Genomic DNA, 57671 nt, shown 5'->3' on the forward strand with positions numbered 1-57671 from the left:
TCTGGGGCGGCAAGCTGGCTGATCGCCTCGGGCCGACCTCGGCGTTGTACATCATTTTCGCTGGCCTGGCCGCCATCCTCTTTGTACTCACCTTCACAGCCTACAATCCCATTGCAGCAGTCATCACCTTGCTTGTTTGGGGCGCCTTTGCCTTCGGAAACGTGCCTGGCCTGCAGGTCTACGTGGTTCAACTCGCCGAGCGGTATACGCCACATTCTGTTGACGTTGCATCCGGATTAAACATCGCTGCATTCAACATCGGTATTGCCGGTGGCGCCTGGCTCGGTGGGCACGTGGTCGAGGATATGGGGCTGATGAACACGCCCTGGATTGGTGGAGTAATTGTACTGAGCGCCCTACTCCTGACCCGGATTTCTTCAACACTGGATAACCGCGAACCGGCTACGGCCTGATCCATCAGAGGCCTCCCGAATGGGAGGCCCATTGAGATTCGTGATGTTCCTCTATATGACCCGTCGTTCGGCGACGCCGCCCAGGTGTTCGATCCACTGGTGTATCTGGGTTTCCTATCCGGAGTAACTCCGTTCGGCTTGCAGCCCTTTTACCTCAGAAACTATCGGTCAGGCAACCGCTCAGAAACCCCTATCGCCGCGCTCTAACGAGTGAAAGACATAACTAACCTGTAATGGAAAACAGTCCCGTAACGCGTATTGTTTGTGTTTCAGGTGATTGAACCGCTAGTCGCGCGCGCCGCCCCCTACAAGGAGCTTAACGGCCATGCTAGAAGAAGCGCCTCTTGATAATAGTTTCAGATTTCGTCAGGTTAGAAACCAATCCGAGTTGTTGTGCGAGTCCCTCAGCCCGGAGGATTGCAATCTTCAAGCAATCCCTGATACCAGCCCATTGAAATGGCATGTGGCCCATACCACGTGGTTTTTCGAAACGTTTATTCTGGTTCCCTTTCTAAGTCATTACCGTCTTTTTGATGAGCAATTCCAGGTTCTCTTCAATTCGTATTACAACGGTATTGGCAAGCAGCATTCCCGACCGAAGCGTCACTTATTATCTCGCCCCAGCCTTGATGAAGTTATGTCTTATCGGCGTCATGTTGATCACGCCATGGTTAATCTGCTTGACCGCCCACCTGAAGCCGATCAAAAAGAGATCAACGCGCGTCTGGTACTGGGGCTGAACCACGAGCAGCAGCATCAGGAACTCATGCTCACCGATCTCAAATATAATTTCGCTTGCAACCCTCTCCTACCAGCTTATGTCGACGGTGGCGTAGCTGTGAATCAGAACTCATTCAGGCGCGATAGCGGCTTTGAATTCTATAAAGGTGGGCTGATTGAAGTCGGACAAGAGGATGACCACCCATTTGGTTTTGATAACGAGCAGCCGCGCCACAAGGTTTGGCTTGAACCCTTTGCCATAGGCCGGAACTTGGTGACCAATGGCGAATTTCGCCAGTTCATGGAAGATGGCGGCTACGAGCGCCCTGAACTCTGGCTATCCGACGGTTGGAGCACTGTCCAGCAGGAAGGGTGGAGACACCCGTTGTATTGGGATCTCTCATCCGAGGAAGGGCGCATATTTACGTTGCACGGTGCAAAGCCGATAGAAGACGATGTTCCTGTATGTCATCTGAGCTACTTTGAAGCTGATGCCTTCGCGCGTTGGACAGGAGCCCGTTTACCTACTGAGGAGGAGTGGGAGCATGCCTGCATGCAGGCGAATACCCAAATGGCGGATGGTAGGGGCAGATTACACGGCCAGATCGACCGAACGCGTCTTCATCCAGATAATCTCCCCCCACGTCAAAAAGGACTGAGCGATATGTTTGGTCAGGTATGGCAATGGACGTCCTCGCCGTATCGCGCTTACCCAGGTTACCGCACTGCGCCGGGGGCGCTCGGTGAGTACAACGGCAAGTTCATGTGCAGCCAATTTGTCCTTCGGGGCAGCTCCTGCGCCACACCCAAGGGTCACAGCCGTTCTAGTTATCGTAATTTTTTCTATCCGCCGGATCGTTGGCAGTTCACTGGATTGCGCCTCGCCAGAGATGCTATGCCAGGGACAGAGTAACCGTTGTTCGTATACCCATTGGCAGTAACACCAGTGAACATCATTGCATTGCCCTACGCAGGAGCAAACCATGGATTCTCTAGTCAAGCCTGTCTCGAATAGCGACCTTCAACCTCAACTTGCGAACCTCCGGGTCCATCATTTGGACGATGCTCTGGATGATGACCTCGCATTGATTCGAAAAGGCTTGTCTGATGCAAAGCCTTGGCTGCACCCCAAGTTTTTTTATGATTCTCGGGGCTCCAGGCTCTTCGATGCGATAACCGAAACGCCCGAGTATTATCCTACTCGTACCGAAGCATCGATATTTTCACGCTATACCCGTGAAATGATGGATCAGATGAGTGACAGAGCGGTGCTGGTAGAGCCGGGTAGTGGTAATTGCGTTAAAGCCTTAAAGCTCCTCAGTGATGAGCGACTCAATCATTACGCACCTATCGAGATTTCGAGGTCGTTTCTGGTGGATTGTTGTACACGCCTGGCGGCTAACAATCCGGCGTTGCTAGTGGATGCTGTGTGTGGCGATTTTACCCGTTGTCAGTCGTTACCAGGATCAGTGCCGGCTGATGGCCGTGTGGTCTTTTTCCCAGGTTCCACCATCGGTAACTTTGATCCCGATCATGCGCAAACCTTGCTTGAAAACTTCCACGAGCTGGCCGACGGTGGCTATCTGCTGATCGGGGCCGATCTCCCGAAAGATCGCGCCACCTTGGAGCGTGCCTATAACGATAGTCAGGGCATTACGGCTCAGTTCAATCTCAATATGCTGTCGCACCTCAGTAGCTGTCATGAATGTAAGTTCACGCCGGAACATTTCGAGCATCTTGCGTTTTATAACGCCGAACTCAAGCGTATTGAAATGCATCTCGTCTGCAAAACAGGCACCGCCATTCAGGTTCAAAATGACATTTTTACGTTAACGCCCGGCCAGAGCATCCATACTGAAAGCTCTTATAAGTACGACTCGGCTGATTTACTTAGAATGGCTCGCTCTGCGGGATTTGAGCCGGTTGGACAGTGGACCGATTCACGCGACTGGTTTGCAGTTTATCTGTTGCGTGCTGTCTGAGAATTCAGCTTGTCGGCGTCCGGATTTCTATTGCTAATTTTCCCGGAAAGCGTTTGGCCATGAAGTCCTCTTGGGCTTGAACGACATACCGCAAAGCATAGGTTTTTGCCACCACCGGCCGGATTTCGTTTCGCTCTATGTAGCCGATCAGGTTCTCGAACACCTGCTTGGGCTGCCAGGTGGACCCGAAAAAGCTCAGGTCCTTGAGGTACAGGGTGCGCACATCCAGTTCCACGATGGGGCCGGCGATGGCACCGGACACTACGTAACGACCGCCTCGGCTGAGCACTTCCAGTAACTCCGGCCATTGAGGGCCCGCCACCAGATCCGCCACTACCTGAACGCTGTCCTTATCCAGCACTTCAAGCAGCGACTGCCCCCTGGGGATCAGCTGATCAGCGCCCAACTGACGTACCTCGTCAAACTTGGATTCACCACACACTGCGATCACCGTGGCGCCCCGGCGCTTGGCCAACTGAACCGCCGCTGATCCGACGCCGCCCGAGGCGCCGGTGATCAGAATCCGTTCGCCGGCTTTCAGACCTGCCCTGTCCAGCATGCCTTCGGCGGTTGAGTAGGCGCAGGGAAACGAGGCAAGTTCAACGTCGCTCAGTGTGCTGTTCACCGCAAATACTTCGCTGGATCGCGCCACAGCGTACTCGGCGTAGCCGCCATTGCACTCGGAACCGAAGGTGATGAGGTTATAGGAAGACGGGTTATCCGGTGCCTGTTGTATGGGGCGAACCAGCACCCGTTCGCCGATCCGTCCCGGGTTCACACCCTCGCCTACCGCAACGATGATTCCGCACACATCAGCGCCCTGAATGCGCGGAAAGCTCAGGGGCTTGCCCGACCAAGTAGCGTCTTGCTCGTTGGCCGTCGCAAAACCGCCCGCCGCGCCTTGATCCGTTCCCGTCGTCACTCCCTTGGAATACCAGCCTGTGCGGGTATTGATGTCGGTGTTGTTGATCGCACTCGCGCCTACCTGGATCAGCACCTCGCCCGCACCGGGCTTTGGCACTTCAAGGTTGTCCCGAAATTCGAGTTTATTCAGACCGCCATGCCCGGTCAGAATAACCCCGGCCATAATGTCAGGGATGTCGATGTGATTCATGGTGTCACCTCCTCGTTAGTGCCGGACCTATTGATCTGATCAATTTATCGTCAATTGCAACGGCTATGGTGGCATCATAGAGCCCGACAGTTATTCACTCAAACGAATATTATTGATACGCTGATTCAGTTTTTATAATACACGGTCGGAAACAAAGCCTATGAAACCCCTGCTTGATCTTGATCTGTTAAACACCTTTGCCGTGGTGGTGGAGGTTGGCGGGTTTAAAGAGGCATCCAGCCGCCTTTTCCGTTCGCAGGCAGCCGTCAGCATGCAGATCAAACGATTGGAGGAGCAGCTTGGACATCGCCTGCTGGAGCGCAGCAACCAGGGCATCAAGCTCACCGAGCCGGGAAAAACCTTGCTGGGCTATATTGACCGAATACTGCGTCTGAATAACGAGACCCTCAGTGCACTTAGCCTGGAGCCACTGCGAGGACCGGTGCATTTCGGGATACCCACCGATTACGCCCAGACGTTTTTGCAGCAATTCATACCGCGCATCCGAGACGCCTTCCCGGAGTTGGTGCCCCGGATTACCTGCGGCCGTAGCCGCAAGCTCCGGGAGTTGGTAACCACCGGTGATCTGGATGTAGCCATTGTCACCGGCGAGCCTCAGTTTGCATCGGAAAAAAGCCTGTGGTCGGAAGCCCTGTGCTGGTATGCCCCGGTCGGGCTGCCTATCGATACGGAGGAAGCATTACCGGTTGCGTTACTGGAGAGCGATTGTGCGTTGAGGGATATTGCCGCTTCGGATCTGAAGCAGTCTGGTCTGGACTACCATCCAGTGCTGAACAGCACCGACATGGCCAATCTGTATTCGGCAGTGGAATCGGGGCTGGCAGTGGCACTGTTACCTGAGTCTTCGGTGATCTCCGCCAGAGTTCGCCCCATCCAAATGGATCAGCTACCCGGGCAGCGACTCCTGACCATGAACGTCATCAATGCCGGAACCCTGAGCCCCAATTTTCTCGAGCCCCTACAAGCTTGCATACTCGCTGCGGCCCGAGCGATTCATGATCGGTCAGCTGCCAAGTAATTGATTCATGGTTTGTTCTGAATGAAAGCCTTAACTTCTGGAGCACCGTAGTTCATCGACACTAAAACCTCAAAATTATGACAATAGTTGTCCGTCCGACGGATGAGCATTGGACAACTACAAAACGCAGTTAAATCTTCAGTTGACCCGGAATGGACAAATCACTGACTGGGAGCGCGAATTGGAAAAACCGGGCTCTTGCGTTGGACGACGAATTGGCCGTTTATTTGGTAATGGTTACAGTGTTGTGGTTCTGTGATGTGCCGTGACCCATGCAAAAAGGTAGCCCTTCAGCATTCAGTGATACGACCCCTCTAACTCTGAAAACCCGAGCGATTAGAGTCTCTGTAATCACCTGCCCCGGTGTGCCTGCGGCTTCTAGTCGCCCATTCTCCAGTACCATTACATGATCGGCAAATTGAGCGGCCTGATTCAGATCGTGCAAAGACATAATCACGGTCAGGCCGCGACTTTTATTGAGTTCGACCAGAAGTTCCAGTACTTCTAGTTGATATCCCCAGTCCAGATAGGTCGTAGGCTCATCCAGCAACAGAATATCGGTCTGCTGTGCCAGCGCCATGGCGATCCACGCGCGCTGTTGCTGCCCTCCGGATAACGACGCCACCGGACGTTCCGCAAGCGCCTCCACACCGGTCATATACATGGCTTGCTGGCATGCCTCGCGGTCTTCTCGCCCGTCACGTTGCCACCATTTTCGGTGGGGAAAACGGCCCAGCGTGACCAGGTCCCTCACAAGAATGCCTTCGGGCACGATGGGTTTCTGCGGCAACATAGCCAGTCGAAGCGCCAGTTCGTTGCGGCTCCACAAAGACAGGGGCTGTTCCTCAAGCAATACCTGACCGTGTCGTGGGGCTATTAATCCTGCAAGCCCTTTCAGCAACGTACTTTTGCCTGATCCGTTAGGGCCAACCAGGCAGCTGATCTCGCCTGCTGGAATTGCCAATGATAACTCGTGCACTACGTCGCTACTGCCGTATGCAAGAGTGAGTCGATCAGTACGTAACATAGCTTGTTTCCTGGGACTTTTCCGAATGACGCATTACGGCTGACGTGACAGCAGATAAAGAAAAAATGGCACGCCCAGTGCAGCCGACACCACACCAACGGGTAACTCATAAGGCGCGAAAATAGTCCGCCCTAACGTATCGGCGACAACAGCCAGCGTGGCGCCCAGTGCCGTACACATCAGGCACTGAACCAACAGACCTGAGCCGGCCAGACGTCGGCTGATATGAGGCACCAATAAGCCGATAAACCCTACTGGGCCAACAATGCCCACAGCGCTTGCCGCCATCAGCGCTGCCACCACCAGGGCAATGGCGCGCCAACGATTCAGATGAAGCCCGAGGCTGCGTGCCTGCTCGTCTTCCAGTTGCATAGCGCTAAGTGGCCGCAACAAAATCAACACGCCGATCATTCCTAGTGCTGTCCAGGGTAGCAAAGCCTCCAGATGGGCCCAGGTAGCGCCGTACAGGGAGCCGGCCAGCCATTGCGCCACCAGTTCGGTGTGTGCGTGCCCCCAAAATGCCAGGCCGCCGGTGGTCAACGCGTGAAGCATGCCGGCCAATACCGCACCCGTCAGGGTCAGTTTCAGGGGTGACAGCCCCCCATTACGCAGGCTCAAGCCATAGACGGCCAGTGCGGCCAGCAAACCACCGAGCATCGCCAGCAGCGGTAAATACTGAAGTGCAAAGGGAGTCCCCCCGTAAGGATTGTCGCCCGGCTGAATCCAGTCGCCCACCACAAAAGCGGCTACCGCCACCAGACTGGCACCGCCGGATATGCCGAGTATGCCCGCTTCTGCCAGCGGGTTTCGGGTAAGCAATTGCAATAGCCAGCCGGACAAAGCGAAGTGAATGCCGATCACCAGGCCAATCAGAGTCCGGGGCAGGCGTAAATCCATCACTACACGCTCAACGTGACTTGAACCCTCCCCCAACAACCCCGCCAGAACCTGCTGCCAACTCAAATCCGTGGCGCCAAACTGCAGGCCCAGCCAGGGCGTCAGAAAAATAAGCCCGCACCCAAGCCAAAGCAAAACCGTTGTTCGCTGCAGCAACGGTTTTTTGTCGGGCTCTCTGGTGTTAGCCAACATGGGCAGACTCACGGGAGTTCAATAAATACAGCAACCAGGGCGCACCAATCAATGCCGTTAACATCCCCACAGGCAACTCCTGCGGAAATGCGAGTTGCCGTGCCAGGGTGTCGGCCGCCAATAACAGTAACCCTCCCAGCAGCGCGCTCAATGGCAGCCAATGTTGAAACTGGTCGCGAATCAGGCGCCGTGCGATATGGGGCGCAACCAGGCCAATAAAGATGACCGGACCCGTTACGGAAACCAGAGCGGCCGCCATGATCAGCGCCAACACCAGGAATAGCAGCCGCCAGCGCCCGACAGCCAACCCCATGGACAGCGCTAATTCGTCATCAAGCTGCAGCACTCGAAAAGGTCGACGTAAGAGAAGTACCACCACTAAAGGCAAAATAAGCCACACAGCGACCAGCTTGAGCTGCAACCACCCCCGCCCCATCAGACTACCGGCGAGCCAGTAGTAAAGTTCAGCCGCTTCGGAGCCGGATACCAATAAAGTGCCCGTTGTCAGGGCCGTGCATAATGCAGTGACAGCAATACCGGCAAGCACGACCCGCTCGGGCTGGAGCCTGCCGCGACCCGCAATAACAAACGTCAGCATGCCACCCAGAAGTCCACCGCAAAGCGAAATGACAGGCAGCCACAAGGCATCGGGAGTAAAGAACGTCTGTGTACCCACCACTCCAAACGCTGCAGCAGCAATCACTCCCGTCAGCCCTGGCGAAGCCAGTGAATTTCGGGTGACCCCTTGCATGATGGCCCCGGCCGCCCCGAGAGTAGCGCCGCCCAGCATCGCGAGCAGATTGCGGGGTAAGCGAAGCTCCAGCACACTGACTCGCTCAATGATGCTGCCCTGCCCTTGCAAAACACTCCAGAGCGTTTCCGGGGTGGTCCACTGTCGACCGGCCAACAAACCCATCAAAAATAGTGCAGCGATCACCAACAATGTTGCACCATAGACAGTAGTCATGTTGGTACTGGTGGATGCTCGCCTCATTGCGACGAGGTCTTGACGGGCGTGAGATCCGGGAACAGCAGGCGCGCTATATCGTCAAGCACCAGAGATCGTGCGATGGGCCCGGCACTCTCTTTCCAGTGCTGGCCGACCTCAAACACCTCATCGTTCTTTACGGCCTGCAGATAAGGCCAAACCGGGTTGAGGGTAAAACCCCGCTGGCGGTTACTCGGCAGCAAAAAAATGACATCCGGATTCAGGGTCAAAAGTCCTTCCAGGCTGATGCGATAGCCCAGCGGGATACCTGAATCAGGATTGGGGGGCGGCCCACCCACATTGTCAAGATGCAGACGTTCCAACAGCTCCGCCGTCAGAAAGTGATTGTAATAGACAAAAGGCGTTTCACCACCGCTGGTGAGAATAGCAACAGTACGATTGCTGGGATTTCGGGCCGCAAGACTGTTTAGCCGGGTCAAAAACTGTTCATTGATCTGCCGCGCCTGTTGTGGCCGGCCGAAAGCATCACCAGCCAGTGCCACAGCATGCAGGCTGTCTTGCAGAGTAATGAGGTCCAGCGCCACCATGGGTGCGATGGCTTCAATTTGGGGGCCATCCTTTTCGGTATAACGTCTGATAGCAAACACCAGATCCGGTGCAATGCGGGACAAGCGTTCCAGGTTAGGCTGATGACGCGGTCCGAGACTGGGTACCTTATTCATATCAGGCCCTAAGTAGGCAGGCGTCCCTTCCAGGCCAAACGTCGTGATGGCTACGGGACGAATGCCCAGGGCTTTTGCCACGTCTGCACCAAACGTCGATATGGCCGCCGGTCTGGTGGCGGGCTGCGTCAACTCAATGGTTTTACCCCGATCATCAGTGAGTGTGACGGAGTTGGTTCCAGCCTGAGTCAGTACAGGAACTGCAATAACGACCCAGGTTATCGATAGGGCCAATCGGCGCCATAAGCCTGGGCCTGCCTTGATCCCGGGTCGCTCTTTGGTGGCAGTAGTAGCGTTCAACAGCATAATTAAATGAGAATCATTAGTGATGGGCGCGGTAGTGTAATCGGCAGCCAAGGGCGATTCAACCGTTTCGACTCGGGAAAGAATCACCCTTCTTCGTGATAAAGCCGGAGCCTGCACAGCAGATCCCGGCGTCGGATATCAGGCGACTGAATCAAAAGTCCAGTTGCGCCTCCAGAATGAGACTGCGCCCGGGCTGCGGAACACGGCCAATCGGGCTCACGTCCACACCCCGGAAGTAGGCATCTTCATCCAGCAGATTGTTTACCGCCAGGGCCAGGTTCAAATTACGCCCACTTCCCATAACGATGTCACGACCCAGGCGGGCGTTCACAAAATGGTAGGCAGGCAGTTCGCCAGCACCGCCATCGGCAGTTTCTTTCTCGGTGTTGTCTGCATCACTATAACTGGTGCTGACATACAGCCAGTTCAGATTGGCGTTCCAGGCCTGGTAGGAATAGACCACATCCGCACTGATCTTGTGCTCGGGGGCGTTCGGCAACTCGTTGCCGGCGTTGGCGCCGCTTAGCTGCTCTGTCTCGAGGAAGGTATACCCCAGACCCAGCTCCAGGTTGGGGTTCACCTGCCAGCGGTTATCCAGTTCAATACCCTGATGCCGTGTTTCACCGAGATTTTCGAACCGACTTTCGGTGCGGTTAAATTGAATCTGGTCATCGTAGTCAATTCGGAACAGGGTCGCTGATGACAGCAGATCAGGCGTGAGCTGTACACGACCGCCCAGCTCATAGTTCCAGGCCGTTTCATTAGCAACATCGCCGTCACGCGTAGTCTGAGCAATCTGCACCGGTACCAGAGACCGCTGGCTGTTGGTGAATAAAAAAACGCGATCTGTCGCCTGGTAGCCAAGGGTCAATCCTGGCAGCCATTCGTCCGTGTCGTTCTCTTCCTTGTTTCCGTTCAGGTTGTCACGAAAATCCATGTTGACGTCTTCATAGCGCAAACCCGGAGTCACCGTCAGACGATCGTCCAGAAAGTGCATGGTATCGCTAACGTAAAAAGCCAGCGCCTGGGTGTCGAGATGCCAGTCCCGCGCAACTGAGCGGGTATCGCTGGCAAATTCAACGCGATTGACATCAAACTCGACATCTTCTGTCAGGTAACGGGCTCCAAGCGTGATGTCATGGCCTCCCTTGCTGATGGCGAGTCGTGGCTCGGTACTGTAAACCCGGAAAAGCCTGGGCGAGTCAGCCCGGTGAGTAGAGGCGACGCCCGGATCAAAGACACCGCCCGTACCACTCAGGTTTTGACCAAAAAAGAAAGTACGATCCGCATCATGAACGAAGTTGCGCCACTGGAATTCAACATCCGGCGTCGGGTTGTAGGTCCAGGTAAACGTCGCACGAGTCATGTCAGCTTCATAGGCATCGTAAGGCCGTTGGCTTTGGGTACGGTCTTGTTCGTAAGCCTCTGGCGTCAATGCGCCAGGCAGCTCGGCATCGACGTTGTAGTACTGAAGCTGGGTGGCGAGTTCGTTCTCATTGTTCAGGTAGTAGCGGGCATCAACGATGAAGTTGTCGACTTGGGTATCCGAATGATCCCGAAAGCCGTCACCACGCTGGATATTAGCCTGAAACTGCAAGTCGAGCTTGTCACTGGCCGGGCCGCCGACGCGGTAGTAGGTATCCGTAAAGACATTTCCGGTCTCTTCCGCGATGGTGACCCGCTCACGCAGGGTGTGGGAGGTTTCAGCCGGAATCGGGCGCGTTACAAAATTGACCACGCCACCGACATTGTTCGGGCCATAGTGAACGGCCGCCCCACCCCGCACGACATCCACAGCCTCCAGGCTGGGGAGAGTGACCGGAAACAGGGACACGCCCACGTTGCTGTAGGGGCCGATCGCGATAGGATAACCGTCGGTCAGGATTTGCAGGCGCTCACTGCGCAGAGGATTCAGGCCGCGGACCCCGATGTTAGGCAGAATACCGGTGCCGGTTTCATCCAAAACCTGAACCCCGGGGGTCGCTCGCAAGGCATCTTCAAGATTAAGAGCGCCGCGCTTGTGCAATTCCTCTTTGTCGACAACGGTGCGTGAACCTGTGTAGGTTTTTTCGGATTCTTCCGTGGGCGCTCCCAACCAGTCCCCAGATATGGTGAGAGGCGGTAGCGTAAACAAGTCATTTTCAGCATCAGGGGTCTGTTCCTGTGCCAGCGCAGGCGAACTTATAAGCGCGGCAAACGAGAACGGTAAAAAGGAACGGGACCCTGGTCGAAAATACTCCAGCCCGGGTGAGCGCTTTATTGTCAGAAAAAACATGAAAACTCCATGGTCAACACTAGTTGATTATTTGTTCGCTTAAGGTCTTTCGCAATTGTAATGATAATAGTTCGTATTTCAATTAATTAATTTATTTCCTTTCTGTGGACATGCCCTTTGTCAGCCTAAGGATTCTTTCAGGAAGTGCTCGACAGGAGACGGGTGCATCAGAAAATCTTTATGGGAAATATTCCAGGCATACGCGCCGGCATAGGTGAACAGCACCAGATCCCCTACCCTTAGAACTGGTACCTGGACCTGACGCGCCAATACATCTTTGGGAGTGCACAGCTGGCCGACCAATGTGATTGCCTGGTTGTGAAGACCGGAAGACGGATTCACCCCAGGAACGGACAAAGACAATACTTCACAAGGGTGGCTGTGGGATTGAGCGGCAGGGGTTCGGAAGTGATGGGTGCCGCCGCGGCAGATGGCAAATGCTTCGCCCTGGCTGTGTTTGATATCCAGCACTTCCGTTACATAATAGCCGCAGCCCGCCGTGAGAAAACGGCCACATTCAAACCGGATACGCCACTCAGGAGAGGCTTCGTGTGCCAGCAGCCCGGCCAGTTCCCGGCAAAAATAGGGCCAGTTGAACTGCTGCTCCGGTTCGATGTAATTGATACCAATGCCACCCCCGACGTTGATCTGCCCGATCCGCAGACCGTAGTCGCTCTCCCACTGGCTGACGCGCCGCATGTAGGTCCGCATTAAAGCCAGGTGACGGTCAGGATCCAATTGATGGGACATGAGGTGAAAATGGAAGCCCTCCAGTTCCAGATGTGATGCGCGGGTTAGCAGAGACAGAGCCTGCGGAATCGTATCCTCATCCATACCAAAGGGGGTTGGCACACCGCCCATGGTCAGGCTCGTGGTCGCCATTTCCGGTAGGCTCAGATTAATGCGCAGCAAAATTTTCTGGTTCTTTCGGGCCTTCTCCGTTACCTCTGCCAGGCGCTCCAGCTCCAGCAAGCTTTCCACGTGAATCAGCTCAACCTCTGATTGGACGGCGTACTTCAGTTCCGAAATCAGCTTGCCAGGACCGCCAAAGATGACGGGGAGCTCGGGAAAATGACGTCGCACCCATCGCAACTCGCCACCCGATGCCACTTCCAATCCATGAACCCAGGGCACCAGGGTTCGCAGCAGTGGCAGCGAGGGATTGGCCTTGGTAGCGTAAAACATTTCGCATTGCGGTGGCAGGCACTCGACCACAGCTTTTACGTGGTTGCGCAGGCTGTCTAAATCGTAAATATAGGCGCAGAGAGGGTCGCTGTGCCGGTGCTGTAAATCCATGGCTGCCAGATGGATTCTGGCCGGTACTTTGCTATGCGGTATTGCCTCCTCAGGTACGTTTATGTCAGACGCTGCGCTGTTCGCTGCTTTCGTTTGTGCTTCTGTAGTCATGTTGTGCTGTCCGTGCCGATGGCTGTGTCTTCTGTCTCGGTACTTGCGATGCGGAGGTTCTGCGCCGGTGTCTCTGAAGCCAGTGCAGCCAGTGGATTGCGCACCTGCACGTACTCCGAATCCCGGTCTGCCCGCTTGAACAACCGGGTGATCAGGTTACTCTTGTTGGGAATTGACTCGCCTCGGAGTAATCCGCCGAGTACCTGGTGTGCCCAGGCGCTGTCGGAACCGTCCAGAAACCGTTCCAGATGGGTTTGCCAGACTCGCCACAGCGTTGCTTCCAGGTCCGAATCCTCCAGAGCAAGATAATTGACAGCTTGAAACAGGTTGTTGATCAACAGGCAGTAGGCAATGCGCTGCCATCCCTTGTCGGCGCTGTAGTGAATCGACGCCCGCGCTCGGGCGTCTATTTCGGTGGGGAGCGGTGCGGTCCAGAGATCGACAATCAGCTTGGTGCCCTCCAAATCACGTACAAACACCTGGGCGGGATACCCGTCCTTCAATCCGATAACCACATTTTGCAGATGGGGCTCAAACACCACTCCCCGGGTGAACAGGGCGTCCAGCACAGGCGGCATCAGCAGTTCCAGATAGCGATCGAACCACTCGACTGCCGCCTGGCGCCGGCTGACATCTGCAAATCGCGCCCAGGTACCCACGGCTTCCGCAACCGGGCAGCGGTCGAAGCGATCCTCGCTGAACAGCGACGCCGCCAACACTGGTGTTACCCCTGGCGCCAGCAGAGGCTCCAGACTGTTACGCAAGATCAGGCCGAAACCTTCCATGAGCGACTGACGCCGGGCGTCCTCAGCCTCGGTGAAATCGAGCGTGACATAAGCCGGTTCATACATCAGCCTGAACCCGGGATAGTCGGCGAGCATCGGTTCAAGATGTTCTCGCAACACCTGGGACAGCACCACTGCACTCTCCAGTTCGTAATACGCGTTCTTGCGCACGCAATTGGTGAGCCGGACATGAGTAGAAAACTTGTAGAAAAACGGATTGCCCGGCTGGTAAAGCGTGCGCACGGACGCCGTCGGATAGAAAATGCTGCCGCCCTGCCCCAGCGGCTGAATGCGGCCACTGCGAATGGACTCCAGTACGAAAGCCTGACGCATCAGGTAGCGTGCCTGCCAGGGGTGCACCGGAAGCGCCATGAAGCCCGCCGGCACCTCAAGCCCAGGCGGAGCAGCGAGTGTCTCAAGGTCTTCCGCATCCAGTCCGCGGCAGCGCAGATCGCGTTGCTGTACCGCGAAATAGTAAAGTGCAAACCCAGCTCCCATTTCCGGTGAGTACTGCAGCGTGTCTTCCTCGCTGAAGCCTTCCCTGGCCTTCGGAGCAGGGTGATAACGATGCCCGAAACTCAACGCCTGTTCCGACCATCGGTAACCCGTCAACCCTTGCCCCCAAACCGCCGGCACCTGGCTGTAGCACAGTATGCGTCGCATGACCTCACCGCTGCCCAGAATCTGCTGATACAGTTCGGCATTGAACGGTTGCCCGGAACGCCGGGCGAGATTCTGAAGCAACACTCTCGCCAGCCGGGCCAGATCCAGCAATTGCCAACCTCGGGGCGAGGATTTGAAAAAAGGGGCGGACTGGAAGCGATAGTTCCCCGCCAGAGAATCCCCCGCCACGGCCAACAACAACTCCCCCGCCAACTCTGGCAATTGGATGAGCAAGGCGGAGGCGTTGCCGGTGGCCAGTTTCACCCGCAACGCTTGGGGCCAGCTTTGGCCTTTGCCTATTGGCGCCACCTGCAGTTCGCCGGCTGGGGTCGCGATATCACGGCAATAACAGTTCAGCAGTGCTTCAATACCACGCTGATCAGCGAGATCCTCCCATCGTTTGTCGCGGTAGTGATGATTAAGCGCTGTGCTGGGCATGGTGGGCGATCTCCTTCCTGAGAATATTCTGGGGTATCATGTGGTCACCTTTTCAGGGGCTTCAGTAGTCGACGGGATGGACTTATGGAGCATAAGAATGAGCGGTAGCGACACCACCATCACGGTAGCCCCCATCCACAGCGGCGCTGCCAGGCCAGCAGGCCCGCTTAATGCACCAGCAGCTAGGCCAGCTGCCACACCCGCCCATTTGCCTACGCTGTCCAGCGCACCAAAAGTACGGCCAGCGCGAGCCGTTTGGGTCAGTTGTGCAATCCATCCATGCAAAACAAAAAAACCGAGCGTCATGCCGACTCCCATGACAAAGCGCCATGCTGTCAGCTCAATCAGAGAGCTGGACCAAGCCTGGCCAGCATAGGAAATCGCCATCAGCAGGAAGCCAGCCGCCAACCCGGTTTTATGCCCTTGGCTGACTGTTTTCACAAAGGGCGTCCAGAGCGCGATCAGATAGATTAGGTGCGGCAAGCTGTAGAGCACTCCGGCGGTCAGAGTATCGATTCCGGTCGCGTGCTGTACCCAGGGAATGAAATAGGGAAAGGTGGCCACCATCGAAAAATTGAAGGCGAACTGCACCGCCCATAACCGTCGCCACTCTTTCGACGGTGTTTTTGTGGTCCTCGTTGAGGTTCCGGCCGCTGTTCCTTCGGACACCGCAGCCTCAGGCCGGGGCTTGTCTGCCGGCGTCGCAAAGCCGAGCAAAAGCGCTGCCAGGATGGGCAGCAAGGCCAAGTACAGGTAAATATCCTGCGCCGGGAAGACGCTTATCAGCGCACCGAACAGCACCGGCGCCAGCACCATGGCCGCCCGCGCCGAGCCCTGCATCCAGTTGAGGCCACGGCTAAGGTCGCCCCCTTTCATGCTGGTAGACAAGTAGGCACTGGAGGCTGCAAATGTGCCACCGAGTAACCCTTGCAACACTAAAGCCCCCAGGAACATCCAGGCTTCAGGCGATAACCCCGCCAGCGCGAAGCCGATTGCAAGCCCCAACTGCGCCCGCAACAGTGACCAGCGACGCCCCCAGCGATCTGCCGCCCTCCCCCAAAACGGCGCTGCCAGTGCGGCGCACACTGTAGGGACCACATAAAACCACCCGACCCACTGAGTGTCATTCACGGCAAAGGCATCCGACAGGATCAGGCCGAAGAAAGGCGGCATGCCCAGCGCCACCAGAGCCGCTGTAAAGTGGCACAGCAGCACAATTACCAACTGTTTGCGTTGTATGCCAGTCATGCAGGACGCCTGAGGAAGTTGGGGGCACTTTTGCCATAAAACTTATTAATATCGGTGGCGCCGGTGTCCGCTTTGCTCTCCAGGCTGCCGGCCCGCAACAGATATTTGACGTAGAGGTAGTCGTCTTCGAGCAAACACTGCCGAGCAACGTTGGTCGCCACACCCTCCTGCTCAAGTTCTTGTAGAGTGGTTTCGACTTGATCTCGCAACCGGGTATACCAGTCGCGCCGGCTGCCGAGCCTCCGTGCCACCAGTTCCTCTAGCAATACGGCGATGTTGAGCTGCAGGGTGATGGTGGTGAACATCTGCACGAGGGGTTCTTCGGCATCGACCAGTATGCGGCTATCACGCAGCCCATCGACCACTGGCCGAAGCTCTCCCAGACGGGCGCATAAACGGGCAGGCCAAAGACGAGGCGCATCGTTATCCTTCATCAGTAGCCGTAACGGGCCTGCGTCGTCCAGTACCAGCATGGAATTCTGCTGGTTGGACTCAAGCGCAATGCCATACTTCAGCCATAGGCGTAAATGCACCGTCAGAGTCAGCTTGAGGTAGTCCTGCAGGAAGGCCTTCAGGTCGCCGCCATAAAAATGCGAGGCCAGCGCTTCCATCACACAACGCCCATCGCAACCGGAGGCCGACAGAGCCGCCACGGGAACAACCGTTGTGCCATCGAGTTCACCGGGGTAGCGGCGCACGATCATTCCCAGCCAGTTCAGGTCGCCGACATGGCCGCCGGTCGACTCGTCGGTCAGGCTGTATCGGGCAGCCAGTGCCGGGTCATCGGCCGCCACCGCCGTCAGCAGACTCTGCACCGTGAAACCGTCGTAAATGGTGCTGGGTTTGACCGTACGAATGTTACGAGCGCCGAGAGTCCTGATCGTTAGCGGCACCTTCAAATGAATGGAAGGCTCGTCGACCACTTGCAGGGTGCGTACCGACAAGGTTGGCGTCACCCGGACAGCGGGCTTCGGGGCTAAACGAACCTGATTGGCCAGATCAGAATCGGACAGATACAGGGTAAGGGCGGTGTCCCACACGTGCGGATGCATCGGTATCAGGCAGTGACTGTCGCCAAGTGAGGCGTCAAGGCCGACCGCCGGAAAATCTGGCCAGCACTCAGGCAATACACCCTGAGCCTGCATGTGAGGTTTCGGAACAGCCAGCCAGCGTAATTGGAAGACCGGCGCGAATTCTGGTGCAAAGGCCCGCAACGCTGTGTTGTCAAAGCCGGTTTTGGCTCGCGCGCTGGGGTAAAAGGGATGATCCTGGAATGCCGCCAGACGGTCATAGAACAGCATCCCGGCAACGCCATCGCCAAATGCTGGCCAAGCCTCATCAGACTCGGACAGATCCAGGAACCATCGGGCCTGCTCGTGCCGACACAACTGATGATGCAAAATGGCCGTATCGCATTCCGCCTCGTAAGTTTGGTGCTGAGCGAACTGTTCGTCATCCGCCACCGGTCGCAGGCAGGACAATACCTGCTCATAGCGATCCACCCTCGTCCAGTCATCCCATGCGTTGCCGGCCTGCCACAGCAGCGGATCACCGCTCCAGCACCAGCTTTGCATAAAAGAGGCGGCCCGCACCGGTAACCATAGAACGCCTCGCTCGAACTCCCATTTCAGCCAGGTTTCGGGAACCACCGGGGTGTGCGGAACCTCGCGCGCGGCTGCAACCATGGCCTTGCTTTGACAGCCCGCCACATCTTCACGAATGAGCGTGTCGATCAGGCGTCTGGTCAAATGGCGATTGGCTTCTTCAACCGGAGGAATCACTGGCGCATTCATGGCCGCAACTCCCATTCTTCGATCAGCGCCCCGCTCCAATCGTCCAGTGCCTGGTCGACCGTTGCCTGGTCGCTTGCGAAGACGCGCAGGATACCGAGGTAATCCTTGTTGGAATTGGTGATCTGGACCTCGTCACCGATCTTTCGCAGGGGCTTGAACTCCAGCTCCCCGTCGCCACAACAGACTCGGCGAGCGGCGCCGGCCCGAACGATCTCGCCAGCACTGGGAGCCATCAGGTAGCGAACGTGAGCGGCATGACGTGGCGACTCCAGAAAGGGCAAGGGCTGCCCGAGATGCAGGCGGAGCACACTGTCGAACCAGTGGCCATCCAACATCCGATCCAACAGAAACTCGCGCCCGTCTCCGATACTTCGATAATTGATCTCAAGCAGTTGAGGCCCGCTTGCGGTCAGCACAAACTCGCTGTGACAGACGCCGAGTTGCACCCCAAACGCCCGCACCTGCTCCAGCATCTGCTGTAGCAACAGGTCGTCTGGCTGGAACGGGCGCCAGCGGGCCTCCAATTCCACAAAATGGGGTGGTGATGACAAGGTAACGTCAAACCCTCCCAGCGCTATCAGGTCATGCTGGTCTCCGAAGGTCTCCAGAGTATGTACAGGCCCCTCAAGAAAACCCTCCAGCAGGAGCGGCTGGCCAGCATTCTGACGCCAAAAACCATCACAATAATCGTTTAACTGTGTGAAATTTTCGATTTTCACCACATGCAGACTCGCCACTCCCTCCCTTGGCTTGACCACACAGGGGTAAGGTACATCCACAGGCAACGCGTCTAGGCTTTGCGGATTCTGAAGCTCGGCGAACCAACAACCGCCCTGCTCCCTGGTGGGCAATCGCGCACGCATAGCCGCTTTATTCTTGGCCTGATAACAAACTCGCCAGTCTTTACCCGGCAAACCGAAATAGGCTGCCGCCAGCGCCGTCACCGTTTGCAGATGGTCGCTGTTGGAAAACACCCCCGCCAACGGTGCAATTGGTGCCAACTCATCCAGAACGGCAATCGGGTTAAACACATCACACTCGACAATATCGTCCGGGTACGCAGGCAAGTCTGGCTGACTGAAATACTGGTGATGGGCGGCAGCCTGATCGGTAACAATAACCACCCGACGACCGAGCCGGTGAGATGCGGGCAGAAAGCCATTGTTGACAGCGTCTGTGGGCGCGTGGGCCAGCATAACCAGGGTGTCACTCATCCTGATATTTCCCCTGTTGGTGGAGTTGATATTTAGATTTTTACGTCACTTGCGTTTAATATTAATGGGACGCATTACCATCAATATTTTATAGATATCCGGTGGTTATTATATTTTCAGGTAACGCCAAAGGTTTTGGGAAAGGCCCGGATTCCAGTCAGGCTTTGCTGTTACTGAGGTAAGTCTTGAGTTGTTTGAATAAAAGGCTACGATCTTCGCCCAACAGAAAGACCTGTGCACCCCAGGCGCGCCAGTGGGCTAACTGCTCAGCATTGCGGGGCAAGGCACAGAAATGACGGTCGGCCTTTCGACAGGTTTCGGCCAGACCAGCGATCGCCTCCTGCACACTGGGATGAAAGGGATCACCGGGAACCCCCAGGGACTGGGAAAGGTCAACAGCGCCCTCCAGCAGCCAGTCGACACCCGGCACACTGGCAATCTCCTCACAATTCCTGATTCCTTCCGTGTCCTCAATCATCACAACCACCAGTATTTCGCGATTGGCTTTCTCCAGGTAGCGGCCAAGAGGGATGGTCCCGAACCCGGTCGTTCGACCACCCGTAATACCTCGCTCTCCCAATGGCGCGTAACGCGCCATACTGACCACCGCCCTGGCCTCTTCGACATTGCGCACCCGGGGTACAACAATACCTTGGGCACCGCTATCCAGAGCATGGGCAATAGCGCCAACATCCGGCCCTGGGACCCGAACCAGCGAGGTTATACCTGCACACTCTGTCGCCCGGATCATATGTTCTACCGACTCAGGATTGGTGGACAAGTGCTCCGTATCCAGAATGACGAAGTCATAACCGGCATAACCGATCATCTCTACCAACCAGGGAGAAGGAACAGCATTTAACAGCCCATAAACGGCTTTTCCTTCGGAGAGCTTGTACTTGGTGGTGTTAGTTGTAAGCATTATCAGGCACTCAATTTTTACACTGAGCGCGAACGATAATCATTACTATTAACGAAGTCAACCCTTCCATTTTTTGCCCACTAACACCCTTATCCAGCACAACACAAAAACATGCTGACATCTTTGGTCAGCCGGGTATCAAGTCGGCTCTCCAGCCCAGCAACTCGCCGGCTCAGCTTGGATTTGGGTACTCCCAGTGCCCTGCCCGCTGGTGCAAATCCACCGCGCTTTACCACTTTTACGAATTAAAAAAGATCGTTCAGATCCTGCATATTCGATCGTCTTATATGTAGAACCCAAAGTATAGATTCTCGTACCTACCCAGCTACTCGATTACGCCGGGCCCTCTGAATTTCCACCGGCTCAACGTCCCCGTGGTGTTGGTCAACACCCTCATCGAGGCTTCGAGACCGTTACAGTGGTTTACAGCGGTGAGCTGGAACACCGAGACACATCGGGTGCAGGCGGGCTCATTGGTGAGGGAGACGTCCAGTGGATGACAGCTGGCGCAGGTATTGTGCATGAGGAGTTCCATTCCCGACAACTCACCGAGCAAGGTGGTTTGCTGGAGATGGTGCAGTGTTGCGTGATGAATACACAGGAAGAAATTCAACAGGCCATGCTCGATTTTCAATCAGGAAAATTCGGCGCCCTCTAGCGGGGATTATAGCAGGCACTGGTTCTGGGGGCTGACATCGACTTGGCAGATTTCAAACTGCCAGTCGACAACGAACGGATTCCGGATCTTGAATCATAACTTCAGATCGATCAACCGGAGTTTTTCCGAATCACCTTCTGCAGTTCGCCGACCAGACCCTTTCGGAAAGCCAGCACGCAAATAACGAAGACTACGCCCAGCAAGGTCATAAGAACCACCTCGCCCGACATGAACCAGTGAACGTCGGTAAGAGAGGCCAACTGGGCCAACAGCTTCCTTTTCCTATCGTTAATCAGGGATACGGGGCAGGTAACCCTGCCCCGGAACGGTTACTCCTGGCTCAGTGCGAATGCGCAGCCGCCTTCTTCGAGTTTCAAGAAGGCGTCTTCACCCTTAATCACTCTTTCTATCGCGAATATGTCGTTCTCATTACTACGCTCATCTGCGTTCTTGATCCGAACCTGCAACATGTCGTGCACCATTCGACCGTCTTTACGCAGGTACCCGTTACGGGAAAAGAAGTCCTCGACCGGCGTCTCTTTCATCTTGGCCATTACGGCGTCCGACTCGTCAGTACCAACCGCTTCCACTGCTTTCAGATAATGCATGGTCGAGGAATAAGCTCCGGCCTGCGCCATGGAGGGGATTTTGCCGTCCATGCGGGCCATATAGCGCTTGGACCATTCGCGGGTTTGATCATCCATATCCCAATAGAAACCAGTCGTCAGCTTCATGCCGCCGGCGATTGCAGGATCCAGGGCTTGGGCATTCGGGGTAAAAACCAGCAAACCAGCAACTTCGGCAATCTCGGTGACACCGAATTCCGCAGCAGTCTTGAGGGCGTTAACCATGTCACTGCCAGTATTGGCCAGTGCGATTACATCTGCGCCAGAGGACTGGGCTTGCAGGATGTAGGAGGAGAAGTCGGAGGTTCCCAGAGGCGCGCGTACGCCGCCGACTACTTCACCTCCGTTGGCTTCGATCACACCGGTAGCGACTGACTCCAATGCATGACCAAAGCCATAGTCAGCGGTGATGAAAAACCACTTGTTTTTGCCCCCTGCCACCATCGGCTTTACAGTACCATTAGCCAGCGACACCACATCGTAGCTCCAGTGCGCATTGTAAGGAGAGCACGCCGAGGTGGTGAAAGCATGACTGGCAGGGGCGGCGATAAGAGTGATTTTTCCGGCATTGCTCATCACTTCGGTCACGGCCCCGGTTACCGAGCTGGCTACTGCGCCATTAATGACGTCTACCTGTTCGTTCTCAATCCATTGGCGCGCGATAGTGGACCCGATGTCCGGCTTGAGCTGCGTGTCGGCACTGATGACTTCGATAGGCTTACCGAGCACTTGCCCGCCAAAATCATCGACAGCCATTTGTACGGCTTCGATACTGCCCTGACCGGTAATATCCGAGTAGACACCACCCATGTCGGTCAGGACGCCAATCTTGACCTTGTCGTCGGAAAAGCTTCCGTGAGCCAGACCAGCAGCGGTGATCAAAGCGGTAGCGGCTGCAGTTTTAAACATCAGTTTCATGGTTTTCTCCACACTCGTTGTTTTTATTTCGGGTTTTACATAAGAGTTTTTTATGTATTCAACTCGCTACGAATCAGTTTTTTATTGATCTTTCCGACGCTGGTTTTGGGAATCTCATCGACAAACTCAATCCGTTCCGGAATCGCCCACTTCGCAATCTCACCGCTATCGACAAACTGTTTCAGATGGGTCTTGATAGCGTCGGAGGTCACTTCAACTCCCTCCCTGAGCACGATCGTAGCCACCGGCCGCTCATCCCAGCGTTCGTCAGGTACACCAACCACTGCAACTTCTGATACTCCAGGATGCTTGCTGATCAGGTTTTCAAGCTCGATGGTGGAGATCCATTCACCGCCTGTCTTGATCACGTCTTTGATTCGGTCCTTGATCTGCAGGGTGTTGCGGCTGTTTATCGATCCCACATCACCGGTATGCAGCCATCCTCCTTCCCACAATTCGGCGCTTTTCTCCGGTTCTTTCAGGTAACCCTCGGTCAGCCAGGGAGCACGCGCGACCACTTCACCGACAGCCTCGCCATCGTGAGGGACATCGTTGCCCTCAGCATCAACGATACGAATATCAACCAGGGGTGTTGCGACACCGGCAAGGATGCGGGCCGCGCTCTGCCCAGACATCGGCAGGGCTCGTTCTTCATCTGTCAGGTTGACCATTGTGATAACCGGGCAGGTCTCGGACATACCGTAAGCCGTCACGAAGTTGATGCCCCGGTCAGCCATCTGGGCGGATAACGCCTGAGTGGGTGCAGAGCCACCTGTGAGCATATTCCAGCCCGACAGGTCCGTGGTCTTGGCTTCTTCGCAGTTGAGCACCATCTGCAATACGGTCGGGACTCCGTGAGAGAAAGTAACGCCCTCTTCCCGGAACAACTGAACCAGGCGATTCGGTTCATAACGACCCGGATAGACCTGTTTGACCCCTAGCATGGTGGCGATATAGGGAACACCCCAGGCATGAACATGGAACATCGGGGTCATGGGCATATAGACATCGTCGCTACGCAACAACGCGTTTGCATCCGAGCTACCCAGCGTTATCGCTGTACTTAATGTGTGCAGCACCAACTGACGATGGCTGAAGTACACCCCTTTCGGGTTGCCGGTGGTCCCGGTGGTATAGAATGTTGTCGCGATCGAGTTTTCATCAAAATCCGGGAAGTCGCACTCGGCATCTGCTTCAGCCAACATCGACTCATATTCGCCGACCACCTTCAGGCTGGTGGAGCCAGCGTTCGGGGCGTCTGTCAACTGTACATAACCACGCACGGTCTTGAGCTCGGGAGCCACTTTCTCGATCAACGGTAGAAAATCATCGTGAACCAGTACAATGTCATCTTCGGCGTGATTCATGGTGTAGAGAATCTGGTCGGGGCTCAGGCGAATATTCACGTGATGCAACACGGCGCCGATCATGGGTATGGCGAAGTAGGCTTCCAGGTAGCGATGGCTGTCCCAATCCATTACCGCCACGGTATCACCGGCACCGATACCGGCTTTTTGCAATGCATTGGCCAGGCGTGCGATGCGCTCGTTCAGGGTCAGATAGTTATAACGAGAGATATCGCTGTAGACGATTTCACGGTCAGGGAAATAACGCACACCCGATAACAGCAGATTTTTGATCAACAGGGGGTATTGGTATGCGCTTTCGGTGGCTGGGAGCAGCTTGGTCTTCTTCATGGTTGGCTTTGCCTTTTTGTTGGAGCTATGTCGGAGAACGAGCAAGACCGGTGCCAATTACGACGAAAACAAAAGGGGCTGTTTCTATTGGATTAAATCGGGGTGAATTCTGAGGCAAGTACACCTATGAGCGGATATCGCTCATCTTCGGTGGGAACGATGAGCGGATAGCGCTCATAATGAGCCTGATCATGGGCCAACTTCTCCCCTGGTATCCGGGAGGTGGATTGCGCGGGAGGCGACCTGAAGATTCAGGGAGTCAGGGGGTGAATTTCAGGCATATAAATCTTCCAGTTACCCAACATGCGTTTTGCCGGTGGGTAGTCTTCATTGGGAAGCGATTCACCAATGGCGGTGACCTGCATTATCTGATGGCTGATGGGGTCGATCCATGATTGAAACCCGGGTGGGTCTTCGGGCAGTGGCAGCTTCAGCCCTTCCAGCGCCAGGCGCATGCCTTCAGCGTCGGTCTTCTCTGCTTGCCGCCAGGCCTCGGCAACCGCCAGAATGGCCGCATAAGCGCTCTCGGCCATGAAATTCGGATATCGGCCGCTTCGTCGGTGAAACTCCGCCACAAACTCACGATTTCTCGGGGTGTCCGGCCAGTTATTATGGTGATGACCTGAAAGGATCACGCCGGGAGGCAGGTCGTTCCCCAGCGCGGCAATAATACTGTACCCGCCCCCGGTGTCAAAGTTGGCCAGTCGGCTGACCTCTAACAAACCTTGCAGATGCGCCTGACGGACAAAGTTTGCAAAATCATCACCAAAAAAATTACAGATCACTATGTCTGGCGGCGAACTCAAAAGCGCTTGGATATAGGTCGAATAATCCGGTTCCGAAAGTTTGGGATAATACTCCCCACTGATTTCGAAGGGCACCTCCAGGTCTTCCAGCCCCTCCAGTAGATCCTCCAGTGCCCTGTGGCCGTAGTCATAGTCGGGGCCGACGTAAGCCAGCGTGGTCCACGGCTGCTCAGATTTCATTTCTTTCAGGTAACGCGCACCCGCACGCATAGACTGCCGGCTGTCATTATTGACCCTGAAATACCAGGGATTCACAGGCGCCTGCGTCAGTCTTGACGAGCTGTGACCCGCGCCAATGAAGAGCATTTTCTGCTGTTCGGCATAAGCACTGATCTCAAGGGCAATGCTTGAGTACACTACACCGCACAAAATATCGGCTCCTTGCTCTTCTACCAACTGTCGGGCCAGGGTCGCACTGCGATGGCGCTTGCCTTTGCTGTCTTCGAGAAGGACTTTCAGGCGGGGATAGAGCTTGGGTTCACCAGCATTTATGTACTGTTGGTTCAAGTGCTGAAGTTGATCCAGTGCCATGCCTATCGCGACATCAGCGTCGCGACCGAAAAATCCCATCGGCCCTGTCAAAGGATAAAGGCAGCCGATCGTTAGCTCGGGCTCCGCAACCTCCCCCCCTGCTCGCGGCTCCTGTCCATAGGCAGAGATGGCAACAACGACCAGAGCACCACGGTTGCGCCCAGAGCCTTGCGGAAAAGACGCGGCAAATTCAAAACACCTTTGGGCCTCATTCCATAATCCCCAGTTTCTGCAATCTTCGCTTCAAGGCATGGCGCGATATTCCAAGTTTTTCTGCAGCAGCTCCCTTTCGCCCCCCCGATTGCTCCAGGGTTCTGAGAATAATGTCCCGCTCCGTTTCGGCCAAACGATCTTCAATAGAACCGTCGGCACAGAACGCTGGATGATCGGCTGGCTGCATTTCCGGAGGCAACATGGAAGGCGTTACCACTTCACCTGGGTAGAGTACTGTCAGCCGTTCCAGCAGATTTTTCAGCTCGCGGATATTGCCAGGCCATTCATAATCTCTCAGGTGGTTCATAATCTCTGGCTCAATCAACACGGGAGAACAGCCTTCACTGGCGGCCATCTTCAGGCTGAAATGTTCTATAAGCAGAGGGATATCCTCGCGTCGCTGTACCAGTGCCGGTACTCGAATCGGCATCACATTAAGACGGTAATACAGATCCGCCCGGAAGCTACCCTCCTCCGCGGCCTGCCCTAATTCGCGATTAGTGGCGGCGATAACCCGCGCCTCCGCCTGGTAGACGCGGTTGGATCCGATGGGGCGGTATGTATGGTCTTCAAGAAAACTCAGCAATTTGGCCTGTAATGCCAGCGGCATCTCGCCGATCTCGTCCAGAAAAAGCGTACCGCCGTTGGCCAACTCCACCAGCCCTGAACGACGTTGATGAGCCCCGGTATAGGCTCCCTTTTCCGCCCCGAAGAGTTCAGCTTCCAATAGTTGTTCCGGCAACGCGGCGCAATTCACCTCCACAAAAGGGCCGGATGACACTTTCGACAATTGATGAACCTCCCGCGCCACGGCCGTTTTACCAGTGCCCGAAGCGCCCTGTAGCAATAGGGTTTTGGCACCGCTACGGGCGATGCGAGTCAGGTCGTCGTGCAGCCGCCGCATCGCATCGCTCCGGCCAATCAGGCGGGCTTCTCCCAACTCCCGTTCACGGAAAAAACGCACCTCCTTATCCAGCCTGCAACGTTCGAGTGTGCGGGCAATCAGCGATTTCAGTTCGTGAATATCAAAGGGTTTGGTAATGAAATCCAGGGCGCCACTTTTCAACGCTTCAATGGCTACCTTGATATCCCCGTGGGCGGAAAACATCACCACCGGACAGGCCGGCAGTTGTAACTGCAACTGTTTCAACACCTCCAGGCCGCTGAGATCCGGCAGACGCAGATCCAGCAACACCAGATCAGGCTGACGATCCAGAGCTGTTTCGATTCCGTCATTACCGGTGTGGGCAGCTGCGATCCCGTAGCCGTCGGCTTCAAGTGCCAACTGCAACGAGCGCACCAGGCGCTGCTCATCATCAATAATCAGAATCAGTGCCTTATTCATGAAGATCCTTTGAAGCATTGAAAGTCAGCGAAACGCGCGTACCGGCTCCCGGTTCACTGCTGATTTGCAGATTTCCGCCATTGAGCTGTACCAAGCGTTTTGAGATAGACAACCCCAGTCCGGTGCCCTGAGTCCGGGTCGTATAAAAAGGCTCCGTAGCCCTCTCCAGCGCTTCAGGTGCCATGCCGGCGCCCGTGTCGCTGACGGTGATCACCGTTTGCTCTTTAACCGTCTGAACCTCGAGAGTCAACTCGCCACCTTCGGGCATCGCCTGAATGCTGTTGAGCGCAAGGTTCATCAGCACCTGCTGGAGCTGATTTTCGTCCACACGTAACTGAGCATCCTGATCGCCTGAGACCCTTAGGTGAATGTTCTCTCTGATGGCGAGGGGATCAATCAAGGCAGCCAAACGCCGAAGCAGATCACCGGCGGTTACCCAGACACGCTCAGGATCGAAAGGCCTGGCAAAACTGAGCAGGTTCTCAACAACTCCATTGACGCGATCGATCTCCTCCAGAACAAGCGTGATCAGCTCGGCGTTTCGTGGGTCTTCATCCACCGGAAAGCTCTGGACACAAACCTTGATGGTGGCCAGGGGGTTGCGTACCTCATGAGCAATACTGGCCGAAAATTCCCCAAGAACCGCTTTTTTCTCAACATCCAGACGGGAGTCGATCAGGGCCTGAAGCCGGCCTCCCATGCGGTTGAATGCTTTGGCCAGAAGGGTAATCTCATCGTTCCCCTCAGGGGGGATATGGATATTCCAATCCCCTCGAGAAACCGCTTCCGCTCCTTCTATCAAGGGTACAAACCTTCTTTTTATCCGCAGAATAAGAGTCATGAAAAAGCCGCTAACGAGTACCACAGATACGCCCACACCCAGCAGGAAAACAGGGCGCCTGAGCTCCTGGCTGAGATTAACAGCGGGATCATGCTTGACCACTTCAATTGACCAGCCCGGTGCAAATTCCTCACTGAGCCAGCTGGGCGTTCGATCCAGAGCAGGTCGACCATTCACGGTAAAGCGATGCCTTTCAGAGGTACTTATTAAGGGTGTAAAGCCGTCGATTCGCGCCTGGCTTTTTAGTAACTCCGTCAGGCTGGCAAACCGAAGATGCAAGGCGACAAATCCGGAAGGCGATGTGTCCCCTGAACTCAGCGGCAATGGCGCCGCCAACAAAAACCAGCCAGAGCGGCCCTGGCGAGGCGATTGCGGCCCAATCAACCAGAAATCAGCAAATTTTATTCTGGGCAACCCCTCCAGCGAAAACTCCGTTTCACCCCAATAAGGCGATCCCGATGATGCAACACCCGGCAACGCTGTTTTCAATTGCCATTGGGCATCGAAGAAAAGCACACCGTAGATATCCAAGCTGTCCGTCTCGAAGCTGATCAAGGCGTGAGTCGGCTCCAGTTCGGGTGACAAGGGATCCCCCGACACGAACCGCTCGATATTAGGCAGATCCACAATCGTTTCGAGCTCAAATTGCCGGGCTTTCAGAAAGCCTGACAATGCGGCGCGGGTTGCATTCATGGAGTGTTGAACTTTCTGCTCCCCCAGATCCTCAAGCAACTCTCCAGTGAAGCGATCATAGAACCAGGTAACCACCAACAGTGGCAGTACCGTAACCAGCAGCGAAAGTACCAGATAACGCCTTAACAGACTGTTGCGCCATAAACTGATTTTTATCTGGTTTCCGGTAGGTTCCTTCAACGATCCATCACTCTTAAGTATTGGCCTGAGCCAGGGGCTTATCACTATTTATAACTATCGAGTGAACAGCAATTAATGCGCCAGTTTCACAAACACTTTCGTTGAGCGTTTGCTGGCATTACTGGAACTGAAGTGATGTGTACCGCGTGGGAGTTTTTTCTCCGCCCCACAAACAACGAGAATTACAACCAAGCCAATCGGGTTCACGCCAGCCCTTCCAAGACTTAGCCGCTGGCCAACCTGACTTTTTTCTCGGCAACCTTTTTTCTCGACCGGCCACACGGAGAGTTTGTCATGACGTCATGCCAGCGCTCCTGAAGGAGCCTTTCGATGTGATCCCGTATCCAGATGACCCCCGGATCCCGGTCGTGGCGGGCATGCCAGATAAGGTAGAGGCTGGTTGGGTCAACGTCGAACGGCAGGTCGCCCATCCACAAATCATTCACGAAACCGCAATCCTGACTGATTATTTCCGGAATGGCCGCAATGAGATTGGTTTCTTTCAATATTTCGGGAACAACGGAGAAGTGGTTGGCGGTAGCCGCAATGCGTCGACTCTTCCCTTTCTGATCCAGATAACTGTCCACGAAACCGTGAGCCTCTCCGGACATGCTCACCAGCAGGTGACGGGCGTCCAGAAACTCCTCCATAGTTATTTGCCTGCCGGCGAGTGGATGATCCGCTCTCATCGCCAGTGCATACCCTCCGTCAAACAACCAGGTGCTGCGAAGACTGTGATCGTGGTGATTCAACATTCCGACTGCAAGATCGACATGGGCTTCACGTAAAGCATCGCGAGAACCCTCTGGGGTATAAGGTACAGCATGAAGGTCAACGCCCGGGGCCTCGCGTTCAAGCAACTCAAGCAACTGACGCCAGATCAGCTCTACAATCACGTCGGTTGCCGCGACACGGAACTTGCGCCGTGAAGCCCCCGGATCAAATTGGGTCGCATGTACAGCATTCGTCAGGGCAAACATCGGCCCACCAACCTGATCCCACAGGCTCCATGCGTATGAGGTTGGCTCGATATTCCGCCCTTTGCGCACGAAAAGAGGGTCATTCCAGATGTGCCTCATCCTGGAAATTGCGTTGGAGACCGCCGGCTGGGTCATGGCAAGCCTGTCGGCTGCCCGGGTGACCGAACGCTCCGTCATGATCGCGTCAAAGATATAGAGCAACTGAAGCTCTTGAGTTTTCATGGCTAAAATACCTCGGCAAGAAGAGCCGTTTTTAGTCTGACCGGTAAAAGTTGCCGTCGCAACCAGGTTAAACCGACGTGATGAGTTCCGGGAAGACCAAAATGAAAAGCCTCCAAATGCGGAGGCTTTTCAATGACTGCTACAAGTGCCCTTTCACAAAGGTGCGAAGCTGGCTCAGGCTACCGGCACCGGTCTGCTGTGCAACCACCTCACCATCGCGGAAAAGTACCAGCGTTGGAATGCCTCGAATTTTCATCCTCGCCGCAACTTCAGGGCTGTCGTCCACATTGACCTTGACAACTGTCAGTTGGCCTCCAAATTCGTCGGCAATTTCTTCGAGAAGCGGCGCCACAGCTTTGCATGGGCCGCACCATGGTGCCCAGAAGTCGACCAGAACAGCTCTTTCATTTCCTACGACTACTTCGCCAAAGTTCGCGTCAGTAACATGAACAATGTCAGTCATCTGTATACTCCGGTTATGGGTTGGTTCACAGTAAAATGCACCCGATTGACCGAGATAACTAATACGCTACAGATATAGTTTGTATTTCCCTGAGTGATAACCCAATCAAGAGACCGACTGGCCGCAAGCCCGAGCCGTGTAGCAAAGCAACGGCTTCACGATGTTCAGTTAACGAGGCCGACTGTTGTCTTTGGATTGACTTCCCGACTCTTGGCCATGACCAGCAATACGGTACCAAAGAGCATCGCCGCAGAGGCTGCGTAGAGCCCTGAGGCGTAATCTCCTGTGTGCTCCCGGAGTAGTCCAGTGATCGCCGGCGCAATAATCTGAGCGATGCCAAAAGAAATGGTCATTTTCCCCATGAATTTCGCAGGGCGGGAAGGATAAAAGCGCCCAGCCATAGTCAGAACCAGACAAACAATGCCCACGAATGTGCCACCAAATAGAACCGCACCTATCATTGTGAGCAGGATATTCGGTTCGATAACCGGCAAGAGAATTCCCAAGGCCTGAAGCAGACTGGCTGCGATAAGGGCATTCAGATTTCCTATGCGTCGCGCGATCAGATCCCAAATAATGGCACTCGGGACCGCCGCCACACCCATAACAAGAAACGCCCATCCCCCCTTACCCTCAAGGCCAGGAAGCTCATCAACCAGAGCGACAATAAATGTTGCGCTCACGACGTAACCGATGCCTGCGCAAAAATAGGCTAAGGCAAATAGCTTGATAAAAGAGGAATCCGGGGGAGAATCGTCCATGGCTTTAGAATTCACAGCCGTCGGCGTGGGCTCCGGCCTCGGAAGCCACACCCATGCAGGAATAAGAATGACGGCGCCAAGCGCGGTAAACACAAACCATTGCTGGCGCCAGTCCAACACGGCGCTCATCAGTTCAACCGCAACTGCGCACAAAACCATGCCGAGGCCAACACCACTGAACTGAATGCCTAACTCTCCACGATGGTTGTTGCGCATCAGCCAGTGCAAAACCAGACCGGAACCAATCAACATGCCGGCTGCACAGCTTAGTCCTGCCAGAAAACGGAGAATAGACCACAGCCATACGTTCTCGGTCAGCCCCATCCCAGCCGTGGTGACAACCGCCATGACGAGCCCTATGCGGTAGAGTCGATCCTTTACCTGCATATCACTTACTAACGACGCGATGATTGCGCCCAAGAGATACCCGAGGTAATTCACTGAGGCCAGCCAACCGCCTTCCGCCGGCCCCAAGCTGGTGTTTTGCTGCATAACAGGTAGCAATGGCGTATAGGCAAAACGCGCAATTCCCATCACCAGGATCAGGTTCAGCACTCCGGCTGTCAGCACCCTATAGCGCTGAACAGGATCATTCATAGGTACCTCTGAGACCGGTATCGTATAAAGGCCTACCATGTTTGTCTGTGATGCCCATTCCTTTCTCCTGATTCAGCCAAAGAACTGGTAACAGCCTAGACCAGCGCATAACATAGATAAAATCGATTGTTTGAATGCCAACCACAACCAATGGTTATTGTATGGAGCTACAACAACTTCGCCTATTTCTGGCGGCTGCCGAATCAAAGAGCTTTACTCGAGGTGCGAAGAGGGCCTTTGTTTCGCAACCAGCGCTATCAGCATCGATTGCGAAACTGGAAGGAGAGCTGGGAGTCCGGCTTTTTACGCGCAACAAACGCAGCGTTGTATTGACGCCTGCAGGACAAACCCTGCTCAAACGGGCAACGCAGATAGTAAATGAATGCAACAGAGCCCGGGATGAGCTAAAAAACCATGACCAGCAAAGGATGCTGCGACTAGGCGTTGTCAATACATTGTCTATTGCCAATATAGCCCGTCTGATCGAGCCATACCGACGGGAGAATTCCAGTCTCAAACTCCAGGTTTTCGACGCCTCAAGCGAAGAAATGGAAAGACTGGCTGTGGCAGGCCGGATTGATCTTTCACTAACCATACTTCCGGAACAACCTGAGAAAGGACGGCACGTCAGCTACTCAAAGCTCCTGTTTTCTGAGTCTTACAAAGTGGCTATGGCTGCCAGTCACCATCTGAGTGAGGCGCCTTCATTATGTCTCGCTGATCTGGAGAATGAACCCTTCGTATCTCGCTCTCACTGCGAATACCGCCACATGTTAAAAGTGTTAATGAAAACAGCGGGCGTTCGACTGAATGTGGCATACATCACCGATCAGGACGACCGGGCACTTTCCCTGGTGGAACAGGGGGCTGGCATTGCTATTGTCCCTGAACACTACGAATCACTGAATATCGTTAAACGGCCAATTACCGAGCTGTCAGCAACACGATCTATTGGATTTGAATGGGGTGAAAGCGAAAATCAGGCCGAAATAGACCAATTCATCGCTTTCGCCTCATCGGTCAGATGGCCGGAGTAGGCTTGGTGTGCACGTCCAGTTTCACCATTTGACGGATGTCGTTCATGGGCGTCGCCGCCTTAGGCGTTAGCCTGCACAACAGGATAGTTGGGTGACATCCTTGGTGAACGTCTGGGCACACAGCTTGAGCCCCTCTACCATGGTCAGATAGGGAAACAACTCATTCGCAATGTCGTTAACGGTCATGCGTGCGCGTAAGGCCATCACAGCGGTCTGAATCAGTTCACCTGCCTCACCTGCCACGGCCTGAACACCCAGTAATCGTCCGCTTTCACGCTCCGCGACGATCTTGATGAAGCCCCCGGTATCGAAGTTAACCAGCGCCCGTGGCACGTTGTCGAGGGTCAGGGTGCGACTGTCGGTGTCATACCCCTGAGCTTCAGCATCTGCCTCGGACAAACCCACGGTTGCAATTTGCGGATCGGTAAAGACCACCTGCGGCATGCCACTGAGATCCAACCGTGCATCGCCGCCGGTCATGTTGACCGCTGCCCGACTGCCTCCCGCCGCCGCAACGTAGACAAACTGGGGCTGATTGGTACAGTCGCCGGCAGCGTAAATACCCGGCATCCGAGTCTGCAGTTGCTCGTTCACGATCACCGCTCCGTGACTGGTCTCCAAGTCGATCGCATCCAGATTCAGTCTGTCCGTGTTCGGGGTGCGTCCCACCGCCACGAGAAGCCGGTCTGCCCGCAGTTCCCCGGCAGTCGAGGCGAGAATGAACTCGTCATTGGTATAACCAACCTGGCTTGCCTGAGTGTCGTTCAGGACTTTTATGCCCTCGGTTTGGAACGCGTTTTGAATGGCCTCTCCAACAGCCGGATCCTCGCGGGAAAACAGTCGACTGCGTGCCAGAATCGTCACCTTACTTCCCAGGCGGGCAAACGCCTGAGCCAGCTCCACCGCTACCACCGAGGCCCCGATGACAATCAGTCGGTCCGGAATGGTGTCGCTGGCGAGCGCCGTGGTGGAGGTCCAGTACGGCGTATCGAACAGCTCAGGAATCGGGGGAATGGCTGGCCGCGCACCGGTGCCAATGAACGCACGATCAAAGCCGATCTCGCGCTCTTTGCCGTCCGTACCTTTGACCAGAAGCGTACGGGCATCCATAAACCGGGCCTCTCCCTGCACGACTGTAATATCAGGATTGTCCTTCAGGATTCCTTCGTACTTGGCGTGACGCAGTTCATCCACACGACCTTGTTGCTGGTCCAGCAACAAGGGGCGGTCGACCGTGGGTTCAGTCGCCGTAATGCCTTCATCAAACGGACTTTTGCGGCGCAAATGGGCGATGTGAGCCGCCCGGATCATGATTTTGGAGGGCACACAGCCAATGTTGACGCAAGTTCCGCCAATGGTGCCGCGCTCAATCAGCGTCACTCGGGCGCCGAGTTCAGTCGCTTTCAACGCCGCGGCCATGGCACTACCGCCGCTGCCAATGACTGCAATGTGCAATTTGTTGTCGCTCATAACCGTTACTCCTTGATAGATGGGCTATTGCAGCAGGCATCGTGTTTCTTCTTGCGCCAAACGGCATAGCAGGTCAGGCCAATAAAGAAGGCGAGCGCAGGGAACAACACGTAATCGAGATAACCGATCAGCGCAGCCAGACCTACCGCCCCAAATAAAATCACCAATATCGGCGTAAAACAGCAAAGCGCGACCAGCACAGTGCCAATAACACTCACTCGCAACAGGGTTTTGGGATTTTGCATGGTCACTCCTGTTTCGCCTGGGGCTGCTTCAGCGTGGACGGATAGCCCGCGTTAGTCGTGGCTTGAGTCAGTGCCTCAACGGAAGTTTTCGCATCGTCGAAGGTGACCGTCGCATCACGTGCTTCATAACGGACATCGACGGAGCTCACGCCCTCGACTCGATTGAGGGCAGCTTTAACGGTGAATGGACAGGCCGAACAGGTCATACCAGGCACAGACAAGGTGAACGTTTGTTGCGCCGCCAGGGCGGGCAAGCTAACCAACAGGAATAACGCATTGGCGATCAGTGATTTTTTCATGGCGTAGTACCTCTCAATAAAATAGGGGTAAGACGAAGGGGAAAGCCAACGCAGTCAGAATGAGCAGCGCGACGATCCAGAAAGCGACCTTGTAGGCCGTGCGCACTTGCGGTACCGCGCACACATCACCCGGCTGACAGGCCCCGGCAGGTCGATATATCTGACGCCAGGCAAAGACCATTGCTACCAGCGCCGCACCGATGAACCATGGCCGGTAGGGTTCCAGGGCTGCCAGATTGCCAATCCAGGCGCCGGAAATGCCCAGCGTGATTAAAATCAGGGGGCCGAGGCAGCAGGCAGATGCCAGGATGGCTGCGACGCCTCCTGCAAACAGCGAACCGCGACCGGACTTGGTCTCTGACATTACAATGGATCCTTTCATGACATAGGTGACTAAGATAAGGTTACTCCCGTAGTCAGCTACGGAATCAAGAGCCATGTCCAAAAAACGACGTTCAATGACCATCGGTGTGCTGGCCAAGGCCGCCGGTATGGGGGTGGAAACCATCCGCTATTACCAGCGCCGGGGGTTGGTGGCAGAACCTGAAAAACCTTATGGGAGCATTCGTCATTACGACGACCAGGCATTGGCACGCCTTCACTTCATTCGAACGGCCCAATGGCTGGGATTCAGCCTGGATGAAATTGGCGGCCTGCTGACACTGCAGGACGGTACCCATTGCGATGAAGCACGGGTATTGGGTGAGCAGAAACTAGCCAGTGTGCGGGAGAAAATTTCAAGCCTGCAACGCATTGAGCGTGCGCTGGACGGGTTAGTGCAGGAGTGCTGCGCTCAGCAAGGTGACGTTAAATGCCCTCTCATTACGTCACTTTATGATGGAGTGGAAGAAAACACGCCGTGAAGTAACTATTAGAAAGCGCTCTGCAGCTAATCTCCTTGCTCCGGTTCAAACTGGCGCTGTGATCTATCCCGTCGGGCTTAACAGCAACCCTCTATAAGATCCCTTCATGATTAGCTCCGTTAAGTACCTCCAAGCGGGGAAATCTCGCTCCTGCTTCGGACGACGAATTTAGTACTTTCTGTGGTCGTGCATTTTCTTCAACTACTGATCCACCCTGTGTTGGGTACCTTGACCCGGAGTAATGAACAACAATTTTGATTTCCGCTTCGTCTTTGCTGTGTGCCACACACCTTTCGGCACCACTATGTAGTGCCCCTGATCACGCAGGTTAATTGCTGAGTCTCGAAAGAATCCACTAAACTCGTAATCCCGCCCCCTTTCCTTAGGATATTGGCGTTTTAGGAAAACACCACTCGCGCAACTGTTGCCTCCGGACGAGAAGCCTCTCATCTTCGCCAAGGCGCCAGTCCCCCTCGCCAACGATTTATCAGAGCGCTTTTTCATCGAGAGATGTAGTGCGTGACCAACAATAGGATTACATCGATCCTGCTATTGGTCGATGCTTTATACCGCCGACCGATGGTCGATTTACGGTGCCTTCATTCGTCGCTACCGTGAAGCCGGAATTTAATCACTGACCAGATTCCAGGAGAAGGGCATGCGCGATATGATCATCGTCGGATCAACTCAGGATTCCAATGACTTTGATTAATCTGCAGCCGTTGATCGTTTCAATACCTTGCGGAGGACACCATGGAGTATCTACTGATGATCGTCGAAACGCGCGGGCAGCGCGAATCCCGTAGTGAAGAAGAAGGCCGGGCGCTGTATGACGAGATGGTGCGCTTCGGCGACGATCTCACTGCCCGCGGAAAGCTACTGGTTAGTCGCTCACTGCGCCCGGACAAGCACGGCGTTCGAATCCGGCAGCGTGGCGAGAAATCGGTTCTACGTGATGGCCCATTTGCCGAGTCGAAGGAGATGATCGGCGGTTTTTTCCTGATCGACTGCACTGATCGACATGAAGCGATCGCTCTCGCTGAGCAATGCCCGGCTGCGCGTTTCGCCACGGTCGAAGTGCGTGAGTGTGCGCCCTGCTATGTTGGCTGAAGGCGTAATCTTCCCTCTGTGTGTGCAATATACGCAGTCAGGCGAATTCTGCTGCCTCGCTCGACCCACGATACCACGCAGCTAATTACAGAGTTACAATGTAGGACCACAAGAAATTCCCGGGTGGTGCGGTGGTCGTCTGTCCAAGGATGAACGCCATATTGGGCCCCGGCGAAAGATTGAGCAGGACCGCCGCTCTCCCCTACCCCGCCACGAATCGTCTCACTGCGTTGACAAATTCCTGAGCCGCCGGCTCGCGGCCAAGCAGCAGATGGCCATCGCTTTTCAGGCTCATGAATTCAGCGTCGGGAATGACCGCGGCTATCTCACGGGCCGAGTTGATTGGAACGCGCTCATCTCCCTGAGAATGAATGACCAGCGTGGGCACCCGCACATTGGCAAGACGATGGCGTACGTCGATGTCACCGAACGCCGACAGAAAGCGCGCCGCATTTTCCGGCGAGGTGGTGTGCCGTTGGAACTCGTTGAACCATGTAAGTTCATCGAAGTTCGCGCTGGGCATGAAGGTCGAGGAAAAGATTTGTCGATAGGCCGGATTGTCCTGCCCCCAACCCGTCTCCGTTAAAGCCAGAATGGCCTCCCGTTCCTTGATGGTCGCCGGCGACCCGTTGACCCGCCAACCGGCGGCATAGGCGCCGAACAGAATAAGGTGCGAGACGCGCTCGGGGTGACGCACCGCGTACTCGATCGAGACCGAGGCCCCTTGCGAGATGCCCAGCAGCGCGAAGCGCTCGAGGCCGAGGGCGTCGATAACCGTCTCGAGATCCGTCACGAAGACGTCGAACGAAATCTCGCCGACGTCCCAGTCGGATAGGCCATTGCCGCGCTCATCGTAACGCACCAGAAGATGCTTGCTGGCGAGCTCGCGAAACAGCGGGCTCCAGACCGGCGCGTCCCAGTCGAGCTCCAGATGCGTCAGCCAGTTCGCGGCCTTGACCAGTGGTGTTCCCTCGCCGACACACGCATAGGCGATTCGCACTCCATCTGCCGCCGTGCAGAAGTGGACCTTCTGACGCGCCAGCAACTGCCGGGCGTCATGGCGTGTCGCCGATTCCTGCTTGGTGGCGCCAGGTGCCGTATCGGGTTCCAGCGGCCACTGGATGCCGGCGCTGCGAAAACGCCGATCCAACTCCCGGGACAAGGATTCGGCCTCCTGAACTTGATCCAGCTGACGAAGCCGGCTAAGAAGCCGAGCGCCGGCCTCCGCGTTGAACGGGTCCTCGTCCAACCAAGCCCGGTTCCAGGGCAAGGCGTGATCGGGGGTCAGGTCGACATGGGTGGCCAGCCGTTGCGCCACGCGGGTTTGAAGACGGCGTATCTCCTCACGCTCGGCGGTCAGCCAGCGCTGGAAGAGCGCCTGTTTCGGCAGATCGATGCCTTCGAGTAGCGGCTGCCGCAAATGATCCGCTATCTCGGCCAGTTCGGTGGCCCGCAAATCGGGCTGTTTAAGCCGCGCTACCAGACGGTGAATATCGACCTCGACCTGGAGTTCCAGAAAGGTGACGCGCTCACGATCCGCGTCCAGCCGCACGACGTCGGCGTCGTTGACCACCGGGCGCAATTTGCTCAACGACCAACGCAAGGCGGCACGTGGATCGTCGGGTATCTCCCAGAACATCTCACATAGCCGATCGCGACGCTGGGGGCGTGCGGTCAATACGAGATGAGCCAACAAGGCGCGGGTCTTCTTCGACGCCGGCAAGGGCACGACCACGCCATCCCGGCTCACCGCCAGTTCTCCCAGGGTTCGAATCGCGAGCTTAGACATCGTTCGCACTCACCGAGTGGCCTTATTACCTGTCGTTTCGACATTACCATAGTTTCGACGGCTTTTAGCCAAAAATCCACGCTCGATACAACGGTGGATACCACGGCAGCGGGATAAATTTCGTGTTGTGAGACCCGGCAAAGGGCCGGGCCCAACGAGGTACACCACCATGAATCAGCACACGAAAATCACCAAAGCACTGCCGCAAGCCTCCGGCGAGCTGTTTCTGACCGATGGCGGGCTGGAGACAGATCTCATCTTCAACCACGGCGTCGAGATTCGCGAATTCGCCGCCCACACCCTGCTTTCCAGCGCAGCGGGCCGCCATGCCCTCGCCGAGTATTTTCGCGGATTCCTGTCCCTCGCTCAGGAATGCAGGACCGGCTTTATCCTCGACACTCCAACCTGGAAGGCCCACAGCCACTGGGCAAAGGACCTGGGCGCAACGGAAGCCGAGCTGCGCGCGGCGAACTTTGAAGCCGTAAACTTCATCGCGACGTTGCGAGATGAGTTCGCCGGCAACAAAGGTCCTATCGTGCTCAATGCGGTCATCGGTCCCAAGGGCGACGCCTACGCGCCGGAATCGCTTTTGAATGCCGCCGAGGCTGAGGAGTATCACGCCCAGCAGGTCCGCTGGCTGGTCGACAGCGAGGTGGAAATGGTCTCGGCACTCACCTTCACCCAAGCCGAGGAGGCCACCGGCATCGTCAAGGCGGCGCACAAGGCCGGCCTGCCCATCGTCGTCTCATTCACTGTGGAGACGGACGGTCGGCTGCCCACCGGTCAGCCTCTGGGGGACGCCATCGTCGAAGTCGATGCAGCGACTCGCCAGGCGGCGGCCTACTTCATGATCAACTGTGCGCATCCGGAACATTTTCTCGACGCCATTACCGATGCCGGCTGGTTGCGCCGCATCAAGGGGCTGCGCTGTAACGCCTCGCGCTGCAGCCACGCGGAACTGGATGCCGCGGAGGAACTCGATGCGGGCAACCCCCGGGAGCTGGCGTCTCTCTATCGCGCACTAGTCGCCAGGATGCCTTGGGTCAATGTACTCGGTGGCTGCTGCGGCACGGATCTGCGCCATGTCAGTACCATCGCTGCGGCTTTCATCACCGGCGACGCCATGGCGAGCTAATCCAGACAACAGCTTGGGTCAGACCAACAACGCCCACCCGACGACAGGAGACTTATCATGAAAACCAGGACATTTACCCTGACTACCGCGGCGGTGCTCGCCGCCGCAATCTGTAGCGCTTCCTTCGCTCACGAGGACGCGCGCAAGACGGAACTCTTCAAGCCCGGCGTCGGCTACGCCGGCGAGCGCGCCGAGCCGACGGCGAATTCCGCCGCTCGGGTGCCTCTGTATACTGGGCTCGGCAGCCGCAGCTATAAGATCACGACCCGTAGCCCACGAGCCCAGGCGTATTTCGATCAAGGCTTAAAGCTCGCCTGGGGCTTCAATCATGCCGAGGCGCGTCGCGCCTTCCGCGAGGCCCAGCGGCTGGATCCGAACTGTGCCATGTGCTTCTGGGGCGAGGCCTTCGTGCTAGGTTCCAATATCAACGATGCCATGCACGATGAAGTCATCGCGCCGGCCTTCGAGGCGATCACCCGGGCGATGGCGCTAAAGGATGCGGCTTCTCTCAAGGAGCAGGCGCTGATCGAGGCCCTAGCCAAGCGCTACTCCCCCGACTCGGACTCGGAACGTGCGGCGCTGGATCAGGCCTGGGCGGCCGCAATCCGGACGGTCGCCCAGCGCTATCCGCGGGATGCGGATATCCAGGTGCTCTACGCCGATGCGCTGATGAACCTGCAGCCTTGGGATTATTGGGAAGCGGACGGTAACACCCCCAAGGGACATGCGGCGGATATCGTCGCCACCCTGGAGCGTGCGCTTGTCACCGCGCCGGGCCATCCGGCGGCGGCGCACCTCTACATTCACACCGTGGAAGCCTCCTCGACCCCGGAACGCGCGGAGCCCCATGCGGATGCCCTGCGCGGTGCCATGCCGGGGGCCGGCCATCTGACGCATATGCCGGCGCATATCTATAGCCGGGTCGGCCGCTACAAGGATTCACTGGCGGTCAACCGGGACGCCATCGCCGCGGACGAGCGGATGCTGGAGGCGATGGGTGATGTCGCCAGTCCGCTCTACCGCTTCGGCTACTATCCGCACAACGTGCACTTCCTGATGATCGCCGCCCAAATGGCGGGAGCCAAGGGCGACGTGCTGGCAGCGGCGAAGAAGCTCGACGCCATCACTTCGGACGAGGTTTCCGCCGAGCTCGGCTGGGCACAGGCGATCAAGACCGCGCCTTATTCCGCCCACGCCCAGTTCGCGGAACCGGAAGCCATCCTGGCCCTCAACGACCCCGGCGACCAGTTCCCCTTCGTCAAGGGTTATTGGCACTATGCCCGTGGCGTGGCGCTCGCCCGGCTAGGCCGGACCGACGAAGCATTGGCGGAAGCGACCGCATTGAACGAATTGTACACCAACGCGGACCTGGACGGATTAGAGGCCCAGTACGTCCCGGCGCGTGCCCTGCTAGAGATCGCCAAGCACATCGTCGAAGCGCGGGCCGAACAGGCTCGGCAAGACTATTCGGCCGCCGAACATCATCTGCAGGAAGCGATAGCCCTGGAAGACACCATCGCCTACATGGAACCGCCCTACTGGTACTACCCGGTTCGCCAGACCCTCGCCGCGGTGCAGCTTCAGGACGGCCGTGCCCAACAGGCGATCGCAACCTTCCAGCAGGCGCTGAAGAAACAACCCAAGAACGGCTGGGCACTGTGGGGACTACTGCAGGCGCAACAACAAGCCGGCGACGCCTCCGCCAGGCAGACGGAGCGCGAGTTCCGTCGGGTATGGCTGGGTGACAATGCTTTATTAGCGCTTGATCGGCTGTGATCCAGGTCAGGGATTTTTCAAAGGACCGAAGCTAACAACTACTTCATTTGGAGAACGCTCATGTACATCGACGTTTAGATCGTAAACGCCTTCATTGACGGCGCCACCAGTGGCAACTCAACTGATCCCACTCGCTATCATCCCGCGTCCACTGCCCTGTGCGGCACACTTTCGCCCAGTCATTGATAAGCTCTCTTGGTTGGCGTCCGTCAAAGCCCAATCGATCACCAGGCCAACAGCCCCATATTTTTGTGACGGCCGCGATGAACTGCGGCCCGAGCAGCATACGAAAACGCCCGAGCCCGCAGCACGTTGACCGCCGCAGAGCAGTCGCCTTCAACAAGATGCTTATAACCGAAGCGCGACTGCCGGCCAGGGCGTGGCACGCACGCTTGAACTTTCCGACATTCAATCAAATATTAGATCTCAATCCGCAAAGACGACATGACACGGGCGGTGCCACCGGCCATAAGGCGAGTGATCCGGCCATCAGCAACTTCGAGGACAACCTTTATGACGCTTGGCGACGGAGGCTGCATCAGCCAGCCCTGCTCTATGAGTATCTCCCGATCCTCCACCCCGAGATAATCGTGGAGAAAGGACGCAAGTGGGCCTGCCGCCATGCCGGTTCCTGCTTCCTCTGGTATTCCGAACCGTGGGGCAAACATACGTGCGCCAGCATGACGGCCCTGCATCTTCGTCGTTGTCGAGAATACATAGTACCCAATCATATCCAATTCATTGCTGAGTGATTCGACCTGGTGAAGGTCTGGTCTCAGTTCGGCCACCGCTCGTTCATCAGGCAGCGCGACGAGAAGGAAAGCGTTCCCGGTGTTGACTACAAACGGATCAATTCCATTCAGCAACTGCGCTGGCGTAAGGCGGAGAGAGGCAACAACCCGGCCTCCCAATTCAGACGTAAACGGGACCTGGGTGTACTTCGGGGCGCCTTGTTCCATGAAGACCATGTCACCGTTTACGAGGATTCCCCTGTTGCCATCAATCGTTTCTTTGGATAACTGGCCATCACCAACGACGCCACGTTGTCGCAAGAGATAAAAGGTAGCAATGGTGGCATGCCCGCAGTGCGCAATCTGTCGTTTCGGCGTGAAGAAATCGAGTTTGATGGTTGCAGTGTCTGACGCCGATACGAAGGCGGTTTCAGATCGACCAACCTGCTGGGAAATCTTCTGCTTTTGTGCTGCGGCCAGGGCACTCGCATCAATCACAACTCCGGCAGGATTGCCGCCGGTGGCGCCGTCAATGAAGGCGTTTACGATCTGAACGTCGATGTACATGTGCGTTCTCCTTTATCCAAAGCCTCAACGCTAGTTTAAGCCTGGTTATTCAGACAGTCGCTTTGAACTGTCTCTCCTCCAAGCAGCGCGTGCCTTTCGATGGTAAGCGCGTGATCTATGGCGGATTCGAGATACTGGTCAATCGTTGAGACGGCGCAGGTCGATGGGTTAGACAAGCAGGCCGTCTCTGGATACTTCGCGGGCACATGTTTTCAAAGTGACTCGCCCAACCGGATGGTGGGCTCCCTCGAAACCTTTTTGTCCGTCACGTTCGGATCGTTCTTGACCGGACCGGTCGGACAGGTAGCGAGGTTGGTCATAGCAATTCACCCTGGTTATTGGGGGCATATCCTTTCGTCGATGTATTCCCTGTCTTGGGTGTCAGGTCACTCCTCCAATTCAGAAAACGTTCCGGTGCGCAGTGGTCCAACGGCTCGATAAGTATTCATCAGCACGCCCGAGGATGCGGCCTTCGTAATGATGAGCGCGAGTTCGCGGGGGGCGCCGCTGTCTGAAAAGAAGCGTTTGCCTGTGCCCAGCAGAACCGGGAAGACGAGCAGCGGAACCTCATCGGCCAGCCCTTCTTCAAGCAATACGCGCGTCAGCGTCGAGCTTCCCCATACGACCAGATCAGGGCCGTCCTTCAATTTGACCCGGCGGATACCCTTCACGATGTCCGAACCAAGGTCGTTAACCGGGCCCCATTCAAGACTCTCCGGCCTGTGGGTCGCAACGAACTTCTTCGCTGCATTCAGACTGTCCGCCATCGGGCCACGCTGGTTCGGCCAGTAGCCGGCAAAGATGTCATAGGTGTGTCGGCCAAGCAGCAGATCGAAACTCTCGCCGTATGCGGCATCGATTGCCTCTCCGATGGCCGGGTCAGCATGCGGCACGGCCCACCCACCATGCGAGTAGTCGCCGTCTCTGTCTTCGTCCGGTCCGCCGGGCGCCTGGATTACGCCATCCAGCGAGATGTGTTCGATAATCCGGATCTTTCTCATTGTTTCTCTCCAATGCTCCAGTGCTCTGTTCGTCCTGTCCTGATGACGAATGAGCGGCGAATTTCACGACACTTGTTCGACTTTTTTCATCTCCGGGAATGCGCGGGACGAGAAACGGCAGTGCCATGGGACAGCCGCGCCGAGGTTGAGCGTAGGGAACGGCGTGTGAAGAAGGCCTAAGAGAAACCCGATGTCGATTTCACCCCTTTCTGTTCGTCACAGGAATGAACCGCCGAAATCCGGCCAAATCCGATTACATAACCCGGCCTCAAAGGGGACTTCTTATGGTCAGCCAAATCTTCGTCAATCTACCTGTCGCCGATCTCAGAGTGTCGATCGCTTTCTTCACTCGGTTGGGGTTCACCTTCAACCCCGAGTTCACCGACGATACGGCCACCTGTATGATCGTTGGCGACAATATCTTCGTGATGCTACTCACCCGTGAGCGCTTCGCCGAGTTCACTCCGTTGCCGTTGACCGACGCCCACACCGTTACCGAGGTGCTGGTAGCGCTCAGGCTGCAGAGCCGCGAGGCGGTGGATGTAATGGTGCGCGAGGCAGTGGCAGCAGGTGGTTCGATCTATAATGATCCCCAGGACCACGGTTTTATGTATAGCCATGGTTTCCAGGATCCTGATGGCCATATCTGGGAAGTAATGTATATGACGGGGGCACCCGGGGGAACGGTGTGACAAACCAGGAGCTTCGCGCGACCATCGACGCGATCTGGCGTATCGAATCGGCCAGGGTGATCGCCCGGGTCGCACGTTTGACTCACGACCTGAGTCTGGCGGAAGACTATGCTCAGGACGCCCTACTCACTGCTCTGGAAGTCTGGCCTGCCAAGGGGCTTCCGGATAACCCCGGTGCCTGGCTAATGACCGCGGCCAAGCGCCGCGCTCTCGATTATCTGCGCCACCAGACCATGGCGGCATCCAAACATGTCGAATTCGCCAGAGATCTGGAGGCCCACAGCGCCGTGACCGAGCAGGTCTTCGCCGAAAGGATTGATGCATCCCTCGACGGCGAAGTTGACGACGACATTTTGCGATTGATCTTCACTGCGTGCCACCCTGTTCTCTCACCAGATGCGCGCGCCGCGCTCACGCTGAAGGTGGTCGGCGGCCTCACCACACAAGAGATCGCTCGCGCCTATCTCAAGTCCGAGTCCACAATCGCGCAGCGTATTGTGCGCGCCAAGCGGACGCTGGCCGAAGCCCGTGTGCCTTTCGAGATGCCACGCGGTGCGGAACTTGCACCGCGGCTCGCTTCGGTACTTGAGGTCGTTTACCTGTTCTTCAATGAAGGCTACGCCGCCACAAGCGGTAACCACTGGACACGACCAGAATTGTGCGACGAAGCGCTGCGTTTGGGTCGGATGTTGGCCAGTTTAATGCCGCAAGAGGCCGAGGTGCACGGTTTGGCTGCGCTGATGGAAATTCAGGCCTCGCGTCTGCCCGCCCGGGTGGATTCGAAAGGTCACCCGATCCTGCTGCCGGATCAGGACCGAAGCCGCTGGGACCGGCTTTTGATCCAACGCGGTCTGGCCGCCCTGGCTGGTGCCGAAAGCCTGCCAGGTGCTCTTGGCCCCTACACCCTGCAGGCTGCAATCGCAGCCTGCCACGCCCGAGCCGCAACCTACGGGGAAACCGATTGGCCGCAAATCGCGGCACTCTATGAGGCGCTCGCCCAGATGGCGCCTTCGCCGGTGATCGCACTCAACCGCGCAGTCGCGGTGGGTATGGCGTTCGGGCCAGCAGCGGGGCTGGAGCTGGTCGATGCCCTGCTCGCAGAGCCGACATTGACGCATTACCATCTACTACCCAGCGTGCGCGGTGACCTGCTTGCCCGGCTCGACCGCATACATGAAGCCCGCACCGAGTTCGAACGTGCAGCCGCCCTCACCTGCAATGGCCGAGAGCGAGCCTTCCTACTGGCACGGGCGGCGGTGTGTACGAAAAAACCAGGACAACCCTGACTTGCACGAGGAGGCGGCGACTACATGTGTCAGGTTTTTTGCGCCCGGCCCCTGGACAACATGTTGTCTATGCTCCAAATCTCTCCGCCACGCGTTGCTACAAACAGAAATATGAAGCAGTAGAGCGCTATGGTTTCGCCGCCATTGGCAATCGGAAAGAGGCCTTGTGGAGCATGCACTGTCCAATAGCCAACAGCGGCCATACCACTACACAGAAATGCAGCAGGTGAGGTGAACAAACCGAGGACAATAAGTGTTCCTCCAACAAGCTCAATATATCCAGCCGCTGTTGTCATGCCATTCAGAGGCCAAGGAAACTCAATTGGAAAACTAAGCAGCTTTTGAGTGCCGTGGTTCAAAAACAGGAATCCGCAGACAATACGCATGAGTGCATAAGCCTGATCAGTACATTTCGAGAGTAATGTCGTTAGCGCGCGCATAAAATCTCCTTCCTGAGTCGATTAATAATAACTCCGTTTCTATGTTTATACTGGTACCGAAATCCGAACGACTTCAGAATCACTTGATACTGATTGAGCCTTCTCCCCAGCCCAGCGGTTACCCGCTAAGCTGGAAGGCGACCAAGCACTACAGGGGAGAAGACCCATGAACTTTTACCATAGCACTCACCGTCATTATTGTGGAATCGACCTGAACCGCTACTGGCACTGCTCGAACCCTTTCGCGATGACCTTGTGGTTGGCGTTGAATGCATGCACTGCTGGTACTGGATCTCGGATCTGTGTGAAGAACACGGCATCCACGTTATCCTGGGCCATGCGCTTTACATGAAGGCCATCCACGGTGGCAAATCCAAGAACACACTAAATACCATACCAAAAAAAGCCCTGCCGGAACCGGCAGGGCGCTTGGGTGACTTAACCAGCTCTTACGTACGTCAGTGCATAAAACCATGCCCACGCTCACGATGCTTTTCCAACCATTCCATCAGTGTCTCCTTCTGTTCGGGGGTCAGGCTTGCATGCAGTTCGTTGATTTTTGGCAGGAGAGTTCTGAAGCTTTCATTGATCGCTTGCTGGTGTTGCTCCAGAACCACTATTAGACGAGCTTCATCCAATTGGTCAGATTTCAGCTCTTCAACGATCATCGTGCGTGTTGCTTCCCGTTTTTCGCTCATTGACGTGCGAATCTGTTTCAGATCGGCAAGCAGTTGGTTCCACTGATCGTTCTGCTGTTGGTCGAATTTCAGTTCATTGCTGACTTTTTCGGCCAGATAATCCATCCGCCCCTCTTCACCGTGTCGGCAGCCAGCCAGGCTGAGAGCAAAAACGATGAACGAGAACAGAATCAGAGGTTTCTTTAAACAGGTTGCATGTTTCATAGCGGTCTCCTTGATAACCGTGCCATCGGGCTCGTAGTGAGCCACTGATGTCATCGTAGGAGCGATCCGCTTTGGGTTCTTTTCATCGGGGTATCAGGTTGTTTCAGGTTGTAACACCTTATCCCTTTGATTTCTAAAATATTCCGTCGAATCAGTACGAACCGGTTAAAACGCCAATATGGACTCGGGAAAGAGTGGGGCTATGATGCAGACATGAACGTGCTTTTGATCGATGACGATATCAACCTTGCCAGATTGCTCAAGCAGTATCTGGCCGGCTATCAGTGGCAGTTGCAACACGCAGCCATACCTTCCGATGCCTACCGAAAGATCAGCGAGCACCCACCCGACGCCATTATCCTGGATGTCATGTTGCCGGAAGAGGATGGCTTTCAGGTTTGTCGCCGTATACGGGGAAAATGGGATATTCCCATCATCATGTTGACCGCAAGAGGTGAGGTCACAGACCGTGTGGTCGGACTGGAGCTAGGCGCCGATGACTACCTCCCAAAGCCTTTTGAACCCCGGGAGCTGGTCGCGCGAATTCAGACCATCGTTCGCCGCCTGGAACGTGCCTCAGACCGCTCCAATCAGCATCAAAAAGGCGATCCTCTGACCTTCAAAGGCATCACTATCCGCCCGTTGACTCAGGAAGTGGAAGTAGAGGGACATGCCGTAAAACTCACTAGCTCCGAGTTCCGCCTGCTCCTGCTTTTTGCCTCTCACCCAGGCAGAGTGTATTCACGGGATAACATCATGAACGAGCTTCGGGGAACAGAAGTGGAGCTGTTTTCAAGATCCGTGGACATTACCGTCAGCCGCCTCAGGCAGAAACTGAAATTGAAGTCGAAGCGAACGTTTATTACCACCGTTTGGGGAAGCGGCTACCGCTTTGCCGGTGAGGCATCAGTATGAAACAACATCCGCGAACCACGACTGGTTTACGACGTAAAGGGCTACGTAGCCTCAGCGCCCGACTTACGTTGATATTTTTGCTGACAGGTTTGTTGCTGGTTGTGTTAGTGGTGGGTGCATTCCGGTTTTCCGCCGAAGAATATTCCCAGATACGCTGGCGGGATATGCTGGTGGACTATGTTGCCACCATCAGCCAGGACATCTCTCCGCCTTTTACTGCGGAGCAAGCACGCAATCTCGCCCAACGTACAATGACAGAAGTCAGTATCCAGTCCGACGATGGCCACTGGGTGCCGTCGCCTCCGCCTTTTGACATGCAAGATGCCAACTGGAATGACGCGCGGGATCCCGAACTCAAAATTGGGCGGTGGCGGGGGTATTTTGCCCTTGCCCGGAAAACCGATGGCGGCACCATACTGTTCTATGATCGCCCCGTTCATGGCTTTAACTTTCTCACGCCCGGCACTTTAATTTCGCTTGCACTGATCATTCTGGTGATCTTCGCCTGTTTCCACTATGTCAAAGCCCTGTTGCGGCCAATACAGACTCTGACCGCCGCCGTTGAGGAGGTTCGTGAGGGCAACCTGAGCGTCGAAGTACCGGTTAAACGGCAGGACGAGCTGGGAGTCCTGACGACAGCATTCAATAGTATGTCCCAGCAGATAAAACGTATGTTGGATGCCAAACACCAGCTCCTTATCGCCCTAAGCCATGAACTCCGCTCCCCCCTGACCCGACTGCGTATGGCCGCCGAACTGCTTCCCGAATCAGAGAATCAGAAAGGCATGATTAACGACTGCCGCATTATGGATAAAATCATAGCCGACATCATGGAGGGAGAAAGGCTTGAAGGTCATCACCAGGCATTGAATTACAAAGAGGTGGTCATCTCCGATCTGATTCAGGAAGCCAGCCTGGATTTCCCCTCTGACCAGCAGGATAGGATTGAGGTTTTCCCCGGCCCAGAGATAACCGTTATCGGAGATCCAGTTCGGCTAAAGCTGGTGCTACGCAACCTGCTGCAGAACGCTCTGGACTACAGTAACGAACAACCGGTCACCGTAAAGTGGACCCGAACGACCGACAGCGTGGAAATCGCCGTCGCAGACCAGGGGCCGGGGTTTTCAGCCGATGATTTACAGCACATCGGAGAGCCTTTTTACAGAGCTGATCAATCACGAACACACCATCAGGGCAATGGCATGGGTCTGTACTTGTGCAAATTGATTTGTATCGCCCATGGTGGGAGGTTAGGAGTCAGCAACTACCTGGCAGAGGGTACCGATACATCGCCCGGCGCCAAAGTGACCGTGATCCTACCCAACTGATGACCGACATCATTCAGGATTCCAATGACTTTGATTAATCTTCAGCCGTGGACCGTTTCAACACGTTGCGGAGGACACCTACATGGGTGTCAGTAGCCAGTAATGGCCGAATCCCCCGCATGCCGATCCTTTGCCATCAGCACATACAACGACGGCACCACGAACAGGGTGAACAGTGTGCCGACGGCCATGCCACCGACCAGCACCAAGCCAATCGAGTTGCGCGCTGCTGCGCCTGCCCCGGTCACCAGCACCAGCGGAAAGTGGCCGGCGATGGTGGCAATACTGGTCATCAGCACCGGGCGTAGACGGATCATCGCCGCCTGATGCACGGCATCAAGTTTGCTGGCGCCGTGCTGCTGCAGCTTGTTGGCGAATTCCACGATGAGAATACCGTTCTTGGCGATCAGCCCGACCAGAGTGACCATGCCAACCTGAGCGTAGATGTTCATGGTGGTGGTCCAGCCGTTGGTCCAGTGCGCCATGTTGGGATCGGGCATCTTCAGGACTGTGAAGATGAGCGCGCCGAACATCGCCAGCGGCACCGAACCGGCGAGGATCACAAAGGGGTCGCGGAACGAATTGAACTGCACCGCCAACACCAAAAAGATCATCAATACGGCCAGCGAGAACGCAGGCAGAAATTTGTTGCCTTCGGTGCGCAGTTGGCGGGACTCGCCGGTGTAGTCGAAGGAATAGCCTGGCGGCAGGATCTCCCGCGCGGTTTCTTCGAGGAAATTGAGCGCTTCGTCCAAGGTTCGGCCGCTCATGCCAGAGAGTTTCACCGCGTTAAGCTGCTGAAAGCGGTTGAGTGAGCGGGCCACGACCGAACTCTCAATGTGCGCAACCGTCGATAGTGGCAACATCTGGTCGTCAGGGCCGGCAATATAAATATTGCGCAGCTGCTCGCTGTTAAGTCGATCGGTCCGCTGAACCAGCGGAATCACCTTATAGCTGCGGCCATCCATATTGAACCGGTTGACGAAATTCCCACCGGTGGCGACACCGAGTTCGGCGCCAACCTGGGACAAACTCAGCCCCAAGGTTGCTAGTTTGTCGCGGTCGAACATCACCGTCTCCAGGGGTTGGTCGAGCTTCAGGTCGATGATGGGAGGAAAGAAAAACAGTCCACTCTGCATCGCCTTTTCCTGGATCTGCTGGGCGAACTCGAGCAGGCGCTCGGCATCAGCCGTGGAGGTAATGAGAAACTCGATCGGGAAGTTGCTGCCTCCCGGCAGCGCCGGAGGGGTGGTCATGAATATCTGGATACCGGGTATTTTTGCCACCTCGCTCTGTACCGCCGGCAGGATCTGGCTCGCCGTTTGAGTGCGCTCGCCCCAAGGTTTCAACACCACGCCGCTGAAACCATCTGCCCCGAGCATGGCACCAATCGACGGTGGAAATAGGAACTGGAAAGTCAGCTCGGCTTCGGGCCTCTCCTGCATGGCCTGTTCCGCGGCCTTGGCATAGACTGCGTTTTGGTCGGTAGTCGCGTTGGCGGCGGTATTGATGATACCGAACAGCACACTCTGGTCTTCCGTCGGCGCCAACTCCGTGGGTGAGAACATGAACATCGGCACGGTGCACAGGCTCACCAAAATCCAGACCAGGTAGACTGCTGGCCGAGCCTTCAGCGTATTCCCGAGAGCACGACCATAGGCCTCGCGCAATCGGTCGGAACGACGATTAAGCCAACCGGCTAGCCCGCGCTCTTCATCCTTGGCACTGCGCAACAGGTTCGCGGCCATGGTCGGCGACAGGGTCAGCGCCACGACGCCGGAGATGGCCACCGCGCCCGCCAGGGTGAAGGCGAATTCACGAAAAAGCGTGCCGGTAAGGCCACCTTGTAAGCCAATGGGGATATACACGGCGACCAGCGTGACGGTCATGGCTAGGATTGGGGCGATGAGTTCGCGCGCGCCGAGGAGCGCCGCCTCTCGTGACGTGCGGCCCTCGCGCAGATGTCGCTCGACGTTCTCGACCACGACGATGGCGTCGTCGACCACCAGCCCGACCGACAGCACGATGGCCAGCAGCGTCAACAAATTGAGGGTGAAGCCGAACAACTGCATCAGAAAGATACCGCCGATCAGCGATACCGGGATCGCCATCACCGGCACCAGCACCGAGCGCACCGAGCCGAGGAACAAAAAGATCACCGCGATCACGATGAGCAGAGTGTCGGTGAGCGTTCCGGTCACCTCGTGAATGGCGTCACTGACGTATTCCGAGGCGTCATAGGCGATGCTCGCCTCCAGTCCGCTTGGCATATCCTCCTTGATTCGTTCAAGCTCCGCGCGTACGCCGTCGATCACTTCGATGATATTGGCGTTCGGTTGCGGAAACACCCCGGCGAACACCGCGGTCTGCCCGGAATAGCGCACCAACGTGTCATAGTCTTCCGCACCTAACTCAACATCTGCGACGTCCTGCAGGCGCACGAGGGTATCGTTTTCTTGATAGACCACCAGGCGGCGAAAATCCTCAACGCTGTGCAAATCGGTATTTGCCGCCAGTTCGGCCTGCACCAGTGCGCCCTTGGTGCTGCCGATGGCGGCCAGGTAGTTGTTGGCGGCCAGCGCCTCGCGCACCTGCATCGGACTTATATGTAGCGCGGCCATGCTATCGGGCTTGAGCCAGATGCGCATCGCAAAGGTACGCGCACCGAAGATCTCGATCCGCTGTACGCCGGTAACCGAAGCGAGGCGCGGCTGCACCAAACGGGTCAGATAATCGGTGATCTGCTCCGGGGTCAGAATGTTGGAGGAAAAGCTCAGGTAGGCTGCGGCGAACTCCGAGTCTGCAGATTGCACGCTGATGGCGGGTACCTGGGCCTCGGCGGGTAGATCATTGCGCACCTGATCGACCTTGGAGGAGATGTCCGCCAACGCCTTGGTTGAGTCATAGTTGAGCTTGAGCCGCGCAGTAATGATCGAGATACCCTGCAGGCTTTTCGACTCAATGTAATCGATACCTTCCGCTGCGCCGATGGCGCGCTCTAGTGGCGTGGTTATGAAGCCACGCACCAGCTCCGCGCTGGCGCCGACATACACCGTTGAGATCTGCACCGAGGCATTTTCGCTCAGCGGATACTGGCGCACGCTCAGCGAATTCCATGCGTAAAGGCCAGCGATGAGGATGATGAGATTGACCACGATCGCCAGCACTGGGCGGCGAATGAAGATATCGGTGAAGTGATTCATGAACCTGCCTCAAGACTCCGCCGGGTGCGGTTCGAGTTCGGCCTTGGGTGCCAGCGCATTGTCGACGACCACATTCATGCCACTGCGCAGCTTGAACACACCACTGGTCACCACGGCTTCGCCCGCCTTCAGGCCATCAATCACATCGACATAATCACCCCGCGCCCTCCCCAGTTGAACGAACTGCTGACGCAGCACCTGGACGTTTTTTCCGCTTTTCTTATCCTGGTGTTCTTCAACCACGAACACCGAGTCGCCATAAGGCGCGTAAAGCACCGCGGTCTCGACGACGGGCAATACCCGTTGGGTGTCTGGCAGCACCACTTCGACCTTAGCGAACATACCCGCATACAGCGCCTCTTGGGGATTGGCAACTAACGCCCGCACGCGCACGTTGCGCGTCACTGGGTCTACCTCCGGGTTCACCGCAAGAATGTCACCAGTAAACGTCTCTCCGGGCGCGGCGTCCGTGGTGACACGCACCGTCATGCCCGGTTTCAGCTGCCGGATTCGTTGTTGCGGAACAGAGAAGTCCACATGAATGGGGTCGAGTGTTTGGAGAGTCACGATCGAGTCGCCTTCACGCAAGACTTGCCCGAGATTGATCAGGCGCAGACCCAGGCGGCCGGTGAAAGGGGCGCTCACTGTTTTCTTCGCGATCGACGCGCGCACATTTCCTACCTGAGCGGCCGCTTCCTTGAGCTGGGCCTCTGCACGGTCGACCGAATCCCTGGACGCCAGATTGCGATTACCCAGTTGCCGTCTACGCTCGAAATCCGCCCTGGCCAACGCCGCGGCGGCCTCCGCTGAAGCAAGTTGAGCATCTTCGCTCGCCGTATCGAGGTGAACTAACATGTCCCCCTTGTTTGTTACAGCGCCGGACTCAAAGGAAATCTGCACCACTTGGCCACCGATTTCGGCGCTCACCATCACACCTTGCACGGCGGACACTGTGGCCGTTGCGGGGATTAACTGCTCCCACTGTGCATTGTCCACCGTCATAACTGTGACGGTCTCGGGCGGCTGCACCATGTGCTCGGCGGCCTCCCCCATCGCCCCGAATTGATCGAGTTTGGTATAGACAATGGTGCCCACCACAATCACGACACCAATAGCAGCGAAGAGCAGTGTTTTCAGCATGAACGTGTCATCCTGGGATCTGAGAAAGCGGTCAATCACCGGCGCATGGCTAGGCTCCAGACAGCTCAACAACCGGCGTAAACCCGCCATAGATCATGCGCTTGCCGTCGAAGGGCATGGGATTCGTCTCGGGATTCATACGTGGATCGGTTTTCATCAGCTCGTCAAAGCGCTTCATGGCGGCGTCACGCGTCGCCTTGTCTGGCCACTCTATCCAGGAAAAAATCACCGCTTCTCCCTGCTGCGCCTGTACCGCCCGGCGGAAGTCGGTCGTCTTGCCCTCCGGCACGTCGTCACCCCAACATTCGAGAATACGGATGGCGCCGAGCTCCAGAAACACCTGGTCAGCCTTGTTGGCATGGTCAATAAACGCTTGCCGATTATCCTCAGGACAAGCAATCACGAAACCGTCGATGTAAGTCATGTTTGCACTCCATTTTCAGTAGGTTGCCAGTCGCGGTAACTGGGTAGCATCGCAGTGGAGCCGAATAAGTACTAATTCCGGCTTCGTATCTGGTAGACGAATGACAAGAGAGGTTTTCGACATCGCGCAATCACGACGAACAGCTAAGATGCGACGATCCACCGAGCTCAAAGAACTCCGACGGCTTCAGCCTATAGTATTTCCCCTCCACATCCTTAGCCTGCTCGGCGTATGGCTGCGTCATGACGTCCTGCAGCTCTCGAACTAAAGAATAGTTCCCCGCGGCCGCTTGCTGATACGCAGGCACAACCAGCCACTCCCGCAAACTGAACTTTGGATTGACGAGCTTCATCTGCCGAGAAAGGTCTTCACGAGAGCCAGGTTGAGTGAGCGATTTCCATTTTGAGAGCCACTCGGACCATCGTTTGTCCATTCCTTCGGGGTCTGCACCATACGCTGAGCTCTTGTAGAAGCTTTTTTTCAGCGGGCCAATGTCGTCCGGCACCGTCGAGAGCTCGCGGAAGAAAATGGTGTAATCAACAGGCGTTTGCTCCATCAGCGTTACGAGCTCGCTAAACAACGCCGTGTCAAAAGCGCCAAGTCCAAGCTTGGCAGCCCACATCTTTTCCATTTGTGCTTGCATCACCTTTGGGAAATCACTTCGAATCTCGTCGAGTTGGCGCAGAGTGTCCTGATGCGTCGCCAGCAACGGCCGCAATGCCGTACAAAACATGTGGAAGTTGCGTTCTGCTGCTACCGGTTGGTTCAGGAATGCAAAATGATGTCCGCCACCGGTCCATGGCTGGTAGTGCGGATCGAACACCTCGCAGAATCCGAATGGGCCATAGTCGAGTGTGAAGCCGCCGGCCGCACAGTTGTCGCTGTTGAAGTTGCCCTGGCAGTAGCCAACGCGAATCCAATTCGCCACCAACGACGTGAGTCGGCTGAGAAATTCGCGCGCAAGTAACAGCACCTTTTCGGGGGTGGTTAGCTTCTGGTCAATGACGCCTCCGTACTCACGATCGATCAAGTGCAACACGATCTTCTCAAGCTCCTCCATCGCTTGCGGGTGTTCCTGCTTGCGAGCGCGGCGACCGAAGAGCTCGAGTTGGCCAACTCGAATGAACGACGGTGCGACGCGCGTCGAGATGGCGACCGGCTCTGATATAAGTATGTCTGGGTCTCTCGAATGCGAGCCCTCCGAATACCATGGGCGCCTGACTCTCTCCGTTTTCGAAACGTACAAACTCAGAGACCGTGACGTAGGCACCCCGAGCGCGTGCATATGCTCCTGTGCCAGGAACTCCCGAACACTCGACCGCAGAACGGCCCGACCGTCCGCGCCGCGGCAGTATGGCGTTCGGCCGCCACCTTTCAGTTGCATTTCCCAGCGTCGACCGTTGATGACAGCCTCAAGTACCGAAATTGCGCGACCGTCGCCGTATCCGTTGCCGGTTTGGAACGGGCACTGCTGGTGGTATTCGGTGCCGAAGATGGAAAGTGCGTAACCACAAGCCCAACCAACCTTGCGCATCGGCTCCGGAACGAACGCGATATCGCCGCAGAACACCCGAACGAAATCAGCCGACTGCGCCATGCTGTCGGCGAACCCCAGTTCGCGAAACAGGTTTTTGCTATGCACGACGTACTCGGGGTTTTCGATTGGCGTCGGAGTGACGGGGACATAGTGGCCCGTAAAGACTTGTCGCGGCGCGTAATCGCGCCCGTCTGCTTTCGCGTCGGGGTCGCAGTTGAGAGTATCCACGAGCGAATAATTTGCCAACATTGCGAGCTCGTCGAGGGTCTCGACCATAAGGGATGTTTCCTTTTGCTGTCTCTTTATCATAGGGGCTCCTAGCGGCGTCAGCAATGCGGTCCAATACACAATGGAAATGAACCCATCATTTGAGCTGATGTGTCGTATACCTCAAGACAATTTTTTCTCAGCACGCTAAACAGAGAGAATCTCAATCAAGCCAATGAGGCGATGTTGTTTAACTTAATTCTCTTAAAAGGTGGAATATCATATGAACGCACTTAACAAGTTCTTTCTCGTTTTCTCTGTACTCGCTTTCTCTGCACTCGCACAAGCAGAAGGTGTGAGCCAGGAAGATATCGAGCGTGGAAACAACCCTGCGGTTGAAACGGTCGATTTGGGGATCAGCAACTAAGATGCTGCTGACAGTATACAGTGGGCGGGCAAATCGCCCGCCACTCTTCAAGCGTCAAAATCCTTCCAAGAGAAAGTGTCAACCACATTCCAGCCAAAATCACACTGAGGTGTGTTCAGCTATATAAAGGTCTTCCTTTATCAGAGCATTACCCAGTACTGCGCTTATCAGGTAAGCGTGGCAGGTCTGCACAAACTCAAGTGTTTTACTATCCATTAGGCCGACCATAAGCGCCGGTTCAACGTCAAGCAGCGCTACGATACTTAATGCGTTTCTGTTTCGAGCATCACAGGTAGTTTTCATCAATTCACTGGTGTTTCTCTTGTATATAAACTTTTGGGAATACCAGTGAAGCAACAGACGCTTCATACTCGCTGAGAGTGGACTCTTCTGATTTAATGTATGAATGGAAGTGTTCATGGCGCCCCCCTCGAAACTTGAACAACGAAGTGCGTTCACTCATTAGACGAGCGGAGCGACCCAAATGTTACAAACAGGTACCGGGCCCTTGGAAATTCATCCATGGTAATTTGGCGAGCGGATGGCCGGCACGCATCCCATTGCCAACACATATCCACCAGAGCTGTCCGATCACTCTGGACCACGGTTTCTTCAAAATTCTCGTCAGTGAGTTCTAAAGGCGCTTTATTTTATGAACTTGATCTTCAGGGACATGCCTAAAGGTCCAGTACCAGCACGTCACTCTTTGCGCGCGAAACACACGGGCACATCAAACCAAGGTCCTCCCGCTCGTTTACGGTTAGTGAGGAATCTTTGTGGTCAGGCTCGCCGTCCAGAACCCTCACAGCGCATGACCTGCAATGGCCGAGTTTACAGCTATGCGGAACTGCAACTCCGGCTTCCAGAGCAGCATCAAGAATGGTTTGTTCGGGGGTAACCTGAATGACGATGCCGGAGCGGGCAAACTTTACCTCGACCGGTTTTGCGTCGGCTTCTATCCCGGGCTTAAATCGCTCGAAACGCACACGCCCTGCATCAATTCCCAAATGGGCGGCTGTTTTAACCACTCCATCAATGAGCCTGGAGGGGCCGCACACGTAGATAACCGCATCTGCCGGAGCACTCACCAGAATTGCATCAAGATCCATACGTTGACCCTGGTCACTGATATAGCTCGTGAACCTGTTGCCAAATTCCCGTTGCAGACGATCCAGGTAAGCCATTCGGACTGAATCCCGGCCTGCATAGTGCAGCTGGAAATCAGCGCCGCGAAATGCGAGTGCCTGGGCCATCGGCTTGATGGGCGTAATGCCGATACCGCCAGCAATAAGAATAGAGGCTCGGTTATCACCGTGCAGTGCAAAATGGCTGATGGGCGTGGATACCTTCAAAATGGTACCCAGGTGATAATTGTCGTGTATTGACCTTGAACCTCCGCTTCCGTCGGATTCAAGCAAGACCGCTATCTCGAACACGTCCCGACGGTTTGGGTTAGAGGCAATGGAATATCGCCTGGTCGCGATCGTACCATCCGGCATGGGTACCGGCA

General features: G+C 55.9%; 48 protein-coding genes and 6 pseudogenes (1 of these 54 running past the window's edge). 17 read left to right on the forward strand and 37 right to left on the reverse strand.

Annotated features, from left to right (window positions below; genetic code table 11):
* The 3 genes and pseudogenes from ACN0V1_RS17885 to egtD form a co-directional block, all read left to right on the forward strand.
* Positions 1 to 413: pseudogene (locus ACN0V1_RS17885) on the forward strand (MFS sugar transporter); the annotation flags it as partial.
* Positions 414 to 738: 325 nt separating this feature from the next.
* The gene (gene egtB, locus ACN0V1_RS17890) at positions 739 to 2046 is read left to right on the forward strand and encodes an ergothioneine biosynthesis protein EgtB (RefSeq protein WP_417546296.1); all 1308 of its coding nucleotides are present in this window, start codon (positions 739 to 741) and stop codon (positions 2044 to 2046) included.
* Positions 2047 to 2116: 70 nt separating this feature from the next.
* Positions 2117 to 3115: an L-histidine N(alpha)-methyltransferase gene (egtD, locus tag ACN0V1_RS17895; protein ID WP_417546297.1), complete on the forward strand. Its 999-nt coding sequence runs from the start codon at positions 2117 to 2119 to the stop codon at positions 3113 to 3115.
* A 4-nt stretch (positions 3116 to 3119) separates the two neighbouring features.
* Here egtD and ACN0V1_RS17900 read toward each other — a convergent pair whose 3' ends face one another.
* Complete coding sequence (locus tag ACN0V1_RS17900; protein ID WP_417546298.1) at positions 3120 to 4229, reverse strand: alcohol dehydrogenase family protein; 1110 nt, start codon at positions 4227 to 4229, stop codon at positions 3120 to 3122.
* A gap of 160 nt (positions 4230 to 4389) precedes the next feature.
* Here ACN0V1_RS17900 and ACN0V1_RS17905 point away from each other — a divergent pair, with 160 nt between their 5' ends.
* Positions 4390 to 5268, forward strand: a complete 879-nt coding sequence (locus ACN0V1_RS17905; protein WP_417546299.1) for a LysR family transcriptional regulator — start codon at positions 4390 to 4392, stop codon at positions 5266 to 5268.
* Between the two features lie 223 nt (positions 5269 to 5491).
* Here the strand turns inward: ACN0V1_RS17905 and ACN0V1_RS17910 are convergent, their stop codons facing one another.
* From ACN0V1_RS17910 to ACN0V1_RS17965, 12 genes and pseudogenes are all read right to left on the reverse strand, one after another.
* Positions 5492 to 6295 (reverse strand): ABC transporter ATP-binding protein, encoded by an 804-nt coding sequence (locus ACN0V1_RS17910; protein WP_417546300.1) that lies wholly within the window; start codon positions 6293 to 6295, stop codon positions 5492 to 5494.
* Between the two features lie 33 nt (positions 6296 to 6328).
* The gene (locus ACN0V1_RS17915; RefSeq protein ID WP_417546301.1) at positions 6329 to 7384 is read right to left on the reverse strand and encodes a FecCD family ABC transporter permease; all 1056 of its coding nucleotides are present in this window, start codon (positions 7382 to 7384) and stop codon (positions 6329 to 6331) included.
* Positions 7374 to 8378: a FecCD family ABC transporter permease gene (locus ACN0V1_RS17920; protein ID WP_417546302.1), complete on the reverse strand. Its 1005-nt coding sequence runs from the start codon at positions 8376 to 8378 to the stop codon at positions 7374 to 7376. Before ACN0V1_RS17920 ends, ACN0V1_RS17915 begins: the two co-directional genes overlap by 11 nt.
* Positions 8375 to 9361, reverse strand: coding sequence for an ABC transporter substrate-binding protein (locus ACN0V1_RS17925; protein WP_417546303.1), 987 nt, complete (start codon positions 9359 to 9361; stop codon positions 8375 to 8377). Before ACN0V1_RS17925 ends, ACN0V1_RS17920 begins: the two co-directional genes overlap by 4 nt.
* 151 nt (positions 9362 to 9512) lie before the next feature.
* Entirely contained in the window at positions 9513 to 11636 is a 2124-nt protein-coding gene (locus ACN0V1_RS17930) for a TonB-dependent receptor family protein (protein ID WP_417546304.1), read from the reverse strand.
* A gap of 120 nt (positions 11637 to 11756) precedes the next feature.
* Positions 11757 to 13043, reverse strand: a complete 1287-nt coding sequence (locus ACN0V1_RS17935; RefSeq protein WP_417546305.1) for a type III PLP-dependent enzyme — start codon at positions 13041 to 13043, stop codon at positions 11757 to 11759.
* A complete protein-coding gene (locus ACN0V1_RS17940; RefSeq protein WP_417546306.1) occupies positions 13040 to 14929 on the reverse strand; it encodes an IucA/IucC family protein in 1890 nt (629 codons plus the stop codon). Before ACN0V1_RS17940 ends, ACN0V1_RS17935 begins: the two co-directional genes overlap by 4 nt.
* 36 nt (positions 14930 to 14965) lie before the next feature.
* A complete protein-coding gene (locus tag ACN0V1_RS17945) occupies positions 14966 to 16177 on the reverse strand; it encodes an MFS transporter (RefSeq protein WP_417546307.1) in 1212 nt (403 codons plus the stop codon).
* Complete coding sequence (locus ACN0V1_RS17950) at positions 16174 to 17970, reverse strand: IucA/IucC family protein (protein WP_417546308.1); 1797 nt, start codon at positions 17968 to 17970, stop codon at positions 16174 to 16176. The genes ACN0V1_RS17945 and ACN0V1_RS17950 overlap by 4 nt, the downstream gene beginning before the upstream one ends.
* A complete protein-coding gene (locus ACN0V1_RS17955) occupies positions 17967 to 19184 on the reverse strand; it encodes a hypothetical protein (protein ID WP_417546309.1) in 1218 nt (405 codons plus the stop codon). The genes ACN0V1_RS17950 and ACN0V1_RS17955 overlap by 4 nt, the downstream gene beginning before the upstream one ends.
* Before the next feature lie 157 nt (positions 19185 to 19341).
* The gene (locus ACN0V1_RS17960; RefSeq protein ID WP_417546310.1) at positions 19342 to 20106 is read right to left on the reverse strand and encodes an HpcH/HpaI aldolase family protein; all 765 of its coding nucleotides are present in this window, start codon (positions 20104 to 20106) and stop codon (positions 19342 to 19344) included.
* A 128-nt stretch (positions 20107 to 20234) separates the two neighbouring features.
* Positions 20235 to 20342, reverse strand: a pseudogene (locus ACN0V1_RS17965) (LysR family transcriptional regulator); the annotation flags it as partial.
* Between the two features lie 80 nt (positions 20343 to 20422).
* Between ACN0V1_RS17965 and ACN0V1_RS17970 the strand changes: the two are divergent.
* Positions 20423 to 20695: pseudogene (locus ACN0V1_RS17970) on the forward strand (pirin family protein); the annotation flags it as partial.
* Positions 20696 to 20874: 179 nt separating this feature from the next.
* Here ACN0V1_RS17970 and ACN0V1_RS17975 read toward each other — a convergent pair.
* The 9 genes and pseudogenes from ACN0V1_RS17975 to ACN0V1_RS18015 all read right to left on the reverse strand — a co-directional run.
* Positions 20875 to 21042, reverse strand: a pseudogene (locus ACN0V1_RS17975) (branched-chain amino acid ABC transporter permease); the annotation flags it as partial.
* 51 nt (positions 21043 to 21093) lie between these two features.
* Positions 21094 to 22308 (reverse strand): ABC transporter substrate-binding protein, encoded by a 1215-nt coding sequence (locus ACN0V1_RS17980; protein ID WP_417546311.1) that lies wholly within the window; start codon positions 22306 to 22308, stop codon positions 21094 to 21096.
* 50 nt (positions 22309 to 22358) lie between these two features.
* Positions 22359 to 24005, reverse strand: a complete 1647-nt coding sequence (locus ACN0V1_RS17985; RefSeq protein WP_417546312.1) for a fatty acid--CoA ligase — start codon at positions 24003 to 24005, stop codon at positions 22359 to 22361.
* A gap of 251 nt (positions 24006 to 24256) precedes the next feature.
* Entirely contained in the window at positions 24257 to 25486 is a 1230-nt protein-coding gene (locus tag ACN0V1_RS17990) for an ABC transporter substrate-binding protein (RefSeq protein WP_417546355.1), read from the reverse strand.
* A 64-nt stretch (positions 25487 to 25550) separates the two neighbouring features.
* The gene (locus ACN0V1_RS17995; RefSeq protein WP_417546313.1) at positions 25551 to 26900 is read right to left on the reverse strand and encodes a sigma-54-dependent transcriptional regulator; all 1350 of its coding nucleotides are present in this window, start codon (positions 26898 to 26900) and stop codon (positions 25551 to 25553) included.
* Positions 26893 to 28614, reverse strand: a complete 1722-nt coding sequence (locus ACN0V1_RS18000; protein ID WP_417546314.1) for a sensor histidine kinase — start codon at positions 28612 to 28614, stop codon at positions 26893 to 26895. The genes ACN0V1_RS17995 and ACN0V1_RS18000 overlap by 8 nt, the downstream gene beginning before the upstream one ends.
* Positions 28615 to 28838: 224 nt before the next feature.
* Complete coding sequence (locus ACN0V1_RS18005) at positions 28839 to 29816, reverse strand: LysR family transcriptional regulator (RefSeq protein ID WP_417546315.1); 978 nt, start codon at positions 29814 to 29816, stop codon at positions 28839 to 28841.
* Between the two features lie 139 nt (positions 29817 to 29955).
* Positions 29956 to 30285: a thioredoxin gene (gene trxA / locus ACN0V1_RS18010; RefSeq protein WP_417546356.1), complete on the reverse strand. Its 330-nt coding sequence runs from the start codon at positions 30283 to 30285 to the stop codon at positions 29956 to 29958.
* Between the two features lie 158 nt (positions 30286 to 30443).
* Positions 30444 to 31637, reverse strand: coding sequence for a YbfB/YjiJ family MFS transporter (locus ACN0V1_RS18015; RefSeq protein ID WP_417546316.1), 1194 nt, complete (start codon positions 31635 to 31637; stop codon positions 30444 to 30446).
* Between the two features lie 161 nt (positions 31638 to 31798).
* On the opposite strand from ACN0V1_RS18015, the pseudogene ACN0V1_RS18020 reads away from it, so the two are divergent.
* A pseudogene (locus tag ACN0V1_RS18020) lies at positions 31799 to 31972 on the forward strand (LysR family transcriptional regulator); the annotation flags it as partial.
* A 93-nt stretch (positions 31973 to 32065) separates the two neighbouring features.
* A complete protein-coding gene (locus ACN0V1_RS18025; protein WP_417546357.1) occupies positions 32066 to 32674 on the forward strand; it encodes a LysR family transcriptional regulator substrate-binding protein in 609 nt (202 codons plus the stop codon).
* A 66-nt stretch (positions 32675 to 32740) separates the two neighbouring features.
* Here the strand turns inward: ACN0V1_RS18025 and merA are convergent, their stop codons facing one another.
* The 4 genes from merA to merT are packed head-to-tail and all read right to left on the reverse strand — an operon-like array spanning position 32741 to position 35052.
* Positions 32741 to 34144, reverse strand: a complete 1404-nt coding sequence (gene merA, locus ACN0V1_RS18030) for a mercury(II) reductase (protein ID WP_417546317.1) — start codon at positions 34142 to 34144, stop codon at positions 32741 to 32743.
* Positions 34145 to 34149: 5 nt separating this feature from the next.
* Positions 34150 to 34389, reverse strand: a complete 240-nt coding sequence (gene merF / locus ACN0V1_RS18035) for a mercury resistance system transport protein MerF (RefSeq protein ID WP_417546318.1) — start codon at positions 34387 to 34389, stop codon at positions 34150 to 34152.
* Between the two features lie 2 nt (positions 34390 to 34391).
* The gene (gene merP, locus ACN0V1_RS18040) at positions 34392 to 34688 is read right to left on the reverse strand and encodes a mercury resistance system periplasmic binding protein MerP (RefSeq protein ID WP_417546319.1); all 297 of its coding nucleotides are present in this window, start codon (positions 34686 to 34688) and stop codon (positions 34392 to 34394) included.
* A 13-nt stretch (positions 34689 to 34701) separates the two neighbouring features.
* Entirely contained in the window at positions 34702 to 35052 is a 351-nt protein-coding gene (gene merT, locus ACN0V1_RS18045; RefSeq protein WP_417546320.1) for a mercuric ion transporter MerT, read from the reverse strand.
* A 73-nt stretch (positions 35053 to 35125) separates the two neighbouring features.
* On the opposite strand from merT, the gene merR reads away from it, so the two are divergent.
* On the forward strand, positions 35126 to 35551 hold the full coding sequence (merR, locus tag ACN0V1_RS18050; RefSeq protein WP_417546321.1) for an Hg(II)-responsive transcriptional regulator: 426 nt from the start codon (positions 35126 to 35128) through the stop codon (positions 35549 to 35551).
* Between the two features lie 753 nt (positions 35552 to 36304).
* On the forward strand, positions 36305 to 36661 hold the full coding sequence (locus tag ACN0V1_RS18055; protein WP_417546322.1) for a YciI family protein: 357 nt from the start codon (positions 36305 to 36307) through the stop codon (positions 36659 to 36661).
* Positions 36662 to 36863: 202 nt separating this feature from the next.
* Here the strand turns inward: ACN0V1_RS18055 and ACN0V1_RS18060 are convergent, their stop codons facing one another.
* Entirely contained in the window at positions 36864 to 38450 is a 1587-nt protein-coding gene (locus ACN0V1_RS18060) for an alpha/beta fold hydrolase (protein WP_417546323.1), read from the reverse strand.
* 169 nt (positions 38451 to 38619) lie between these two features.
* On the opposite strand from ACN0V1_RS18060, the gene ACN0V1_RS18065 reads away from it, so the two are divergent.
* Together ACN0V1_RS18065 and ACN0V1_RS18070 are read left to right on the forward strand one after the other, a co-directional pair.
* Positions 38620 to 39585, forward strand: a complete 966-nt coding sequence (locus ACN0V1_RS18065; RefSeq protein WP_417546324.1) for a homocysteine S-methyltransferase family protein — start codon at positions 38620 to 38622, stop codon at positions 39583 to 39585.
* Positions 39586 to 39642: 57 nt separating this feature from the next.
* A complete protein-coding gene (locus ACN0V1_RS18070; RefSeq protein WP_417546325.1) occupies positions 39643 to 41361 on the forward strand; it encodes a tetratricopeptide repeat protein in 1719 nt (572 codons plus the stop codon).
* Positions 41362 to 41780: 419 nt separating this feature from the next.
* Here ACN0V1_RS18070 and ACN0V1_RS18075 read toward each other — a convergent pair whose 3' ends face one another.
* Together ACN0V1_RS18075 and ACN0V1_RS18080 are read right to left on the reverse strand one after the other, a co-directional pair.
* Positions 41781 to 42659 carry a PhzF family phenazine biosynthesis protein gene (locus tag ACN0V1_RS18075; protein WP_417546326.1) on the reverse strand — a complete coding sequence of 293 codons (879 nt, stop codon included), beginning with the start codon at positions 42657 to 42659 and terminating at the stop codon, positions 41781 to 41783.
* A 386-nt stretch (positions 42660 to 43045) separates the two neighbouring features.
* Positions 43046 to 43660, reverse strand: a complete 615-nt coding sequence (locus ACN0V1_RS18080) for a dihydrofolate reductase family protein (protein ID WP_417546327.1) — start codon at positions 43658 to 43660, stop codon at positions 43046 to 43048.
* Positions 43661 to 43944: 284 nt separating this feature from the next.
* On the opposite strand from ACN0V1_RS18080, the gene ACN0V1_RS18085 reads away from it, so the two are divergent.
* Positions 43945 to 44352, forward strand: coding sequence for a VOC family protein (locus tag ACN0V1_RS18085; protein WP_417546328.1), 408 nt, complete (start codon positions 43945 to 43947; stop codon positions 44350 to 44352).
* Positions 44349 to 45638, forward strand: a complete 1290-nt coding sequence (locus ACN0V1_RS18090; protein ID WP_417546329.1) for an RNA polymerase sigma factor — start codon at positions 44349 to 44351, stop codon at positions 45636 to 45638. The genes ACN0V1_RS18085 and ACN0V1_RS18090 overlap by 4 nt, the downstream gene beginning before the upstream one ends.
* 29 nt (positions 45639 to 45667) lie before the next feature.
* On the opposite strand, the gene ACN0V1_RS18095 is transcribed toward ACN0V1_RS18090, so the two are convergent.
* Entirely contained in the window at positions 45668 to 46078 is a 411-nt protein-coding gene (locus ACN0V1_RS18095; protein ID WP_417546330.1) for a DoxX family protein, read from the reverse strand.
* Between the two features lie 166 nt (positions 46079 to 46244).
* On the opposite strand from ACN0V1_RS18095, the pseudogene ACN0V1_RS18100 reads away from it, so the two are divergent.
* Positions 46245 to 46459: pseudogene (locus ACN0V1_RS18100) on the forward strand (IS110 family transposase); the annotation flags it as partial.
* A 77-nt stretch (positions 46460 to 46536) separates the two neighbouring features.
* Here the strand turns inward: ACN0V1_RS18100 and ACN0V1_RS18105 are convergent.
* Positions 46537 to 46980, reverse strand: coding sequence for a Spy/CpxP family protein refolding chaperone (locus tag ACN0V1_RS18105; RefSeq protein WP_417546331.1), 444 nt, complete (start codon positions 46978 to 46980; stop codon positions 46537 to 46539).
* A gap of 213 nt (positions 46981 to 47193) precedes the next feature.
* On the opposite strand from ACN0V1_RS18105, the gene ACN0V1_RS18110 reads away from it, so the two are divergent.
* Both ACN0V1_RS18110 and ACN0V1_RS18115 read left to right on the forward strand, forming a co-directional pair.
* A complete protein-coding gene (locus tag ACN0V1_RS18110) occupies positions 47194 to 47895 on the forward strand; it encodes a response regulator transcription factor (RefSeq protein ID WP_417546332.1) in 702 nt (233 codons plus the stop codon).
* On the forward strand, positions 47892 to 49223 hold the full coding sequence (locus ACN0V1_RS18115; RefSeq protein WP_417546333.1) for a sensor histidine kinase: 1332 nt from the start codon (positions 47892 to 47894) through the stop codon (positions 49221 to 49223). The genes ACN0V1_RS18110 and ACN0V1_RS18115 overlap by 4 nt, the downstream gene beginning before the upstream one ends.
* 89 nt (positions 49224 to 49312) lie before the next feature.
* On the opposite strand, the gene ACN0V1_RS18120 is transcribed toward ACN0V1_RS18115, so the two are convergent.
* From ACN0V1_RS18120 to ACN0V1_RS18135, 4 genes are all read right to left on the reverse strand, one after another.
* Positions 49313 to 52426 (reverse strand): efflux RND transporter permease subunit, encoded by a 3114-nt coding sequence (locus ACN0V1_RS18120; protein ID WP_417546334.1) that lies wholly within the window; start codon positions 52424 to 52426, stop codon positions 49313 to 49315.
* 9 nt (positions 52427 to 52435) lie between these two features.
* Entirely contained in the window at positions 52436 to 53566 is a 1131-nt protein-coding gene (locus ACN0V1_RS18125; RefSeq protein ID WP_417546335.1) for an efflux RND transporter periplasmic adaptor subunit, read from the reverse strand.
* A gap of 49 nt (positions 53567 to 53615) precedes the next feature.
* Positions 53616 to 53990 carry a DUF1428 domain-containing protein gene (locus tag ACN0V1_RS18130; RefSeq protein ID WP_417546336.1) on the reverse strand — a complete coding sequence of 125 codons (375 nt, stop codon included), beginning with the start codon at positions 53988 to 53990 and terminating at the stop codon, positions 53616 to 53618.
* 130 nt (positions 53991 to 54120) lie between these two features.
* Positions 54121 to 55803 (reverse strand): protein adenylyltransferase SelO, encoded by a 1683-nt coding sequence (locus ACN0V1_RS18135; RefSeq protein WP_417546337.1) that lies wholly within the window; start codon positions 55801 to 55803, stop codon positions 54121 to 54123.
* Positions 55804 to 56017: 214 nt separating this feature from the next.
* Here ACN0V1_RS18135 and ACN0V1_RS18140 point away from each other — a divergent pair, with 214 nt between their 5' ends.
* Positions 56018 to 56161 (forward strand): hypothetical protein, encoded by a 144-nt coding sequence (locus tag ACN0V1_RS18140; protein ID WP_417546338.1) that lies wholly within the window; start codon positions 56018 to 56020, stop codon positions 56159 to 56161.
* A gap of 99 nt (positions 56162 to 56260) precedes the next feature.
* Here the strand turns inward: ACN0V1_RS18140 and ACN0V1_RS18145 are convergent, their stop codons facing one another.
* On the reverse strand, positions 56261 to 56581 hold the full coding sequence (locus ACN0V1_RS18145; protein ID WP_417546339.1) for a hypothetical protein: 321 nt from the start codon (positions 56579 to 56581) through the stop codon (positions 56261 to 56263).
* 257 nt (positions 56582 to 56838) lie between these two features.
* A protein-coding gene (locus ACN0V1_RS18150; RefSeq protein WP_417546340.1) for a 2Fe-2S iron-sulfur cluster-binding protein crosses the window boundary here: on the reverse strand, positions 56839 to 57671 show its 3' portion. It continues 748 nt past the right edge of the window; only the last 833 of its 1581 coding nucleotides appear in the window; its start codon lies beyond the right edge, outside the window; it ends in the stop codon at positions 56839 to 56841.

The sequence above is a fragment of the Marinobacter sp. genome (assembly GCF_048266785.1).
Classification (GTDB): Bacteria; Pseudomonadota; Gammaproteobacteria; order Pseudomonadales; family Oleiphilaceae; genus Marinobacter.

What these genes read in the sequence shown, in the direction of transcription:
- egtB (WP_417546296.1), top strand. Translation starts at nt 739, where the DNA reads ATGCTAGAAGAAGCGCCTCTTGATAATAGTTTCAGATTTCGTCAGGTT.
- egtD (WP_417546297.1), top strand. Translation starts at nt 2,117, where the DNA reads ATGGATTCTCTAGTCAAGCCTGTCTCGAATAGCGACCTTCAACCTCAA.
- ACN0V1_RS17900 (WP_417546298.1), bottom strand. Translation starts at nt 4,229, where the DNA reads ATGAATCACATCGACATCCCTGACATTATGGCCGGGGTTATTCTGACC.
- ACN0V1_RS17905 (WP_417546299.1), top strand. Translation starts at nt 4,390, where the DNA reads ATGAAACCCCTGCTTGATCTTGATCTGTTAAACACCTTTGCCGTGGTG.
- ACN0V1_RS17910 (WP_417546300.1), bottom strand. Translation starts at nt 6,295, where the DNA reads ATGTTACGTACTGATCGACTCACTCTTGCATACGGCAGTAGCGACGTA.
- ACN0V1_RS17915 (WP_417546301.1), bottom strand. Translation starts at nt 7,384, where the DNA reads ATGTTGGCTAACACCAGAGAGCCCGACAAAAAACCGTTGCTGCAGCGA.
- ACN0V1_RS17920 (WP_417546302.1), bottom strand. Translation starts at nt 8,378, where the DNA reads ATGAGGCGAGCATCCACCAGTACCAACATGACTACTGTCTATGGTGCA.
- ACN0V1_RS17925 (WP_417546303.1), bottom strand. Translation starts at nt 9,361, where the DNA reads ATGCTGTTGAACGCTACTACTGCCACCAAAGAGCGACCCGGGATCAAG.
- ACN0V1_RS17930 (WP_417546304.1), bottom strand. Translation starts at nt 11,636, where the DNA reads ATGTTTTTTCTGACAATAAAGCGCTCACCCGGGCTGGAGTATTTTCGA.
- ACN0V1_RS17935 (WP_417546305.1), bottom strand. Translation starts at nt 13,043, where the DNA reads ATGACTACAGAAGCACAAACGAAAGCAGCGAACAGCGCAGCGTCTGAC.
- ACN0V1_RS17940 (WP_417546306.1), bottom strand. Translation starts at nt 14,929, where the DNA reads ATGCCCAGCACAGCGCTTAATCATCACTACCGCGACAAACGATGGGAG.
- ACN0V1_RS17945 (WP_417546307.1), bottom strand. Translation starts at nt 16,177, where the DNA reads ATGACTGGCATACAACGCAAACAGTTGGTAATTGTGCTGCTGTGCCAC.
- ACN0V1_RS17950 (WP_417546308.1), bottom strand. Translation starts at nt 17,970, where the DNA reads ATGAATGCGCCAGTGATTCCTCCGGTTGAAGAAGCCAATCGCCATTTG.
- ACN0V1_RS17955 (WP_417546309.1), bottom strand. Translation starts at nt 19,184, where the DNA reads ATGAGTGACACCCTGGTTATGCTGGCCCACGCGCCCACAGACGCTGTC.
- ACN0V1_RS17960 (WP_417546310.1), bottom strand. Translation starts at nt 20,106, where the DNA reads ATGCTTACAACTAACACCACCAAGTACAAGCTCTCCGAAGGAAAAGCC.
- ACN0V1_RS17980 (WP_417546311.1), bottom strand. Translation starts at nt 22,308, where the DNA reads ATGAAACTGATGTTTAAAACTGCAGCCGCTACCGCTTTGATCACCGCT.
- ACN0V1_RS17985 (WP_417546312.1), bottom strand. Translation starts at nt 24,005, where the DNA reads ATGAAGAAGACCAAGCTGCTCCCAGCCACCGAAAGCGCATACCAATAC.
- ACN0V1_RS17995 (WP_417546313.1), bottom strand. Translation starts at nt 26,900, where the DNA reads ATGAATAAGGCACTGATTCTGATTATTGATGATGAGCAGCGCCTGGTG.
- ACN0V1_RS18005 (WP_417546315.1), bottom strand. Translation starts at nt 29,816, where the DNA reads ATGAAAACTCAAGAGCTTCAGTTGCTCTATATCTTTGACGCGATCATG.
- ACN0V1_RS18015 (WP_417546316.1), bottom strand. Translation starts at nt 31,637, where the DNA reads ATGAATGATCCTGTTCAGCGCTATAGGGTGCTGACAGCCGGAGTGCTG.
- ACN0V1_RS18025 (WP_417546357.1), top strand. Translation starts at nt 32,066, where the DNA reads ATGCTGCGACTAGGCGTTGTCAATACATTGTCTATTGCCAATATAGCC.
- merA (WP_417546317.1), bottom strand. Translation starts at nt 34,144, where the DNA reads ATGAGCGACAACAAATTGCACATTGCAGTCATTGGCAGCGGCGGTAGT.
- merF (WP_417546318.1), bottom strand. Translation starts at nt 34,389, where the DNA reads ATGCAAAATCCCAAAACCCTGTTGCGAGTGAGTGTTATTGGCACTGTG.
- merP (WP_417546319.1), bottom strand. Translation starts at nt 34,688, where the DNA reads ATGAAAAAATCACTGATCGCCAATGCGTTATTCCTGTTGGTTAGCTTG.
- merT (WP_417546320.1), bottom strand. Translation starts at nt 35,052, where the DNA reads ATGTCAGAGACCAAGTCCGGTCGCGGTTCGCTGTTTGCAGGAGGCGTC.
- merR (WP_417546321.1), top strand. Translation starts at nt 35,126, where the DNA reads ATGTCCAAAAAACGACGTTCAATGACCATCGGTGTGCTGGCCAAGGCC.
- ACN0V1_RS18055 (WP_417546322.1), top strand. Translation starts at nt 36,305, where the DNA reads ATGGAGTATCTACTGATGATCGTCGAAACGCGCGGGCAGCGCGAATCC.
- ACN0V1_RS18060 (WP_417546323.1), bottom strand. Translation starts at nt 38,450, where the DNA reads ATGTCTAAGCTCGCGATTCGAACCCTGGGAGAACTGGCGGTGAGCCGG.
- ACN0V1_RS18065 (WP_417546324.1), top strand. Translation starts at nt 38,620, where the DNA reads ATGAATCAGCACACGAAAATCACCAAAGCACTGCCGCAAGCCTCCGGC.
- ACN0V1_RS18070 (WP_417546325.1), top strand. Translation starts at nt 39,643, where the DNA reads ATGAAAACCAGGACATTTACCCTGACTACCGCGGCGGTGCTCGCCGCC.
- ACN0V1_RS18075 (WP_417546326.1), bottom strand. Translation starts at nt 42,659, where the DNA reads ATGTACATCGACGTTCAGATCGTAAACGCCTTCATTGACGGCGCCACC.
- ACN0V1_RS18080 (WP_417546327.1), bottom strand. Translation starts at nt 43,660, where the DNA reads ATGAGAAAGATCCGGATTATCGAACACATCTCGCTGGATGGCGTAATC.
- ACN0V1_RS18085 (WP_417546328.1), top strand. Translation starts at nt 43,945, where the DNA reads ATGGTCAGCCAAATCTTCGTCAATCTACCTGTCGCCGATCTCAGAGTG.
- ACN0V1_RS18095 (WP_417546330.1), bottom strand. Translation starts at nt 46,078, where the DNA reads ATGCGCGCGCTAACGACATTACTCTCGAAATGTACTGATCAGGCTTAT.
- ACN0V1_RS18105 (WP_417546331.1), bottom strand. Translation starts at nt 46,980, where the DNA reads ATGAAACATGCAACCTGTTTAAAGAAACCTCTGATTCTGTTCTCGTTC.
- ACN0V1_RS18110 (WP_417546332.1), top strand. Translation starts at nt 47,194, where the DNA reads ATGAACGTGCTTTTGATCGATGACGATATCAACCTTGCCAGATTGCTC.
- ACN0V1_RS18115 (WP_417546333.1), top strand. Translation starts at nt 47,892, where the DNA reads ATGAAACAACATCCGCGAACCACGACTGGTTTACGACGTAAAGGGCTA.
- ACN0V1_RS18120 (WP_417546334.1), bottom strand. Translation starts at nt 52,426, where the DNA reads ATGAATCACTTCACCGATATCTTCATTCGCCGCCCAGTGCTGGCGATC.
- ACN0V1_RS18125 (WP_417546335.1), bottom strand. Translation starts at nt 53,566, where the DNA reads ATGCTGAAAACACTGCTCTTCGCTGCTATTGGTGTCGTGATTGTGGTG.
- ACN0V1_RS18130 (WP_417546336.1), bottom strand. Translation starts at nt 53,990, where the DNA reads ATGACTTACATCGACGGTTTCGTGATTGCTTGTCCTGAGGATAATCGG.
- ACN0V1_RS18135 (WP_417546337.1), bottom strand. Translation starts at nt 55,803, where the DNA reads ATGGTCGAGACCCTCGACGAGCTCGCAATGTTGGCAAATTATTCGCTC.
- ACN0V1_RS18140 (WP_417546338.1), top strand. Translation starts at nt 56,018, where the DNA reads ATGAACGCACTTAACAAGTTCTTTCTCGTTTTCTCTGTACTCGCTTTC.
- ACN0V1_RS18145 (WP_417546339.1), bottom strand. Translation starts at nt 56,581, where the DNA reads ATGAACACTTCCATTCATACATTAAATCAGAAGAGTCCACTCTCAGCG.